Source organism: Sphingobium chungbukense (assembly GCF_001005725.1).
Classification (GTDB): domain Bacteria; phylum Pseudomonadota; class Alphaproteobacteria; order Sphingomonadales; family Sphingomonadaceae; genus Sphingobium; species Sphingobium chungbukense.
Window position 1 is genome coordinate 55988 of the sequence record NZ_LBIC01000012.1, and the last position, 57144, is coordinate 113131.

Sequence of the window (57144 nt, forward strand, 5' to 3'; positions counted from 1 at the left end):
TTTCAGTTCGAGGCAAGTTTGCGTACGGCATCGAGTTCGGCCAGCAACGGCGCCCGGTCCGCCTCGGCAACCGCGATCAGATGGTCGCGAATCCTGCCTTCATGCTGGGCCAGATTGCGCTCGCCCGACTGGCGGCCCGGCGTGCAAGCGCCATGCTCGCTGCCCGAAAACTGCTTGTCGCTGGAAATCGTGCGGCTGAGCGCAGGGCCATGGCTCAGCGCCCGGTCGACGACGATCGTCGCTGTCCACTGGCAACGTTGCATATCCATCCGGTTCGGGGTTTTCGCGCCGACGGTCTTCGTCCGGAATTCGGGACGGGCGGTATAGCTTGCCTGCACCGGGGTTCCGCCATGGTCGATCTGAACGGTATGCGTGGCGGCAGCGGCCGCCATCGCGATAAGGGTCAAACTCATATCAATTCTCCTGCTCGATGCCGGACTTTGTCGCCGGTCATCGATGCAGGATTTAGGTTCCGACTGTTGCTGGCTCTTGTCTGCGCCATGACAAAGGGTGCTATCCCGCCGCTTTCGCCAGCCCCTTCGACAATTGCAGCGCGCCGTTCAGCCGAGCAGCCGGATCGGCCCAGGCACGGTTCACCACGATCTTGCTGTCGGGCCGCAGCCGCGCCACGCCGTTCAGTCGCTGGATATAGGCAACCAGATTCTCCGGCTTGGGGAATCGATCCTCGAAAAAGCTGACCAGCGCCCCCTTCGGCCCGACATCGATCTTCGCGATATTGGCGGTCACGCAATTCTGCTTGATCTCGATCACCTTGAAGAGGTTCTGCGTCGGCGCGGGCAGCTTCCCGAACCGGTCGATCAGTTCCGCCGCGAAAGCCTCCAGCCCCTGCCGGTCCTCGACCTCGTTCAGGCGCCGGTACAGCCCCATCCGCAAATCCAGATCGGGCACATAATCCTCCGGGATCAGGATGGGCGCGTCGACCGTGATCTGTGGCGAGAAGCTGTCCCGCTTCTCGATCCCCGCGCCCCCGGCCTTGGCTTCCAGGATCGCATCCTCCAGCATCGACTGGTAGAGTTCGAAGCCGACCTCCTTGATATGCCCGGACTGCTCGTCGCCCACCAGATTGCCCGCGCCGCGAATGTCCAGGTCGTGAGACGCCAGTTGGAACCCGGCCCCCAGCGTATCCAGATCGGACAACACCTTCAGCCGCTTTTCCGCCGTCTCGGTGATCACCTTGTTCGCGGGCGTGGTGAAATAGGCATAGGCCCGCGTCTTCGACCGCCCGACGCGCCCGCGAAGCTGGTAAAGCTGCGCCAGTCCGAACCGATCCGCCCGATGGATGATGAGCGTGTTGGCCGAAGGAATGTCGAGACCGCTCTCGACGATGGTGGTCGACAGCAGCACGTCGTACCGCTTGTCGTAAAATGCCGACATCCGCTCCTCGACCTCGCCCGCCGCCATCTGGCCATGGGCGACGATGGGCTTCACCTCCGGCACTTCGGTCCGCAGAAACTCCTCCACCTCGGTCAGGTCGGCAATGCGCGGCACCACGAAGAAGCTCTGCCCGCCGCGATAATGCTCGCGCAGCAGCGCCTCGCGGATCACCACCCCGTCCCAGGGCATGATGTAGGTCCGCACCGCCAGACGATCGACCGGCGGCGTCTGGATGACGGAAAGCTCCCGCAGCCCCGACATTGCCATCTGCAAGGTGCGCGGAATCGGCGTCGCCGTCAGCGTTAGCACATGCACATCGGTCTTGAGCGACTTCAGCCGCTCCTTGTGCGTGACGCCGAAGCGCTGTTCCTCGTCAACGATGACGAGGCCGAGCCGCTTGAACTCCAACCCCTTCGCCAGCAGGGCATGGGTACCCACCACAATATCGACGGTTCCGTCGGCCAGCCCGGCCTTGACGGCCCTGGCCTCCTTGTCCGGCACCAGCCGCGACAGGCGGCCGATATTCACAGGAAAGCCCCGGAACCGCTCCTCGAAATTCATATGATGCTGCCGTGCGAGCAGGGTGGTGGGGCAGATCACCACCACCTGCATCCCCGCCATCGCCGCCACGAAGGCGGCGCGCAAAGCCACCTCCGTCTTGCCGAACCCAACGTCACCACAGACCAGCCGGTCCATCGGCCGCCCGGCGCCCAGATCCTCGACCACGTCCATGATGGCGCGGTCTTGATCCTCCGTCTCCTGATAGGGGAAGCGGTCGACGAACGCCGGATAACCCGCGCTGTCCGGCTCCGCCACGGTCGCGGCCCGAAGCGCGCGTTCCGCCGCCGTCTTGAGCAATTCACCCGCAATCTCGCGGATGCGCTCCTTCATCCTTGCCTTGCGCCGCTGCCACGCCTCGCCGCCCAGTCTGTCGAGGCTCACGCCCTCGCTGTCAGAGCCATAGCGGGAGAGAACCTCCAGATTCTCCACCGGCACATAGAGCTTGTCGCCGCCCGCATATTCCAGCGCCACGCAGTCATGCGCGGCCTTCGCCACCGGAATCTGCGTCAGCCCCTCATAGCGGCCGATGCCATGGTCCATATGCACGACCAGATCGCCCGGCGAGAGCGTCGCCAGTTCAGCCAAGAAGGCGTCCGCACTCTTCTTCCGCTTGGCCCGCCGCACCAGCCGGTCGCCCAGCATGTCCTGCTCGGTCAGGACGGCAACGTCAGGCGCGGTAAAGCCATGGTCCAGCGGCAAGACGGTCAGCACCGTGCTGCCCCCGGCCGCGATCCCCAAAGCCTCCTGCCAGCTATCCGCCGCCGCGATCCGCTTCAGCCCATGATCGGCCAGCAATCCCGAAAGCCGCTCCCGCGCACCCCCGGAGTAACTGGCGATGACGACCTTCTTCTTAGCCCGCTGCAACGAAGCGATATGCTTGCCCACCGCCTCATAGACATTGGCGTTCTGCGCCCGCTCCGGTGCGAAATCGCGCGGCCCATCGACAGCGAAATCCAGAACGGTCGGGCTTTCCGGCTCATGAAAAGGCGTGGTCGCGTGCATCGGCCACTTGCCGACGATGTCGGCCCATTCCTCCGCATCCAGATAGAGCGCTTTCGGCTCCAAAGGCCGGTACGCCCCCGGATCGGATGACTTCGCAGCCACGCGATTGGCGTGATAATCCCGGATCGCCTCGAACCGCGCCTCGGCCGCACCCGCCACGCCATGGTCCAGCACGACCAGCGTGTCGTCGCCCAGATGGTCGGTCATCGGCACCAGCCGTTCCTCGAACAGCGGCAGCCAATGCTCCATTCCGGCCAGCCGCCGCCCGTCGCTCACCGCCTGATAGAGCGGGTCGCCCGTCGCCGTCGCCCCGAACGTCTCGCGATAGCGCCCGCGAAACCGCTTGATCGTTTCCTCGTCGAGCAACGCTTCGGACGCGGGCAGCAGGGTAAAGCCATCGACACTCCCACTGGTCCGCTGGTCGGCCGGATCGAAGCGCCGCACAGTCTCGATCTCGTCCCCGAAGAAATCGAGCCGCAATGGCTGTTCCTCGCCGCCGGGAAACAGATCGACAATGCCGCCGCGAATGGCGAACTCGCCCCGGTCATGCACGGTATCGGTCCGCACATAGCCATTGGCCTGCAACATCTCCGCCAGCCGCGAAATCGCGATCCGCTCCTTGGGCGCGAGCTTCGCCACCAACTGTCGTACACGGAAAGGCGTCAACGTCCTCTGCGTCAGCGCATTGAGCGTCGTCAGAACAAGCTGCGGCCCCTTGGGCTTGCCCTGAAGCGCATAAAGCCCCGCCAACCGCGCCGAAGCCGTGCGCAGCGAAGGACTGGCCCGGTCATAGGGCAGGCAGTCCCAGGCGGGAATTTCGATAATCTCAATCTCCGGTGCGAAATAATGCGCCGTATCCGCCACCGCGCGCATAAGCTGCTCATCAGGCGCAACGAACAACGCCCGCGAAGGCGCCGCCCGCGCGATATCCGCCAGCAACCAGGGCTGAAACCCGGCCGGAACCCCCGAAAGGGTGATGGGGGCAGAGGCTTTGAGGATCTTGAGAAGGTCAGTCATTCTTTATTTCGTCATTCCCGCAAAGGCGGGAATCCATCTCCCGACCGTGCGTCTAGATGCCAGCGCCTGAGATGGATTCCCGCCTTTGCGGGAATGACAGGGGAGGGGGCTATTTCTTCCCAATCTCCACAAAATCCAGCTTCACAAACTTGTCCCACATCGGCCCCTGCCACTCCTCCGGCACCGGCAGCGTGCCCAAGGCCCAGGCCATGATGTCGGCATCCTGCTCATCCATGAACCGCTCGAACCAGACAATTTCGTCCTCGCCCCATTCGGCATGATAGCGATCGAAGAAACCGCCGACGGCCAGATCCGCTTCCTTTATACCACGATGCCATGCCCGGAATTGCAGGCGGCGGATGCGAGGATCTTCGTTCACAATTTGTTCCTTGCGCAGACATGCTAAAATCACCGATCGCCAAAATCCCATTGGATGTTTGCGCATCGTCCCGGCTGGGCTAGATGCCGTCAGATAGACATGAGACCCGATATCCTCAACCCACTCTTCACCGAAATCGAAGCGCTCAAGGGCGTCGGTCCCGCGCTGGCCAAACCGCTGGAGCGGCTGGGTCTCGCCCGGGCCGTGGATGTGGCGTTCCATCTGCCGGTCAGCTTCATCGACCGCCGCATGGTGGACGAACTCATCCTGAGCGACTCAGGCCGCGTCATCGGCATCCAGCTTACGCCCACCGACTATCGCGCCTCCGGCAGCGCCCGCGCACCCTTTCGCGTGATCGCGCAGGACAAGTACGGCAACACGGTCGCGCTCGTCTATTTCGGCCGCAACAGTGCCTGGCCCCGCAAGCTGCTGCCGCTGGGCGAACCCAAGTTCGTCTCCGGCAAACTGGAGGCCTATGGCGACAATCTCCAGATCGTCCACCCCGACTATGTCCTCGCGCCGGAGGAAGCCGCCACCATCCCCTCCCGCGAGCCGGTCTATGGCCTGTCGGAAGGCCTCACCAACAACCGCATGCGCGACCTCGCCGCCCAGGCCCTGAGCCGCGCTCCCGACCTCCCAGAATGGATCGAACCCAGCCTGCTGGGCAGCAAAGGCTGGCCCACATGGCACGAAGCGCTCACCCGCATCCACGCGGACCCCAGCGATGCCAAGGCCCGCGAGCGCCTCGCCTATGACGAGATTTTCGCGGGCCAACTCGCGTTGATGCTCGTCCGCCAGTCCTCCCGCAAGCGCAAGGGCGTGCCCATCGCCGGAGACGGTCGACTGCGCGCCATGCTCCACCTGCCCTTCGCCCCGACGGGCGCCCAGCGCCGCGCCTTCGGAGAGATTGAAGGCGACATGGCCCAGCCCGTCCCCATGCTCCGCCTCCTGCAGGGCGATGTGGGCTCCGGTAAGACCCTGGTGGCGTTGATAGCTCTCCTCAACACGGTCGAGGCCGGCGCGCAGGGCGCGCTTCTGGCACCTACCGAAATACTCGCTCGCCAGCATTATGAAACGCTGCGCAGGATGGCGTCGGGCCTGCCCGTCACCATCGCGATCCTGACCGGTCGGGAAAAGGGCAAGACCCGCGAATCCACTCTGATGGGCCTGGCGGACGGTAGCATCGATATTCTCGTCGGCACCCACGCCATCTTCCAGGATGCGGTGCGCTACAGGAATCTCGCCTTGGCGGTGATCGACGAACAGCACCGATTCGGCGTCGCCCAGCGCATGATGCTGGCCTCGAAAGCCGAGCGCACGCCCCATCTTCTGGTGATGACCGCGACCCCGATCCCGCGCACCCTGACGCTGACCTATTATGGCGAAATGGACGTATCGCGCCTGGACGAGATGCCCCCCGGCCGCCAGCCGATTCAGACCGTCGTCATGTCCGCCAACCGTCTCGATGAAGTGGTTGAAGCCCTTGCCCGCCACATGGAAGGCGGCGGCCAGGCCTATTGGGTCTGTCCTCTGGTCGAGGAAAGCGAAACCAGCGATCAGGCAGCCGCCGAAGCCCGCGCCGAAATGCTGAAGATGCGCTTCGGCGAGTCGGTCGGCCTTGTCCACGGCCGCATGAAGGGGCCGGAAAAGGACGCCGCGATGGAGGCCTTCGCCTCCGCCCGCACCAAAATCCTGGTCGCCACCACGGTGATCGAAGTCGGTGTCGACGTTCCCAATTCCAACCTCATCATCATCGAGGGCGCCGAACGTTTTGGGCTGGCCCAACTCCACCAGCTCAGGGGCCGGGTGGGCCGGGGCCAGAACCACAGCGTCTGCATTCTCGTGCGCGGCGGCACCCTGTCGGAAACCTCCCGCGCCCGCCTGGCGCTGATGCGGGAGACCAATGACGGCTTCCGCATAGCCGAAGAGGATCTGCGCTTGCGTGGAGCGGGCGAAATCCTCGGCACCCGCCAATCGGGCGAGCAGCAGTTGAAAATCGCCACCCCGGAACATCTGTCGGCGCTGCTGGAGTCCGCGCGGGACGACGCCCACCTCCTGATCGACCGCGACGGCGGCCTCAGCGAAGCGAGAGGGCAGGCTGCGCGCACCTGCCTCTACCTCTTTGAACGCGACGCGGCCGTCGGTCTGCTCCGAAGCGGCTAGAGATGCATGCTCCTGCCTTCGCAGGAACACGCCTCGACCGCCATGATGCTGCACCCGCGAAACTATCGCGGGCCCATGTCGTTGCCAAATCATGCAATCCGACATCAGCCTCCACCATATCACCGCCATGGCGGCGATCTCCATCCTCCTGTCGGTTGCCGTGGCCTTCCTGCTCCACGGGCTGGTTTATTGGCTTGGCACGCGCATCGTCCGGCGCTTGTCGGTAGAGCCGATCATCCTGCCCGCCATCTACCATCCAACCCGCTGGATCATCGTCCTCACGACGCTGGCTGCCGGTGTCCAGCCCTTGACCTTGGCCCCACAGATAGAGGCGATCTGGTCCATCGCTTCGAAAATGACCTTCATCCTGCTGATGGGCTGGCTGATCCTAGCCGCCATGCGCGCGGGCCGCATCCTGCTCGAACGGCGCAGCGACATCACGGTCGAGGATAATCTCAAGGCCCGGCGCCAGCACACCCGCATCCGCATCCTCTATCGCGTGACGCAGTTCATCGTCGGCTTCATCATCCTTTCGCTGATGCTGATCGCGATTCCGGGCGTCCGTACCGTCGGTGTCACCCTGATGGCGTCGGCGGGCCTGGCGGGTCTTGCCGTGGGTGCTGCGGCTCAACCGGCCCTCAAGAACCTGATCGCCGGCATCCAGATGGCCTTTTCCGAGCCCATCCGCCTCGACGACGTCCTGATCGTGGAGGGGGAATGGGGCAGGGTGGAGGATATCAAGCTGACCTATGTGGTGGTCCGCATCTGGGACGACCGCCGCCTGATCGTTCCCGTCTCCTATTTTCTCGAAAAGCCCTTTCAGAACTGGACGACGAAAACGTCCGACCTGCTCGGCACGGTCTTCCTCTATGTCGACCCCGCCACCGATATAGAGCCGATCCGCGCCCGTTTCGTCGAGGCGGTCCGGTCCAACAGCCGCTGGGACGGCCGCGTCGCGATCCTGCAAGTCACGGACCACCGCGCCGACGCATTGGAACTACGCGGCCTCCTTAGTGCACGGAATGCTGGCATCGCCTTCGACCTGCGCTGCGAAGTGCGCGAAGCGATGATGCACTATCTTCGCACGGAAATGCCGCAGGCTCTGGTCCGCTCGCGCCACCGCATCGAAGCGGGGGAGGGATTTGCGGAGAGTCCTACCAGGCCGTCTGCCGCGGCGGGATGAGCGAAAGCATCGCATCATAGATTTGCGGTTCGATCGGCCCGATGAATTCGATGCCGATCCGGCCGTCTTCGGCCCAGCGCACTTCCGCGATATGGTCCTTGACGACCGGCAGCCAGACGGTGAGGCGCTCCCCGATCCGGATGGGGGCCTCCGTCCGGCACATCAGTCCCAGCGCGGAGATATTGATGATCCGCGCGCCATGAGTCCGTCCCTGCGCCGTGATATGGCTGACCATATCGACCAGATCGCGCTGGACCCGCCGCTGATTGATCGAAGGATCGCGCGACAGGTTGAGATGGCTCAGATTTGCGAACACCGAAGGCATGTCGACAGCCTAGGTAAGGAAGGTCGCCTCTTCCTTACCAAATCCGGTTAACGCGCCTTATACGTTCTTTTGATTTCAGTCGGTTACCAGCCCGTGTTTCTTCGCGCCGAAGCTCAACTTGTCGCCCGGCTTCAGCACCAGCGCCGGATCGCTGACCACCTCGCCGTTCACGCGAATGGCCCCCTCGGCCAGCTTGCGCCGCACTTCCTTATTGGAAGCCGCAAAGCCCAGCGCCGTCGTCCCCTGCACGACATTCAACCCCTCGGCCCCCAGGCTGACGGTCGGCAGATTGGCATCCGAAGTGCCTTCCTCGAAAGTCTTGCGTGCCGTCTCCGCCGCCAGAGCCGCTGCCTCGGCCCCACGGCACAAGGCGGTCGCCTCATTGGCCAGGATCTTCTTCGCCTCGTTGATCTCCGCGCCCTGCAATGAAGCCAGCCGCTCCACCTCATCCATCGGCAGGTCGGTGAACAGCCGCAGCCGGTTCGCGACATCGGCGTCGGCGGTATTCCGCCAGAACTGCCAATAATCATAGTGGGAAAGCTGATCCTCGTTCAGCCACACCGCGCCGCCCACGGTCTTGCCCATCTTGGTCCCGTCGGCATTGGTCAGCAGCGGCGTGGTCAGGCCGAAAACCTGGGTTCCATCGACGCGCCGGGCCAGTTCGACACCGTTGACGATATTCCCCCACTGATCCGACCCGCCCATCTGGAGACGGCAGGCCGACCGGCGCGACAATTCCAGGAAGTCATAGGCCTGAAGGATCATATAATTGAATTCGAGGAAGGAGAGCGACTGCTCCCGGTCCAGCCGCAGCTTCACCGAATCGAAGCTCAGCATCCGGTTGACCGAGAAATGCTGCCCGATGTCGCGCAGGAACGGGATATATTCGAGGCGGTCCAGCCACTCGGCATTGTCCAGCATGATCGCGTCGGTCGGTCCGTCGCCGAACGTCAGGAACCGCTGGAACACCCGCTTGATGCTGGCCACATTCTCCGCGATGAGGTCGGTCGTCAGCAGCTTGCGCGCCTCGTCCTTGAAGCTCGGATCGCCGATCTTGCCCGTGCCGCCGCCCATCAGCACGATCGGCTTGTGTCCCGCCTTCTGCAATTGGCGCAGCATCATGATCGACACCAGATGCCCGACATGCAGCGAAGGCGCCGTCGGATCGAAACCGATATAGCCCGGCACGATCTGCCTGGAGGCGAGAGTGTCCAGCCCCTCCGCATCGGTTAGCTGGTGAATGTAACCGCGCGCTTCGAGCAGGCGGAGCAGATCGGACTGGTAGTTGCTCATGGCGCGCGCCTGTAGCATTGAGGGGGCGACTGTAAAAGAGGCGGGACAATTTCATGCTGGCAATAGGCCTGATGTCGGGCACTTCCCGCGACGGCATAGACGCCGCGCTGATCGAAACCGATGGCGAGGGCGTGAGCAAGGGGATCGCCTTCCATGCCATGCCCTATCATGAGGGTTTCCGACTGCGCCTTGCCGAAGCCTGCCAGCGCGCCATGGCGATGGACAAGCCCGGTTTCGAACCCCTGATCCACGCGGTCGAGGAAGAATTGACCGAACGCCATGTGGAGGCCGTCGCCGACCTGCTGGGCCGGAGCGGCCATATCGCCCAGGACATTTCCGTCATCGGTTTCCACGGCCACACCGTCGCCCACCGGCCGGAATGGCGATGGACGTGGCAGATCGGGGACGGCGCGGCCCTTGCCGGCGCCTTCGGCATCCCGGTGGTCGCGGACCTGCGCAGCGCGGATGTCGCGGCGGGAGGGCAGGGCGCCCCGCTGCTCCCCGTCTATCACCGCGCGCTCGCACATGGCCTGCCCAAACCCGTGGCCATCCTCAATCTGGGCGGCGTTGCCAACATCACCGCCATTGCCGCCGATGGAGGGATCGTCGCCTTCGACACCGGCATGGCGAGCGGCCTCATCGACAATTGGATGCAAATCCACAGCGACCGCAGCTTCGACGAAAATGGCGCGACTGCGGCCATGGGCCGGGTCGATCAGGCCCGGCTCGAACGGATGCTCTCCGATCCCTGGTTCGCCGCAGCGCCGCCGAAAAGCATCGACCGCGAAGCCTTCACCATCGAAATCACGCGCGGCCTGTCACTGGAAGACGGCGCGGCTACCCTCACGGCCTTTTCCGCCGTTGCCGTCGCGAGGAGCCTCGATCATCTTCCCGATCGCCCGGCTCGCATCTATGTGGCGGGAGGCGGGCGCCATAATGCCACGCTGATGCGGATGCTGGCGAGCCATAGCGGCGCGGACGTCCGTCCGGTGGACGAACTGGGCTGGGACGGCGACGCGCTGGAAGCGCAAGGTTTCGCCTATATGGCGGTCCGGCATCTGAAGGACTTGCCGATCAGCTTCCCCGGCACAACAGGCGTGCCGCAACCCATGACCGGCGGCGTCCTTTTCGACCCTGCCTAGTCACCTTCGCGCCGACATCACCAGCCTCGTCATGCCGGATCAAGTCGGGGGGGGGGACGGAAAGGAGAAGGGCAAATTGCCATCCATCCCGCCCATCCATCCAACAGTTGATCAAACCCTTTGATCGCTCATTTTGCACATATCGCCTAATAATCTGCTGCGATCGACGTCGCGAACAGGACATCGCCTCCATCTATCCCACCGAAAATCATCGTGAATTCCGCTCAGGAAAACGTCCCGATCCGCGATTTACCTGGACCATCCCAAATCTAATTCTTTCGGTCGATTTCGCGTGGGAAAGAAATCAGCAACATAAGGGGAGGGGCTTCCGGAGGGAAGCGCCGGGGGTGTCACATCATAGGAGAGTCGCAGTGACCAGATTTACACTTCCCCTCATCGGCCTTGCCGTTCTGGCCGCCGCCTCGGGCGCGCAGGCACAGGACAGCGGCGTCAAGGGGACCCTTCAGGACAGCAATGTGAAGGGAACGCTACAGGATGCCAATGTGAAGGGCACCTTGCAGGACGCCAATGTGAAGGGCACGTTGCAGGACGCGCAGGGTGCGACCACGGCGGCGCAGGATGCGCGAACCGCATCGACCGAAGCCCGCCACGCCGCCACCGAAGCGCGCGGCAGCGCGTCGGAGGCCCGTTCCTCGGCCGTTGAAACACGCAGCGCCGCGCAGGACGCACGCGCCGGTGCCAGCGCGGCCCGTGAGACGGCGACGTCCGCCAAGGAAACGGCCCGTTCCGCTCGCGGAAGCTGACCACACACGGAATAGGAAGGACAAGGGGGCGGGTCCGGCAAGGACCCGCCCCACTTGGCATATGGAGGGGACATTCATGAAGGGGACCATTGCGTTTGCCGCCGGCATGGCCATGGCCGCAGGCATATCGCCGGTTCAGGCCCAGATCGCGGCACAAAGCGGCCCGCAAACCGCCCAGGCCGAAGAACCGTCCACAGCCTTATCCACAGGTGCATCAACAACCTTGTCCACAGGCACCAGTCTGACCGCGATCACGGGCATCGACTATAGCAGCGGCGATTATGGCACAGGCTCCGACACGCATATCCTGGTCGTTCCGATGAGCCTGCGCTATCGCACCGGCCATCTCCGCTTCACCGCGACCCTGCCATGGTTGCGCATCAACGGTTCGTCGGCGATCGTCGGCGGCGGATCGGGCGGCGTCATCATCGATCCTAATGCACCGCGGACCACTCGCAGCGGGCTTGGCGACCTGACGCTGGGCGTGGGTTATCAGGTGCCGGAGGAACAACTGGGCTTCGGCCTCGATCTTTCTGCCCGCGTCAAGCTCCCCACCGCCTCGCGTTCCAAGGCATTGGGCACCGGCAAGACGGATGTGACGGTCGCGGCGGAGATTTCCAAGAGCTTTGGCATCGTCACCCCGTTCGCCAATATCGGCTATCGCATGCCGGGCGACCCGTCGGGTTTCGATCTGCACAACGCCTGGACGGCATCGGGCGGCGCAAGCGTGATATTGGGTAAATCGGTGCTGATCGCCTCCTATGACTATCGCGAATCCACCAGCGATTTCGCCCGGGATAGCCAGGAATTGTTCGGCGCCTTCAGCACGCCCGTCACGGAAAAGCTGATCTTCACCTTCTACGGGACCGGCGGCCTCAGCAAGGGCGCCGCAGATTATGGCCTGGGATCGATGGTGAGCGTGAAATTCTGAAAGGATGTGAGGGGAAGACGATCCGTCGATTGCCCTATTTTCACCCGGGCAGGCCAATACGTCTTCACCGCTTGCGGGTCAGTTCCCGCATCGCATCGTCAATCCCCTCGATGGTCAGCGGATACATGCGTTCATTCATGATCTCGCGGATCATCCGGGTCGACTGGCTATAGCTCCAATGGGCCTCCCGCGCCGGGTTCAGCCACACGGCGGCGGGATAGGTATGCAGCACTCGGCTCAGCCACACGGCGCCCGCTTCCTCATTCATATGCTCGACCGATCCGCCGGGATGGCTGATTTCATAGGGGCTCATCGCCGCATCCCCGACGAAGATCACCTTATAGTCATGGCCATATTTGTGCAGCACGTCCCAGGTCGGCGTCCGCTCCGAAAAACGCCGCCTGTTGTCCTTCCATACGCCTTCATAGAGGCAGTTGTGGAAGTAGAAGAACTCCATATTCTTGAATTCGCTGGTCGCCGCCGAGAGTTCCTCGCACAGCGTGACAAACGGATCCATCGACCCGCCCACGTCCAGGAACAGCAGCAGCTTCACGGCATTGTGCCGTTCCGGGCGCATGCGGATGTCCAGCCAGCCCTGCCGCGCCGTTCCCCTGATCGTCGCGTCCAGGTCCAGCTCGTCCGCCGCGCCCTCCCGTGCAAAGCGCCGCAGCCGCCGCGCGCCACCTTGATGTTGCGGGTGCCCAGTTCCTTCTGGTTGTCCAGATTGGCGAATTCACGCTTTTCCCAGACCTTGATCGCGCGCTTGTGGCGGCTCTCTCCGCCGATCCGCACGCCCTCTGGATTATAGCCGCCATGGCCGAAGGGGGAGGTGCCGCCCGTGCCGATCCACTTGTTCCGCCCTGATGGCGTTCCTTCTGCTCCTCCATCCGTTCCTTGAGCGTCTTCATGATCTCGTCCCAGTCCCCTAGCGACTTGATCTTCTCCATCTCCTCGGGCTCAGGAATTTTTCCGCTACCATCCGCAGCCATTCCTCCGGAATCTCCGCCTCGACCCCTCGGTGCCCAACACGCCCTTGAACACGCGGGCGAACACCTGATCGAAGCGGTCGATCAGCCCTTCATCCTTCACATAGGTTGCGCGGGCGAGATAATAGAAATCCTCCGGCCGCTGCCCGATGACATCGCGGTCCAGCGCCTCCAGCAGCAGCAGATGTTCCTTGATGCTGGCGGGATGCCCGCAGCACGCAGCGCGTCGAGGAAATTGAGCATCATGACCGGCCGCTTGTCAGCCAGCTTGGCGGCGGATGCAAGGCCCCGCGCGTTGTCGATATGTTAAGTGTTGCATTGCATCGTTAACAAGGCAGTATCCATATCGGGTGGAAATGGCGGGGTGGCATTGGAAAACGGGGATTTGTTGACCCGACTTGGGGGAGCGTTCAGGCGACATTGCGTTGCAATGCAGCGAAACCGCGGGCTTTCTGGGGAATTGACTCGCCGTATCCAGGCCGACTCCGCGCGCCTGGACGAATTGCAGTCGAACATGGAGGCGCTGGCGGTCAGCCAGAATGAAAGCGTACTCGCCGCGCAGGAACTCAGCCTCACCGCCCGCCGCGCAGGCAAGATCATTGCCGAAGGCCATGACGCGATCACCCTTTCCCTGGGGCAGGTCACGGAACTGATCGAAAATGTCACTGGACTGGAGGGCCATTTGCGCCAGTTCCTGGACGTGATCGAAACGGTGGGCGGCATTTCCGAGGAATTGGGAGCCATTGCCCGCCAGACCCGTCTGCTGGGCGTCAATGCCGCGATCGAGGCAGCGCGGGGTGGCGAAGCGACGCAGGGCTTTGCCGTCGTCGCGGACGAAATCCGCCGTCTCGCCGGTCAGGCCGGCGAATCCGCGGCGTCCGTGGGCGACAAGCTGGGCCAGCTCGACCGGGACGCCCGGCAACTGATCGGCGGGGTGGAGGCCAATATCACGCGGGGTCACGATGTCGGCGCCCATATCGATACATTGCGTATCAGCATGGCGGAAATCGCCTCTCTGGTGACTCAGTTCGGCGACAGGTCGGACACGATCGTGACCTGCACGGATGAAGCCGATGGCGATGTCGCCGCGCTGCGCCAGGGGCTGTCGCTGTTCAGCCGGTCCTCCGCCGAGAGCACCACGCGCGTCGAAACCGCGCGGGGTCAGCTCGAAGGGCTGGAGGGTATGGCCAACGCGATGCTGAACACCGCTGCCCATGGCGGGCATGTTACCCGCAACAGCCGCTATATCGCCCTGGCGGAGGAAGGCGCGGCGGAGGTCATGACGCTGGTCGAAACTGCGCTGCAACAGCAGCAACTGGACGTGGATGCTCTGTTCGACACGGCCTATCGACCGCTTCCCGGCTCCGATCCGACGCAATATGATAATGGCTTCACTGCCTTTGCCGATCAATATGTCCGGCCTTTGCTGGATCGGCGGACGGCCCAGGATGCGGCGATCGTCGGTTGCTGCCTGATCGACATGAACGGCTATTTGCCGACCCACATCAGCGCCCGCAGCCAGCCGCAACGTCCCGGCCAGCCGCGCTGGAACATGGAAAACGCCCGCAATCGCCAGATATTCATGGACAGTCAGACGCGCCGGGCTCTGGATGGGGAAGGGGATTTCTTCCTTTTCACCTATCGCCAGGATCTGGGCGAAGGGCGTTACCGGGCGTTACGCAGCGTGTTCGTGCCACTGGTTTTCCGGGAACGACGCTGGGGGCTTTATGAGGTCGGCTATCTGATCTGAGGGATCAGCGGCTGCTCCCATCCTCGCTGCGCAGCGTCACCTCACCATTGGCGGCAAAGGCCGCAACCGTTCCCGCACGGGCGGTCTGGGGGTCCTTGCCATCCAATATCTCGGCGATCTGGCGAGGGCTCGGCACCTTGTCATAGACGCCATAGATATCGGTCTGGCCAACCGAGTGGATGGAAAGCTGATAGCCTTTGCCCGTTTTCGCCGGATCGAAAGCGAGTATCGTTCCTGAATCGTCCACCGGCACGATGATGGCACCGTCCTTCAATCCCACCTGTTGCAGGATTTCGTAACTGCTGTCCGCCGTATCGACATGCCCTCTTACGCAGAGCGGCGCGCTGCCCTCCCGTGGCATCGCGATGTCAATGGGCGTCGTAGCCGCCGGACCCGTCATCCGCGCATCCGCTCCATCGCCGGCGGGACAGCCGGCAATAGTGGCCGGTCTGGTCGAATGGATAGCGGATGCATCGTCGACGCGCAGGCCGGCCAGCATGCCGTCCAGCCCCGCGAGGACCTCCCGACGTCGCTCCGTCGGCCCTGTCACGCGCATCTTCACCATCCACCGGCCAGCATGGACGAAGGCCGCTGCCGTCGTCAGGGCGCCATCGGCGGCATCGTCGTAAACCGCCCGGATCGCACCGTCGGCACGACCCACCGCCGTCGCCCTCGCATAAGCCGTGCGATGCGTTCTGGTGCCGAAGCGCGCCATGATCGCCTTGTCGGTCATATAGGCCGCCAGCGAGGCATCGGCATAGCTTGGCATATAGACGTAGAGCGTTGCCTGGATCGCTCCGTCATCGGAGAGATATTGGGCATAATTGTCGATGCCCTTGCCACCATTGGACACTTCGCCGCTCTTGGAAAGCGCCAGGCCCGCCACCGTCTGGGGCAGGGAGATTCCCGCCGCATCCGCGCGCAGGGCGGTGGCGGTCGGCGTCCAGGCTTCCTTCTCCTCTGCCGCGCGCACGAGCGCAGGTGCCGACACAGCCAGCACGACGGACAAAAGAGGCAACGCACGCTTGGGCATTGGCATCCTTCCCATATTCTTGACCGTCTTGGCGCGGCTTTGAATGTAAGAAGGAAAGTTGAGCGGAAATGCAGGCGCTAGGCAAGCGCGCTTTTACGCGACCGGCGGAATTTGCGCCGGAAAATGGGGCAGTTCCGGGTCCAGATGTGCCCAATGGGGCGCAGCACCTGCCCAGATTACCGCTTGTGGTCCCAAAAGGTCGGGATCGTCGAGTGCGCCGGCCCGGATGAAGATCAGATGGGGGCGCGATTCGGCCATGCTGAACAACGGCGTCCCGCATTCGGGGCAGAAGCCGCGTCGCATCATGGTGCCGCTATCCGCCTCACTCCCATGCCAACGCACTTCGCCTGTCGTCATGAGCTTGTCCGACGGGAAGCAGACATTCACCGTTCCCGATCCGCCGCCCAGATACTGACAGAGCCGGCACCAGCACATGCGGGCGGTCAAAGGTTCGGCATCGATGCTGATACGCACCTGGCCGCAGAGGCATCCGGCGCCATGCGCCATGGCTCAGCGTCCCTGCCTGCGTGCCATGAAGGCCAGCCGTTCGAACATCATGATATCCTGCTCATTCTTCAGCAGCGCGCCATGAAGCGGCGGGATCGCCTTGGTCGGGTCGCGGTCCTGCAAGACGTCCAGAGGCATGTCTTCGGCCAATATCAGTTTCAACCAATCGAGCAGTTCGCTGGTCGACGGCTTTTTCTTGAGGCCGGGAACTTCCCGGATGTCATAGAAAATCTCCAGCGCCCGGTTGACCAATATTTTCTGGATATCGGGGAAATGCACGTCGACGATGGCCTGCATCGTCTCCCGGTCGGGAAATTTGATATAGTGGAAGAAGCAGCGGCGCAGGAAGGCGTCCGGCAGTTCCTTCTCATTGTTCGAGGTGATGACGACCACCGGCCGCTCCTTGGCCGCGACCGTTTCCCCCGTTTCATAGACATGGAAGGCCATGCGATCGAGTTCCTGCAACAGGTCGTTGGGAAACTCGATATCGGCCTTGTCGATCTCGTCGATCAGCAGGACCGGCAGGGTCGGGGAGGTGAAGGCCTCCCACAGCTTGCCCTTGCGGATATAATTGCCGATCTCATGGACGCGCGGATCGCCAAGTTGTCCATCGCGCAGGCGTGCCACGGCGTCATATTCATAGAGGCCCTGATGCGCCTTGGTCGTCGATTTGACGTTCCATTCGATCAGCGGGGCATTGAGGGCCTTGGCGATTTCCTGTGCCAATACGGTCTTGCCGGTGCCCGGTTCGCCTTTCACCAGCAGGGGACGGCGAAGCAGCACCGCGGCGTTGACCGCCACCTTCAGATCATCGGTGGCGACATAATCCTCTGTGCCCTCAAACCGCATATTCGCTTCACTCTTCCTGCCTGCAACGATCCAACTATGGCAAGCAGGGGAGGAGCGCAAAGCCTTTATCGGTCTTTCCTGGCGCGAACCTGCGCGCGCGCCTGAAGAACGTCCCAAAGCCCGCGATGCTGGTTGAGGAGCTGGCGCCCTCCGAACAATATCGCGCGGTCGATCGTGTCATCGCCGCCGATCGCTTGCGCGACGGCCAGCGTTTCGGCACGATCCGGCAAATCGCAGGCATGGGGTTCCAGCCCGACGCGTATCGCAGCGATATCGAGCATATGCCGTACCGCCCGCCAATCCAGTACCAGCGCCATGGCTGCTCCCATGGCACAGCCCCGCCGGTCGGACTGGGCCAGCATGTCGAGTGCATGGCGTTGCTGGCTGACGACGGTTTCGCAATCGCTCTGCCCCGCGGTGCTGGGAGCGGGACCGACGGCGACCGTCACCTGGGTCAGATAGGCACGTTCGCGGGCAAAGGCGTCCGTGGCCTGGACTAGCCAGCTCCGTGCCGCATTGTCGGCGGACCGGGTTGCGGCATGGTCGATGACGCCCGGATGCCGCCCATGCAGCAGGCAAAGATAATAGGCCATATCGGCGAGATCGGCTAAGGTCAGGGTCGCATTCGGGCCGAAACTCACGTGCGCGCCACTGGCGTAGCCATGGCCGGCGGTGCCATCAGCGGCAACGACAGCCTCCAGTATCTGCGATACATCGCCAAATTGATAGCGCGGTGCTGCTTCGCTCATCATCTTCCCCTGCGCCCCGGAGCCGCGGGCCGTGTCGGCAAGCTTAGGGAGGTGAGGTAAAGGAGCCGTTAAGTCGGACGGTAGGAAGGGGCCGGGTTTCCCATCGATTCATGGGCAAAATCACACCATTTGTCGTTTGGCATGGGGTACTTGGACGAAGGTGGCGCGAAGCCGCCGGAGCAGTTGGAGATGGTGAGCGCCGGCATGCGAGCGGAAGAGTGATATTTTGCAAAGTGCTTCCCAAGAAGCGCTGGGGCAATTATATGTTGGGTAATCCATTGAACAAAAGCAAGAAGATGATTGAGATTGCCAGGGACAGAAAAGTATAATCGCCTATATTTTTCGCTGCTTGCTGCTGGTTTAGGCATATGGGATTACGACATTGCCAGAGGATCACTTTATTGCTGTCGAAAATGGCATGAAATATTAGGGTTGGATCATCATCTTCATCGGATTGATTCCATTGAATCGTTCAAACGTTTCATACATTTGGAGGATGTTGACCAGGCAACATTGGTTGATTCCAATCACTTGTCTTTCCTGATTGAGAATGACAAGCGCTACCATGCGGAATTTCGCATCGTCAGGCCCAGTGGCGAAGTGCGCTGGATAAGTTCCGTCGCCTGCATCCTTGATAATGGCGCCGGTCATCTCCAGGCCATCGGTTGCATCAGGGATATCACCGAATTCGAGACTGAGTCCTGTCCCAGCGATCAGAAGCATTCGTTTCCCGGAAAATATGGGCCGCATCGTCCGCCATCAGGCCCCTTCGATGATCCGGGGGACGTTGTCCTGACTGGCAAGGAGCGGGAATGCCTCGTCTGGGTCAGCGCGGGCAAGACGGCGTGGGAAACGGCCGTCATCATGGACCTCAGTCCGCGCACCATAGAATTCCACCTCAACAAGGCCATCCGCAAGCTGAACGCCGCCAACAAGGTGCATGCTGCCGTGATCGCGGTGCGGAAGAAACTGATCTGACGAAGGGAAGGGCCCGCCGATGTGGGAACATCGGCGGGCAGTGTGCCGTCCGATGGGGTCGCAGCACCGGATCGGAAGAAACGCGAATAAGGGCGGGGGAAAGATGTGCCTATTCGCGTTCCTCACTGCCAATTGATCCGCTGCGGGAATTCTCGCCACTCGTAAGTTTACGAGCGCGGACTGCTGTGTTCCGGTCGCACTTCCGCAAATGAAGAGGGGCGGCCCGAAAGCCGCCCCCTTCGATATTCGGGATTTGCCGCAGTTTATTGGTCGAGGAAACTGCGCATCTTGCGGCTGCGGCTGGGATGCTTCAGCTTGCGGAGCGCCTTCGCCTCGATCTGGCGAATGCGTTCGCGGGTCACGCTGAACTGCTGGCCCACTTCCTCCAGCGTATGATCGGTGTTCATGCCGATGCCGAAACGCATGCGCAGCACGCGCTCCTCACGCGGCGTCAACGACGCCAGCACGCGGGTCACGGTTTCCTTGAGGTTCGCCTGAATGGCGGCATCCACCGGGATGATCGCATTCTTGTCCTCAATGAAATCGCCCAGGTGCGAATCCTCCTCGTCGCCGATCGGCGTTTCGAGGGAGATCGGCTCCTTGGCGATCTTCATCACCTTGCGCACCTTCTCCAGCGGCATGGAAAGGCGCTCCGCCATTTCCTCCGGAGTCGGCTCGCGGCCCTGCTCGTGCAGGAACTGGCGGCTGGTGCGGACCAGCTTGTTGATCGTCTCGATCATATGGACCGGAATACGGATTGTCCGCGCCTGATCCGCGATCGAACGGGTGATCGCCTGCCTGATCCACCATGTCGCGTAGGTGCTGAACTTGTAGCCGCGCCGATATTCGAACTTATCGACCGCCTTCATCAGGCCGATATTGCCTTCCTGAATAAGATCAAGGAATTGCAGGCCACGGTTCGTATATTTTTTAGCGATGGAAATCACCAGGCGCAGGTTCGCCTCGACCATTTCCTTCTTCGCGATGCGCGCCTCACGCTCGCCCTTCTGGACCATGTTGACGATGCGGCGGAATTCGGAAAGCGACATGCCGGTCGCCTGCGCGATTTCGCTGACCTCGGTGCGGATGCGCTCGACCGCGCGCCCTTCGGCTGCGGCAAAGGCGGCCCATTTCTTGTCGAGCCCCTGCACCTTTTCCAGCCAGGCATCGTCCAACTCATGGTTCACATAGCGGTCGAGGAAATCCTTGCGGCTGACCTTGTGACGTTCGGCCAGACGCAGCATCTGCCCACCCAGCGCGGTCAGGCGCCGGTTATAGGCATAGAGTTGATCGACCAGATATTCGATCTTCTGCTGGTGGAACTGGACGCTCTCCACCTCTGCGGTAAGCTGCTCGCGCAGTTCCTGATATTCGTCCTCATCCTTCTGGCTCAGCGTCTCGCCGATCGCCATGGCGATCATGCGCGTTTCCTGCGCGTTGGAGAAGGTGCGGAAAATCTCCGTGATGGTCGCGAACTTCTCCAGCGCCATCGGCTTGAGCGTCTCTTCCATCTGGGCGAGGGAAAGGGTGTTGTCCTCCTCTTCCTCCTCTTCCATCCGGCGGGCGCGGCGTTCGGTCAGGCCGTCCTCATCCTCATCGGAATCGGCGGATTCCTCTTCCGGCTCTTCCTCTTCCTTGAAGCTGGGGCCAGCGGTCTTCTCGCTGATCTCGCCATCATCGTCCTCGGCCCCTTCCTCCAGATTTTCCGGAGCAGGATCCTTCGACAGCATGGCGTCGAGATCGAGAATCTCGCGCAACTGCATTTCGCCATTGTTGAGCGCGGTCGACCATTCGATGATCGCGTTGAAGGTGGTCGGGCTTTCGCACAGACCCAGGATCATCGTGTCGCGACCGGCCTCGATCCGCTTGGCGATGGCGATTTCACCCTCACGGCTGAGGAGTTCCACCGCACCCATTTCGCGCAGATACATGCGCACCGGGTCATCGGTGCGGTCGACGGTCTCTTTCTTCTTCTCGGTGACGGGGCGTGGCGAGCCGTCGTCATCGGCGCTGTCGTCCGCGCCGTCATCGTCGCCATCGTCGCGCTGATCCTCGCCGTCCTCGCCGGCTTCCTCATTTTCGACGATATTGACGCCCATCTCGTTGAGCGCGGACATGATGTCCTCGATCTGCTCGGAGGACATCTGGTCCTGCGGCAGGGCGTCGTTCAACTCGTCATAGGTGATGTAGCCGCGCTTTTTGGCACGGGCGATCAGCTTCTTGACCGACGCTTCGTTGAGATCCAGCAGCGGTGCATCGCCGGTATCCGTATCCTCGCCCGCACCCTTGCTGTTCGCCTTGCTCGCCATTTATTCGCCTTAACTCCGTCGACCCGAAAGGGCCAAACCAAATCATACCCGCCGATCCGGACGGATCGAATCAAACCCGCCAATCCGGACGGATCGGATCAAACCCGCCGATCCGGATGGATCGAATCAAACAATGTCTTCGGACTGCGCCAGTTCCGCCAGGCGGCGATCATGATCCAGTTTCAACTGCCGGACCCTTTGCTGCTCGGCAAAGCTGTCCTCGTTGAGATCATCTCTCGCCCGCCGGGTGGCTTCCGCCAACGCCGCCTCCAACTCCGGTCCCTGTGCCATCACCCGAATGGCCTCATCCAGATCGCGCTGCACGCGATCCGAGTCGGCCTTGCTTCCATGAGGAGTGAATGTGAACGTGTCGGCCCGGAGCATCCCCTTTGCCATATTATACACTTCACCTTGCCCCAATATGGTAAGGAGGCCATCCGTTTCAACTGTTTCTTTGCTGAAGGATGCCGCGATCATCACGTTCAGCAGTTCCGCGAGCACCGCATCGCCGATATGAAGCCCGGAAAGCATTTCCCGATGCAGCCCAATCTGCTCCGGATACCGCAGCAGACTGGCGAGAACGGCCCGCAAAAGCCGCTGTTCCATTCCGCTCTCGCCGATCGACCGAGCCTCATTTCCCGCCGGAGGGAGAGGGGGCTTCCAATTGCCCCGACGGTCCCGTTGCCACCCCGGTCGCGTACCGCCGCCACGTTGATGCCGGGGGGCAAAGGCGGGCCGCGCAAAGAATAGCGTATCGTAACGTTCGCGGAAGGCATGGATATAATGCGCGCGCACGTCCGGATGGGTGATGGCGTCGGTAATCGCGGAAAGCCGCTGCTTGAGTGCGGCGCGCTGTTCCGGGGTATCGAGTGGTGCCGCTGCGCGCTCATATTTCCACAGGCGCTCCACCAGAGGTTCGGCGCCGACCAGCACGGCTTCCATCGCTGTGGCCCCCTCGGCACGGATCAGGTCGTCCGGGTCCTGTCCGGCAGGAAGCGTGGCGAAGGCAAGACTCATTCCCGGCCGCAACAAGGGCAGGGCGCGCGTCGCGGCCCGGATAGCGGCTTTCTGCCCCGCTGCATCGCCGTCAAAGCAAAGGATCGGTACTTCGGCCATCTTCCAAAGCCGTTCGATCTGATGCTCGGTCAGTGCCGTGCCGAGCGGTGCCGCCGCCTCGCCGAAACCCGTCTGCGCGAGCGCGACCACATCCATATATCCTTCGACGACGATGACCCTTCCGGCCTGACGGCTGGCAGGTGAAGCCCGATCGACATTGTAGAGGGTCCGTCCCTTGTCGAAGAGCGGCGTGTCCGGCGAATTGAGATATTTGGGCTCGCCCGCGCCCAGGATTCTGCCGCCAAAAGCGATTATGCGGCCCCTTATATCGCGGATCGGTAGCATCAATCGCCCCCGAAACCGATCATAAGTGTCGCGCTCCCCGTCGGGATCGATCAGCAATCCCGCTTCGATCAACAAAGGCTCGCCAAATTCCTTGAGCGCGGCCTTGAGCCGTCCGCGGCCATCGGGAGAAAATCCGAAGCCAAAGGCCTTGGCGGTCGCGGCGCTTATTGCCCGCTTCTGGAGATAGGCCCGCGCCTCTGCTCCCTCGATGCCGCCAAGCTGCTCCTCGAAAAAGGCCTGCGCCGCGGCCATGACATCGTGCAGCCCCTTGGCTTGTTCCTGCCGCTTGGCCGCTCTGGGATCGGGGGCGGGGACGTCCATGCCCGCCGTTGCGGCAAGTTCCTTCACGGCTTCCATGAAGGGCAGGCCGCGCTGGTCGGTCATCCAGCGGATCGCGTCTCCATGCGCTCCGCAACCGAAACAGTGATAGAAGCCCTTCTCGTCATTGATCGTGAAACTGGGCGTCTTCTCATTGTGGAAGGGACAGCAGGCCTTATATTCACGGCCCGCCTTCTGCACCTTCACCGTTCGCCCGATCAGCGTCGACAAGGATGTCCTGGCCCGCAACTCATCAAGAAAGGCCGGAGAAAGACTCATAAGCTTTTCCTAAAGCGAGCCCATCACCAGAGGAAGGGGCTTGATTGGTCGTCTTAACTCAAGGCCGCCTTCACCAGCCCGCTGGCCTTGCTCATGTCGATCACCGATCCATGGCGCTCCTTCAGCACGGCCATGACCTTGCCCATATCCTTGACGCTCGCGGCGCCGACCTCCGCCTTGATTCCTTCGATCGCGGCACGGGTCTCATCCTCGCTGAGCTGTTGCGGCAGGAAGCTGTCGATCACGTCCAGCTCCGCCTGTTCCTTCGCCGCCAGTTCATCACGCCCGCCGCCCTTGAACATCTCGATGGATTCGCGACGCTGCTTCACCATCTTCTGGAGCACTTCGACCACGACCGTATCGTCGTCCGGCACGCTGGAGGCCGTGCGCAGTTCGATATCCCGGTCCTTCAACTTCGCCAGGATCAGCCGCACGGCGGCTAGGCGATCCTTCTCCCCGGCTTTCATGGCTTCGATCTGGGCACTTTTGATGGCGTCGCGAATCATGCGAATGAATCCTGTTTCTCGGGAAAGGATCAGATATAACGCCAAAAGAGATTTTTAACAGGAGTTGACCGCAGGGCCTCACCCGCATAGGTGACCGGCCGTTTAACCCGCTCGAGACGGGTTCCCGCAAAAGCATAAAGGACGATACGACCATGGCTGACGCCAAGACCCTCATTGTGCCCAAAGGAGCGACAGGGGTATTGGTTTTCGCCGATGGCTCCGCCGTCTTTGGCCGCGGCTTCGGCGCGACCGGCGATGCGGTGGGCGAGCTGTGCTTCAACACGGCGATGACCGGCTATCAGGAAGTGATGACCGACCCCAGCTATGCGGGTCAGATCGTCACCTTCACCTTCCCGCATATCGGCAATGTCGGCACCAATCTGGACGATGTGGAGGCGGACCTGCCTCATGCGCTGGGCTGCATCGTGCGTCAGGACGTCACGGAACCCAGCAATTTCCGCAATGTCGAACCCTTCGACCAGTGGATGAAGGAAAAGGGCCGCATCGGCCTGGCCGGCGTCGACACCCGCGCCCTGACCCGCATGATCCGCCTGAAGGGCGCGCCCAATGTCGTGATCGCGCACGATCCCGAAGGCAAGTTCGACCTCGAAGCCCTCGCCGCGAAGGCCGCCGCATGGCCGGGCCTCGAAGGTATGGACCTCGCCATCGAAGTGACGCCCAGGGAAAGCCGCCTCTGGAAGGATGGCGTGTGGAAGCTCGGCCATGGCTATGGCCTTAATGAAGCGGGCGAGGAAAGGCCCCATGTCGTCGCCATCGACTATGGCGCGAAGAACAACATCTTCCGCAACCTCGTAAAGGCCGGAGCCCGCGTCACCGTCCTGCCTGCCACCGCAAGCTTCGAGCAGGTGATGGAACAGAAGCCCGACGGCGTGTTCCTTTCCAACGGCCCCGGCGATCCGGCCGCGACCGGAGAATATGCCGTGCCCGTCATCAAAAAGGTGCTGGAAGCCGACAAGCCCGTCTTCGGCATCTGCCTTGGCCATCAGATGCTGGCGTTGGCGGCGGGCGCGAAGACGATCAAGATGCATCAGGGCCATCGCGGCGCCAATCACCCGGTCAAGCGCCTGTCCGACGGTCTGGTCGAGATCACCTCGATGAACCACGGCTTTGCGGTGGACAGCGACACGCTGCCCGCCAATGTGAAGCCGACCCATGTGTCGCTCTTCGACGGCAGCAATTGCGGTATCGAACTGACGGATAAGAGAGCCTTCTCGGTCCAGTATCACCCCGAAGCCTCGCCCGGCCCGCAGGACAGCTTCTACCTGTTCCAGCGCTTCGTAGAGGGGCTTAAGTGAGCCTCAACCTGCCCCCAGTTGACGAAGCCCGCCTCGCGGCAGAGTGGGAGGCGGACAAGGCCGTCCTCGCCAATCTCGCGGCCAATGGCGACGTGGCGCGCATAGCCCGCCCGGTCGACGTCAGCTTCAAGGGCAGCGAGAAGGATTTCGAGCGTGTCCTGACCATCGCCAGCCAGTTCGGCTTTGTCGAACTGGACCGCGAGGAGGATGAGGATGGTGACCTGTTCCTCTTCCTCGAATGCGAGCAGCCGGTCGATGAACAATCGATCCGCGCGCTGACGAAGAAATGCCTCCAGATCGAAATTCTCTGTGGCGTCGAATATGACGGCTGGGGCTGCGAGGCCCGGTCCGGACACGTTCATTGACCGCCATTTTGCCCATCGTGCGCGCCAGCGCTTTCCACAGTTAAACCAGAGGCCGAATAATGCCCAAGCGCACCGACATTTCCTCCATCCTCATCATTGGCGCTGGCCCGATCATCATCGGCCAGGCTTGCGAATTCGACTATTCGGGCACGCAGGCGGTGAAAGCGCTCAAGGAAGAGGGCTATCGCATCATCCTGGTGAATTCCAACCCGGCCACCATCATGACCGACCCGGAATTTGCCGACGCGACCTATGTCGAGCCGATCACGCCCGAAATCGTGGCGAAGATCATCGAGAAGGAACGTCCCGACGCGGTGCTGCCAACCATGGGCGGCCAGACGGCGCTCAACACGGCGCTGGCACTGTTCAATGACGGCACGCTGGAGAAGTATGGCGTCAAGATGATCGGCGCCGATGCGCAGGCCATCGACAAGGCCGAGGATCGCCTCAAATTCCGCGACGCGATGGACAAGATCGGGCTGGAATCCGCCCGCTCGCGTATCGCGCACACGATGGAAGAGGCGATGGAGGCGCTGGAATTCACCGGTCTGCCGTCCATCATCCGCCCCAGCTTCACGTTGGGCGGTACCGGCGGCGGCGTTGCCTATAACAAGGAAGAATTCAAGCGGATCGTCAGCGAAGGCCTCGATGCGTCGCCAACGACCGAAGTACTGATCGAGGAATCGCTGCTCGGCTGGAAAGAATATGAGATGGAGGTCGTCCGCGACCGGAACGACAATGCCATCATCATCTGCTCCATCGAAAATGTCGACCCGATGGGCGTCCATACCGGCGATTCCATCACCGTTGCGCCCGCGCTGACGCTGACCGACAAGGAATATCAGATCATGCGCAACGCGAGCATCGCGGTGCTGCGTGAAATCGGCGTGGAAACAGGTGGTTCGAACGTACAGTTCGCAGTCAATCCGAAGGATGGCCGCCTGATCGTCATCGAAATGAACCCGCGCGTTTCCCGTTCCTCGGCGCTGGCGTCGAAGGCGACCGGCTTCCCCATTGCGAAGGTCGCGGCGAAGCTGGCCGTCGGTTACACGCTGGACGAGATCGAGAACGACATCACCGGCGCGACCCCGGCGTCGTTCGAACCCACCATCGACTATGTCGTGACCAAGATCCCGCGCTTCGCCTTCGAAAAGTTCAAGGGGTCCGAACCGCTGCTCGGCACGGCGATGAAGTCGGTGGGTGAGGTGATGGCCATCGGCCGGAATATTCATGAATCGATGCAGAAGGCGCTTCGGGGGCTGGAAACCGGCCTGTGCGGTTTCAATGAGGTCGATCATCTGGTCGGTGCGCCCAAGGACGACATCATCGCCGCGCTGGCCCAGCCGACGCCGGACCGGCTGCTGGTCGCCGCGCAGGCGCTGCGTGAAGGCCTGACCGTTGCGGAAATCCACACCATCGCGAAGTTCGATCCCTGGTTCCTGGAACGAATCAAGGAGATCGTCGACGCCGAAGCCGAAATCCTTGCCAACGGCCTGCCGCAGGATGCGGACGGGATGCGCCGCCTGAAATCCATGGGCTTTGCCGACAAGCGCCTTGCCTATCTCGCGCTCAAGTCCGCCAATTTGCGCGGCATGGAGCGGGGCATCGCGCGCGGTTCGGGCCTGATCCACGACGCGATCAAGGCGATGACCGGCGGCGTCACCGAGGACGAAGTGCGCGCCCTGCGCCACAAGCTGGGCGTGCGTCCGGTCTTCAAGCGCATCGATACCTGCGCCGCGGAATTCGAGGCCAGGACGCCCTATATGTACTCGACCTACGAAGCGCCGATCTTTGGCGAGGCGGAGAATGAGGCGCAGCCCAGCGACCGCAAAAAGGTCGTGATCCTGGGTGGCGGTCCGAACCGCATCGGGCAGGGCATCGAGTTCGACTATTGTTGCGTCCACGCCTGCTTTGCGCTCAGCGAGGCTGGCTATGAGACCATCATGGTCAACTGCAACCCGGAAACCGTGTCGACCGACTATGACACGTCCGACCGCCTCTATTTCGAGCCGCTGACCGCTGAAGACGTGCTGGAAATATTGAGCGTCGAAATGTCGAACGGCACGCTGGCGGGCGTCATCGTCCAGTTTGGCGGCCAGACGCCGCTGAAGCTGGCGCAGGCGCTGGAGGATGCGGGCATCCCGATCCTGGGCACCTCGCCCGACGCCATCGACCTTGCCGAAGACCGGGAGCGTTTCGCGGCGCTGATCGACAAGCTCAAGCTCAAGCAGCCCGCCAATGGTATCGCCCGCAGCCGGGAGGAAGCGATCGCGGTCGCCAACCGCATCGGCTACCCCGTGCTGATGCGCCCGTCCTACGTCCTTGGCGGCCGCGCCATGGAGATCGTCGACGGTCAGGCGCAACTGGAGGAATATATCGCCACCGCCGTTCAGGTGTCGGGTGACTCCCCGGTGCTGATCGACCAATATCTGCGCGATGCGGTCGAGGTGGACGTCGATGCGCTGTGCGACGGCGACGATGTGGTGGTTGCGGGCGTGCTCCAGCATATCGAGGAGGCGGGGGTCCATTCAGGCGATAGCGCCTGTTCGCTGCCGCCTTACAGCCTGTCGGACGACATCATCGCGGAAATCGAGCGTCAGGCCGACGTCCTCGCCCGTGCCCTGTCGGTGCGCGGCCTCATGAACATCCAGTTCGCGGTCAAGGATGGCCCAGAAGGACAAACAGTCTATCTGATCGAGGTCAATCCCCGCGCCAGCCGGACCGTGCCATTCGTAGCCAAGGCGATCGGCACCCCCATCGCCAAGATAGCGTCGCGCGTCATGGCGGGCGAGAAGCTGAAAAACCTGCCGAAGATCGACCGCAATGCGATCAGCCATATCGCAGTCAAGGAAGCCGTCTTCCCCTTCGCCCGCTTCCCCGGCGTCGATCCGGTCCTGTCGCCGGAGATGAAGAGCACCGGCGAAGTCATGGGAATCGATAGCGATTTTGCAACGGCCTTCGCCAAGTCGCAGCTTGGCGGGGGCACCGTCCTGCCGAAGAGCGGGACGGTATTCGTTTCGGTCAAGGACAGCGACAAGCCGGTCATCCTGCCCGCGGTGCGCAAGATGGCGGATCTGGGCTTCACCATCATCGCCACGGGCGGCACCGCCCGCTATCTGGAGGAGCAGGGCATCGCCGTGCATCCGGTGAACAAGGTGGCGGAGGGGCGCCCCCATATCGTGGACAAGATCATCGATGGCGACGTGGATCTGATCTTCAACACGACGGAGGGCTGGCAGTCGCTGAAGGACAGCAAGGAAATCCGCACCAGCGCGCTCCGCGCCAAGGTCGCCAGCTTCACCACGGCGGCGGCTTCGGTCGCTGCGGCCGACGCGATCGAGGCTCTTCGGGGGCATGCCCTTGAAGTGCGGTCGCTCCAGTCCTATTATCCCGTGTCGCAAGCCTGATCCCCTGCATAGGAAACACGCTGCGGGTGGCCCCAAGGTCGGGGCCGCCAAAGGGAAGTTTTGACGAAGGATTTGCAAGAATGGCGACCGTCGAGAAGATGCCGATGCTGCAGATGGGCTATGACAAGCTCAATGCGCAGCTCCGCGAATTGAAGGCCGAACGGCCCTTGATCGTGGATGCCATCGAGGAAGCTCGTGCGCACGGCGATCTGTCCGAAAATGCCGAATATCATGCGGCGAAGGAACGCCAGGGCCAGGTTGAAGCCACCATTGCGGACTTGGAAGACAAGCTGTCGCGCGCCCAGATCATCGATCCCACCACCCTGTCCGGCGACAAGGTGGTGTTCGGCGCGACTGTCACCTTGCTCGACGAAGACGAGAAGCCGGTGAAATATCAGATCGTGGGTCAGGCCGAGGCGGATGCCAAGGCGGGCATGATCAGCTATAACAGCCCGCTCGGCCGTGCGCTGATCGGCCGCCAGATCGGTGAAGAGGTTGAAGTGTCCGTCCCCTCGGGCGACAAATTCTACCTGATCGACAAGATCGACTTCATCTGAAATCCATGAAACTGCCTGTCGGGCACATGACCAACTGGATTGCGGCGATCACTTTCGTCGCCTTCCTGCTGGTCTATCTGACCGGACAGGTCGACAATGCCGCGATCATCGCCGGCTTCATCCCGGCGCGGGTCGAGGATGGCGCGCTGCTCGCGGGCATGGCGGCGGTGCCTGTATGGCTGACACCGATCAGTTGCACGCTGGTCCACGCCAATTGGCTGCACATCGCCTTCAACCTGTTCATGTTCGTTTTTTGCGGACGGCAGGTGGAACATGTGCTGGACAAGGGCGCGACGCTGATTCTGTATGTGGCCGGGGCCTACGGCGCGACGGCATTGCAATGGGCGATCGATCCCCATTCGACCAATCCCATGGTAGGAGCGAGTGGGGCGATTTCCGCGATCATCGCGACTTATGCGCTGCTTTACAGCCAGCAGAATGTCCGGCGCATCGGACCGCTTTCGGCCAGCCTGGTGCGGGCTCTGTGGCTCGCGGCCAGTTGGATCGCTATCCAGTTGATGATCGGTTTGGCCACGGCTGGCGGATTTGGCGACCTGGGCCAGATCGCGATTGCCGCGCATATTGGCGGCTTTCTGGTGGGGCTGGTGCTCACGCGCCCGTTGCTCCGCTGGCGCTTTCGCAAGCGGCCCCAGCCCCTGTCCTGAAAAAGCCCTATTCGGCCGAGGGCAATTCCGGTTCGAGCAGCTTGTGCAGATGCACGATCACATAGCGCATTTCGGCGTCATCGACCGTACGCTGGGCCGCCCCTCGCCATGCATTCTCGGCCGAGGCATAATCGGGAAAGACGCCGACCAGATCGATCGAGTTCAGATCCTCGAATTCCAGCGTCTGGGGATTTGCGACGCGACCACCCATAACAAGGTGCAGCTTGCTCATGGTATCTTATGTTCTCCTGTTCGATGAACGGGAACATTAGCAGGCCGCTCGTCCCCATCCAAGGGGGACGGCGGGCATATCGGCATGCTTTTGATGAAGAAGCGATTACGTTTTGGGCAACCGCGCCTTCAGAGCTGCGCTGAGCGCGTCGATCTTGCTGGCTACCAAAGCCACGGCGTCGTCCGCTAGGTGGGAGGTCCTGCCCCCCAGATCGGCCGAAGCGGCTGCATTCTTGGCCGATGAAGCGGCTTCTTTGGCCCCTTCGCCGACATCGTGCAGCACTTCGCCAGCGCTCGATTTCAGGCTTTCGGCGCTTTCCCCCGCAACTGCGCGAGCGGCCAGCGCGGCCTCGATCACCTTGGCGCTGGCGGTGGATGCAAGGCCGGGCAGGGCTTGCATCGCCTTCCGGCTCTTGGGGAACATCCATGCAATGATCGCCCCTGCCGCCACGGCACCTGCGACCGCAGCGACCGGATGCTCCTGCACGATCTCATTGGCGCGCGCCGCCACCCGCTGGGTGCGGTCGCGCGCATCGGCATAGGCGGACGTCGCCTTGTCGAGAGCTTTGTCGCGTGCGTCCCCGGCTCGTTCCCGGCCGGCCTGGATCAGATCGCCCGCGCTTTCCCTGGCACGATCCGTCGTATCGCGTAACAGGCCCGACGCGCTTTCCGCCATGTCGTTCGCCGCTTCACGGGCGCGCGTGATTTGAGAGCGGATATCAGCCATGGTCAGTCTCCGAAGTCTCGTCTGTGTGGTTGCTGATCCGAACGTATATCCGTCGGAAAAATGTCCCAAGGGGGCGCCGCATCACATAAAGGGCGAAGGCGCCCAACGCTGCCGCGGTTGCGGCCGGTCGTTGCTGTACTTTCGCCGCGGCATAGGCGGCGCCGTCCAGAACGGTTTGGCTGACCTTGACCTTGGCGTCCTGTTTCAGCCGCGCCGGGGCGACCCGCTCCCTGGCGGTCTGCATGGTGGAGAGGAAGGTCGCCTTGCGCTCCTCTGCCCTATTTGCCGCCGCTTGATAGGCTTCTTCCCGGCTCATGATTTGACGGCCTTCTTCATCCGATCGATCCGTCCCTTGGCGAACAGCAGCAATATCAGGGCGAGCAGCAACCCGCCGCCGACGACGATGCAGATGGCCCAACCCATGCCCACGAGCGGTGCGAAAAAAAGAATCCCGCCGACCATAGAGGCCACAAGGCTGGCAAAGATCAATATGATGCTGACCCCTGCAAGGATCAGCGCCTCGCGGACTCCTGCGCCGATGATTCCCGCGCGCAGCTTCTGCCGTTCGACCTCCGCCTCGGCATAGGCGCGCCCATCGGTATATAGGCGCGCCCAAACATCACGAACGGACTCATCTCGCACGGATTCATTGCGGCCGGACTCGTCCTGCCCTTCGGAGCGCATGGGATCTTGCGTCAAAATATCCTCCGCCCCGGTAATAGGAGCTTTGATTTCATCATTTGCAATCAAGCGCTCAGGCGTCGTCGGATCCCTTGGCCAGGCGCATCAGCACAAAGCCGACCACGGCTGCCGCCCCGATCGCAACGGCCGGGCTCTTGCGTACGAAATCCCGGGCTTCGGTCATGAGTTGATCGACATCCTTGCTGTCGAGCGTCTTGGCGGCGCCAGCCACCGATTCGGCCGCCTGTCGGGCATAATCGCCATATTGCGGCCCAAGCTTGGCATCGACCGTGCCGGCCGTGTCGGAAATCAGCTTGGCCAGGCTTTGCATTGCCGATCCGGTCTTGTCCTTGGCGACGCCTGCGGCGGATTTGGCGGTCTTGCTCGCCTGTTCCTTCAGCGGATCGACATGGGCTTTCCAATCGACGGCATTCAGCTTGTCCACGGCGGATTTGGCCGCTTTTTCGGCCTGGACCTTCAGGGGAGCGATCTGTGCGGTCCAGCCGTGCGCGGCGGCGCCGTTGCCTGGCTTCTTGGGGGCCTTGGCCTTGCGGGTGGCGGCGGTCTTGACCGGCGCGGCCTTCACCGCCTTGGCCGGCTTTGCCTTGGGTGATGAGGCACTGGGCGACGGCGTCTTGGCGGACTGGGGAGTGCCGGCTTTTCTGGTGCGCTTGGCGGGCGGGGTTTCCGGGGTGTCGGCCATCGTCCTAAGTCTCCCTTTGAAAGATACGGTGGAATCCGTGAAACGGTCGGGCGGCATTTTTCCAAATGCTTCGCCACCGTCCACAGTTCCGTTGCCGTTACTATTTTGAGCATCGGCATTTTTCGAGTCCTTGCAAGCCCCCGCATTGCCAAGCGGAGAGGGCGTGGCTAAGCGGGGCGCGAAAAGCGACCCAGAGCCCGTCCGCAGAGCCATTTCAAGGAGCGATCCATGACCGCCATTCTCGATATTCACGCCCGCCAGATCCTGGACAGCCGCGGCAATCCGACCGTCGAAGTCGATGTGATGCTGGAGGATGGCAGCTTTGGCCGTGCCGCTGTACCCTCTGGCGCATCGACCGGTGCTTATGAAGCGGTGGAGAAGCGGGACGGCGATAAGAGCAAATATCTGGGCAAGGGCGTGCTCGCCGCCGTCTCCGCCGTCAACGACGAGATCGCCGAGCAGATCATCGGCCTCGATGCCGAGGACCAGGCCGAGGTCGACGCCGCGATGATCGCGCTCGACGGGACGGAGAATAAGTCGAACCTCGGTGCCAACGCCATTTTGGGCGTCAGCCTTGCCGTCGCCAAGGCGGCGGCCGACGCGCGCGGCCTGCCGCTCTACCGCTATGTCGGCGGCGTCAACGCCCATGTGCTGCCGGTGCCGATGATGAACATCATCAACGGCGGCGAGCATGCCGACAACCCGATCGACTTCCAGGAATTCATGATCATGCCCGTCGGTGCAGAGAGCATTGCCGACGCCGTGCGGATCGGTTCGGAAATCTTCCATACGCTCAAGAAGGGCCTGCACGACAAGGGGCTGGCGACTTCGGTCGGTGATGAAGGCGGTTTCGCGCCCAACATCGCCTCGACCCGTGATGCGCTCGACTTCATCATGCTGTCGGTCGAGAAGGCCGGTTACAAGCCGGGTGATGACGTCGTGCTCGCGCTGGACTGCGCGGCGACGGAATTTTTCAAGAACGACAAGTACGAGATTTCGGGCGAAGGCCTTTCGCTCAGCCCGGTCGAAATGGCCGATTATCTGGCAGCTCTTTGCGCGGACTATCCGATCAAGTCGATCGAGGACGGCATGAGCGAAGATGATTTCGAAGGCTGGAAGGCGCTGACCGACAAGATCGGCGGCAAGGTTCAGCTGGTCGGTGACGACCTGTTCGTCACAAATCCCAAGCGCCTGGAAATGGGCATCGGCAAGGGGCTCGCCAATTCTCTGCTGGTCAAGGTCAACCAGATCGGCTCGCTGACCGAAACGCTGGCGGCCGTCGACATGGCGCATCGCGCGCGCTATACGGCGGTCATGTCGCACCGTTCGGGCGAGACCGAGGATGCGACCATCGCTGATCTCGCCGTCGCAACCAATTGCGGCCAGATCAAGACGGGTTCGCTGGCCCGCTCGGACCGGTTGGCCAAATATAACCAGCTGATCCGTATCGAAGAAGAATTGGGCGACATTGCCGTTTATGCGGGCCGTTCAATCTTCCGTTAATTCCTTTTTCGATCACTGGCCGCAACGACAGTAAAATTTCGCTTGCGGCCAGTCCGTCCCTGTGATTCAACTGGTCCATGGCGCATATCGCGAAACTCCGCATGTTGCTCTTTTCGGCTTTCGGGCCGGCGATTGCGGTGCTTCTTCTTCTTTTCTTCGCCGGCTATGTGGTGTTGGGTTCCAACGGCATCCTGGCGTGGGGCGATTATAAGCGACAGCTGCACAATGCGCAGGGCGAACTGAAGCAGGTCCAGGTGCATCGGCAGGAACTGAAGAACCGGGTGGATTTGCTCAATCCCCGGCGCGTCGATCCCGACCTCTCCGACGAACTGATCCGGCGGGAGCTGGGCGTCGTCCATCATGATGAAGTCATCGTCCCGCTAAATTGATCGTTCGGCACGGCTGATTGATCGTCTTGCCTTGCTTTGATGCCCCATGCCGCGTTGCATTTTGGGGCCTTCTGCCGCTATACCCGCCTTCCTTCCATCCTCACCCACGCAAAAGGATAATAGCCTTGGCGAAAACAACGACGCCGCGCCCTGCACGCGCGAAGGCAGCCAAACCAGCAGGTGCGGATCACAACCGTTTACGGCCTTCCTTGCCTGAGGATTATGAAGCGACGCGAGAGGAGTTGCTGGAATTTTACCGTCAGATGGTGTTGATCCGTCGTTTCGAGGAGAAGGCGGGGCAGCTTTACGGCCTGGGTCTGATCGGGGGCTTTTGCCATCTGTATATCGGGCAGGAAGCGGTGGCGGTGGGCATCCAGTCGGCGCTGAAGCCCGGCAAGGACAGCGTGATCACCGGCTATCGCGACCATGGGCACATGCTGGCCTATGGCATCGATCCCAATGTCATCATGGCGGAACTGACCGGCCGGGAAGCGGGCATTTCGCGCGGCAAGGGCGGATCGATGCACATGTTCAGCGTCGAGCATAAATTCTACGGCGGCCACGGCATCGTCGGCGCGCAGGTGTCGCTGGGCGCGGGTCTGGGCTTTGCGCACAAATATAATGGAGACGGCGGCGTGTGCGTCGCCTATTTCGGCGACGGCGCGGCGAACCAGGGCCAGGTCTATGAAAGCTTCAACATGGCCGAGCTGTGGAAGCTGCCGATCATCTTCGTGATCGAGAACAACCAATATGCCATGGGCACCAGCGTCAACCGCTCCTCGGCCGAGGACCAACTGTATCGCCGGGGCGAGAGCTTCCGCATTCCGGGCATCCAGGTGAACGGCATGGACGTGCTCGCCGTGCGCGGCGCGACGGAAGAGGCGCTCAAATGGGTGCAGGCGGGCAATGGCCCGATCCTGCTGGAGATGAAGACCTATCGCTATCGCGGCCACTCGATGTCGGACCCGGCCAAATATCGCTCGCGCGAGGAAGTGCAGTCGATGCGCGAGAAGTCCGATCCGATCGAGGGGGTGAAGAAATATCTCACCGCAGCGGGCGTATCCGAGGACGAACTCAAGACAATCGACCAGGACATCCGCAAAATCGTCAGCGACGCGGCGGACTTTGCCGAAACCTCTCCCGAACCGGAACTGCACGATCTGTATACCGACGTGCTGGTGGAGCAATATTGATGGGTATCGAGATCAAGATGCCGGCGCTGTCGCCGACGATGGAGGAAGGCACGCTGGCGAAATGGCTGGTGAAGGAAGGGGACGAGGTCCGCTCGGGCGACATATTGGCGGAGATCGAGACCGACAAGGCGACGATGGAGTTCGAGGCGGTGGATGAGGGCCAGATCGGCCGGATCGTCGTTCCCGAAGGCACCGAGGGGGTGAAGGTGGGCACCGTCATTGCGACGATGGCGGGCGAAGGGGCGGGCGAAGGGGCGGATGACGCGGCAGCGCCTGTTCCGGCTCCCAAGGCGGAAGCGCCCAAGGCTGAGGCGGCTCCCGAACCGAAGAAGGCGCAGAGCGGTACGGCGAAGCTGGTCCCTGAGGCGAAGGCGACCGTCAAGGACCCGGCGCTGCCCGAGGGCACCGAATATCTCAAGACGACGGTTCGCGAAGCGCTGCGCGACGCCATGGCGGAGGAAATGCGCCGCGACGAGCGGGTCTTCGTGATGGGCGAGGAAGTCGCCGAATATCAGGGCGCCTACAAGGTGACGCAGGGCCTGCTGGAGGAATTTGGCGACAAGCGGGTGATCGACACGCCGATCACCGAATATGGCTTTGCCGGGATCGGCGCGGGCGCGGCGATGGGCGGGTTGAAGCCGATCGTCGAGTTCATGACGTTCAACTTCGCGATGCAGGCGATCGACCATATCATCAACTCGGCGGCCAAGACCAATTACATGTCGGGCGGCCAGATGCGCTGCCCGATCGTGTTCCGTGGCCCCAACGGCGCGGCGAGCCGGGTCGCGGCGCAGCACAGCCAGAATTACGGCCCCTGGTATGCGGCGGTTCCCGGCCTGATCGTGATCGCGCCCTATGATGCGGCCGATGCCAAGGGGCTGCTCAAGGCGGCGATCCGCTCGGACGATCCGGTGGTGTTCCTGGAGAATGAGCTGGTCTACGGCCGCAGCTTCGATGTGCCCAAGGTCGACGATTATGTGTTGCCGATCGGCAAGGCGCGGATCATGCGCGAGGGCCGGGACGTGACGCTGGTGAGCTATTCGATCGGCGTGGGCGTGGCGCTGGAGGCGGCGGAGACGCTGGCGGGCGAGGGCATCGATGCGGAGGTGGTCGACCTGCGCACGCTGCGTCCGTTGGATACCGCGACGGTGTTGCAGAGCCTGAAGAAGACCAACCGCCTGGTGGTGGTGGAGGAGGGCTGGCCGGTCTGCTCGATCGCCTCGGAGATTGCGGCGGTGGTGATGGAACAGGGCTTCGACGACCTCGACGCCCCGGTGCTGCGCGTCACCAACGAGGACGTGCCGCTCCCCTATGCCGCCAACCTCGAAAAGGCCGCACTCATCGACCCATCACGCGTCGTCGCCGCTGTCAAAAAAGTCTGCTATCGCTGATAATGACGGGGAGGGGTGAGAAGTCTATTGCTCCCCCTCAGCTACAAGTGGAAGCTGTGATATTTTCCGGATTGTAAATGCCCACGCCGCCGGTTGGCCCAGCATATTCGCGATTGTCACGAACATACATCTCGGCGGTTTCGACCATGCTCGACAAATTGATCCAGCGTGATCCGACAAGCGGCTGATATCGATAGGCCACCTCTGCGAGGATGATGGCGCCGCCTTCCGGCGCCTTCAATGTTTGGCCATTTATCGCTATCCCCGTCAAATTGGTGTCGCCTTGTTTGCCGAATCCCGACGAATAACTGAGACTGCCCCGGCATCTTTGCCAACGAATACGATAGCGATCGGTCGTATTAGGATTTGCAACCGGCTCAAGGCTTGTCAGGATGACTTTGCCGTTGGTGAAAAGGCCGAGAGCTGAACCTTGAAGATCGGCTCCTGTCATCAGGTCGTTTATCTGGGCTTCCGTTATCTGCTTGGTCGACAGAAGATCGCCTGTTCCAATGCGTGAACCATCATCGGCAAGGCGCAGGGCCAGTTGGCTGACACGCATCTTGGTGACGGTGTAATTTGCGAGTTCGGCGGCCGTAAGCGTGGCCACCAGAACGAAGGGTAGGCAGAGTGCGAATTCGACCACTGCAATGCCCTTTTCCGTGTGGCGGAGCCTTGATGCCCAAGCTGGAACATGCTTGGAAAAATCGCCTTTCCATCTCATGGGCAATTCCTCACGACCGGGACGGGTTCTCCAGGCTTTTGACCATAGGGCTGGTTCGTCAGAACGGTCTTTGCTGAGAGATGGACCTTGCCGGACAGACCAATCATTTTGTCGAGCGGAAAAAATCGCGGATATTGTACATCGACAGTCAGCACTACGGCTGCCTGGGTGCCGCCCTGGCCTGCGCTGCCTCCATCCGCATCCCGTACGCCATTGGCGTTATTGTCCTGAAACGGTTCTCCACCATCGCAGATGCCGTTCCCGTTATTGTCGTTATAGGGTTCGGCTACAGCCTGAGCGGCTTTCGTATAGGAATAGAAATTGCGTCGACTGATGGTAACGTCGGCGTTTGCCGCCAAACGCTTCACCTGGGTTTCGATCTTCTGGTTGATGGCCACTTGCGTGCCTTCTTCCTGTCCGCTTTCCAATGTGGAATCCCGCGCGGCTTTCTGGACGACACCCTGGAGCACACCCTGCATATAGAGGGTATGGGCTAGATCGAGCGCGCCCAGCATCAGCAGCAGGAATATGGGTGCAATCAACCCGAATTCCGTGATGGCGGTGCCGTCTTGATCGCCGAAGCGACGCAGGGAGTGAGTGAGCGAAGGCCGGGTCATCAACTTGTCAGCCTTAGCTGGGAGATTTGATTTGCAATATTGCGGAAAGTAGTTTGCAGAGCCGAAGAACTGCGGGCCGAGAAGAAGCGGTCGGTGCTGGCGCAAGTCTTCAACATATTTTCAATAGTAGTATTGGCTGTCCCAAACCAAACTACCCATAATGTGGTGTTGGGCATATTTTTTACCGCGGCGCAAATTGCCTGTGTACGGGCATTGACCTGTTGGGTCAGAGTTCCGGTTGTTGAGCATCCATCTGTCGGTTCGGTATTGGGATCCGTCTGTCGACGATCGTACCAAGCTATTCCATAGGCTTGGTAGTTACCAACACTGGTGCAGGCTTCACCATCGGTCATGAAGATCATATGCCGTTGGATTTCCCCGCCGCGCGCCGTGGTCGCATTGTCCGCGGCAAATAAACCGGTCGGTGACATTAATCTCGCACCCCAAAGCATACCGATGTCATGATAGGTGTTCGATCCAGGCGTAAGGGAGTCGACATAGCTATCGAAAGCGGATGCATCCGGCCAACTCTTCAGCCGCGAAGCTGGCGTTGTACAGGCATAAGAGCCGGTGCTAAAATTGGTAAAGGTTGTGATCTCATTAGTGCTACGCACGCTGTTGTTATTATAGTCAGCTTTTCTTTGATAAATCAGCTGGCCAAGTGCCGGAGCCCATCGGCTGCTATCTGAAAAGCCTGGTGGCGTGTTCACGTCGAGATCCAGAGCCCCATATGGAATCGGCATATAAGAGCTTGCCCGAACGGTTTGCCTCTCTTCTATACAGCCATCCCATGTAAATGTTTTGTTCACAAAGCTGTTACCGGTCGCCGTGGTGAGGGAGGCGGGTTCCGCCCAACCGTCCCCATTCTTCAGCGCGCGAATGTCGAATGTTACGGGGTGATAATACCACGCGCGAAACATCTGGGCGTCGCCATCGGTATAATTCACCCACTGAAAGGTATAAGTTCTTGTAAAATCTCTGGATTTTGTCCTATATTTGCAATTGTTGTTACCGCTTTTCCAACTGACAAATTCACGCTGAACGTCCTGCCAGGTTTGAGTCGCTTCCCAGTTACCGTGACCCTGGATGCCTCCATTACTCTCGTTTTTACCAAGGCTCATTGCCGCGCCGGACTTAACTTGCGTGATTTCGGCAGGAATCGTATAGCTGTTTTGGCATTCCGCTTCGCTTGCGGTCGTCGCGCTTTTGTTGGACCAGTTAATGTCTGGCCAATCTTTCTTAGATCCATCAACAAAGCTCACCGGGCGGCCGTAGACTGCGACTATTTCCCTGGATTGATAAGTGGCGTTATCAACAAACCAATTGGATGGAAGCAATTTACCAACATTTACATTGGTATCATAAGGCACGAAGCCGAAACGAATTTGCGTTTCCGTGCTCGTTCCTCCAGAGGGGGCGCCGCCATCGCAAGTCGCTATTGTGTCCAGGCGCGCGACGATTTCGTAAAAACAACGAACTGCGCGTTGCAGACCGACGATCTTGTCTTCCGTGTCACCTGGGATGGGGCTGCCCATGGATCCCGTAACGTCGAGTACGAACATCACGTCGGTATTCGGAAGGCGCATTTCAGCGTCGCATGCAACTTCGATGGTTTTGGAAGCAATACCGAAAATGCGCATAATCGCCATGGGGAGTGGGACGGATGCCGTGCCGGTAACCTTTCCGGCGGATTCGTTGAACGACCGCATCACGGTTCCACTGCCATAGGAACCTGGCCGGAAATTGGCGTCGAACATTCCCGTGGCGGCGTTCAGGGCCTGATTGTTGTTGGCGGCCCATGCACCGCCCCCCATGGTCTTGCGCCCCGCCAGCGCCCCGGCATCGCAGGCTTGTTGCAGCCTGGCCTTGGTCAAATAGATGCGGCTCATATCGACGCCGCCGCCAATGAGGCCCATAAGAGGAAGAACCGCCGCTGCGACCATCGCCAGCGTATTTCCCGCCTGATTGTGATAAAGTCGCGTCAGTGTAAACAGTGTGCGCTTGATCCTATCGCCCATGATCCGTTTCGCCTCAACTTGCCCCGCACCTCCAATTCGGGCAGGGCTGCCCCCGCCCAACAAAGGGCATTTGACCGGATCACTATGTCGCTTGGGGTTAAAAAGCTGATAATTTCGGCAAAATCCATTTCTATTGATATATGCTGATGGTTCATTATGAGCGCTGATCTTTCGCCATTTGCTCTATTGCTAAGCGCCTATGCGGGCCGCGATATTTCACGTCATCGGCTCGTCTGGGCACTCGATGCGCGGTTCGCGCGTTTGATAACTACCACCAGCGAGCCGATGATCGGTCAGATGCGTCTTGCCTGGTGGAACGATGCATTGACCGATCAAAGCGGCGCGAAGGGCCAAGGCGAACCCTTGATCGATGCGCTGCGGCAAATGGGAGCAATACCGCTGCATGGGCTTTCGCAATGGCTCGATGGCTGGGAGGCCCTGATCGGAGAGATCGACCTCCATGCCTATGCGGAGGGGCGAGGCGGTGGTCTGTTTCAGGCCCTGGCTGGTGAGAGCGATATTCCCGCCTGGCTGACTCAGGCAGGAGCGGCCTGGGCGCTGTGGGATCTGTCGGGGCATAGCGGTGATCCGGACATGGCCGAAAGGGCGATCGCGATGGCGCAGGCCTATCTCATGCGTGAAGAGCCGGTCTGGCGCAGCGAATGGCGCCCATTGCGCATTGCCTACCACCTCGCGCGCGAAGATATCGCGAAGGGGCGTTGCGCACCGACGGGATTGACCCCTGCGCTGTATCTGAGATTGATGCGTGTCGCGCTGATGGGACGATAGGGGGATTTGAGGTGGGGCGAATTTTGGCGGGCGCGATGGCCGCGCTGCTGTTGGCGGCTGGCGGGCTGTTTTGGTGGCAGGGGCGGGCGAGCAACGAAGCTGTCCCCCAACCGCTGATCGGCTCTCCACCTCCGCCCGTCGTTGACGCATTGCCAGAAGGCGATCCCGATGCCGTCGGGGATGCGCCGCCCATGCCCGGAGAAGCATCCCCGCAAAGCCGGGAGCAGAAGCGCTTCGGCCGGTATGATCGCAACCGGGACGGCGTCATCACGCGGATCGAGATGATGGGCAGCCGGGTAAAGGCGTTCAAGGCACTCGACAGCAACAACGACAATCTCCTCTCTTTCGAGGAGTGGGCCGTGACGACTTCGGATCGCTTCGCCAGCGCTGACGCCAATGGCGATGGCAAGCTGACGCCCGCCGAATTCGCCGCCACCGCGCCGCAGCGGAAAGCGGCGCCGAAATGCAAATGCTGAAACGTCAGGCGGGCTGAAACTCGCCCAGCCATTGCCCCAGGGCGGCGCGGGCGCGGGCGGTCATGGCTTCCTTGCGCTGCTTTTTCTTGACGTCGCTCAGCGGCGGGAACAGGCCGAAATTGACGTTCATCGGCTGATAATCCGCCGTTTCGACATTGCCGACGACGTGGCCCAATAATGCCCCCAGTGCCGTTTCAGGCGGCAAGGCGGCCAGCGGCCTGCCCAATATCTCCGCCGCCGCAAAGCGTCCGGCAAGCAGGCCGATCGCGGCGCTTTCGACATAGCCTTCACAACCGGTCACCTGCCCGGCAAAGCGGATATGCGGCGCGCTCCTGAGGCGTAATGTGGCGTCCAGCAGCTTGGGGCTCTGGATGAAGGTATTGCGATGCAGCCCGCCCAGCCGCGCGAATTCCGCCTTCTCCAATCCCGGAATGGTGCGGAACAGTTCGGTCTGCGCACCGTGCTTCAGCTTGGTCTGGAAACCCACCATGTTCCATAATGTGCCCGACGCATTGTCCTGACGCAGTTGCACGACGGCATAGGGCCAGCGCCCGGTGCGCGGGTCATCCAGGCCCATCGGTTTCATCGGCCCATGGCGCAGCGTTTCGGGACCGCGCGAGGCCATCACCTCGATCGGCATGCACCCTTCGAAATAGGGCGTGTCCTTTTCCCATTCCTTGAACTCGGTCTTTTCACCATCGATCAGTCCCTGGACGAAGGCCTGATACTGCTCCTTGTTCATGGGACAGTTGATGTAATCCTTGCCTTCGCCGCCACCGGGGCCGATCTTGTCCCAGCGATTGGCCATCCAGCATTTGTCCATGTCGATGCTGTCGAAATGCACGACCGGGGCGATGGCATCGAAAAAGGCGAGATGATCGATCCCCGCGGCCTGGCCGATGCTGGCCGCCAGCGACGGAGCCGTCAGCGGGCCGGTCGCAACGATCGTCATGCCTTCGGTCGGAAGGGTGTCGACCCGTTCCCGTACGATTTCCACATTGGGATGTTCGGAGAGTGTACGGGTGACGCCATCGGAAAAGATATGGCGATCCACTGCCAGGGCCGATCCGGCAGGCACCTTGGCCGGTTCCGCCTGTGCCATGATGAGCGATCCCAGCCGCCGCATTTCCTGATGCAGCAGGCCGACCGCATTCTTGTCCGCGTCGTCGGAGCGGAAGCTGTTGGAGCAGACCAGTTCGGCGAGCCCTTCGGTCTGGTGCGCGGGCGTCATGTCGCCGCTCCCGCGCATTTCCGACAGGCGGACCTTCATCCCGGCTTGCGCCAACTGCCATGCCGCTTCGGACCCGGCGAGACCGCCTCCAATGATGTGAACCTGATGCATGGGGGGACCCATGGTCCCCTCCGCGTCGCAGGTCAACCGCTGTTCAGGCCGCTACCAACTCCGCCTCGCCGTAAAAGGCGGGTTCGTCCAATATCCCTTCGCGCTTGGCGACGACGGTAGCGACCAGTACTTGCCCCGCGACATTGACGGCGGTTCGCCCCATGTCGAGGATCGGGTCGATGGCGAGCAGCAGGCCCGCGCCCTCCAGCGGCAGGCCCAGGGTGGAAAGAGTGAGCGTCAGCATGACGATCGCACCGGTCAGCCCGGCGGTCGCCGCCGATCCCACGACCGACACGAAGACGATCAGGCCATAATCCGCCGCATGCAGGGGAATGTTATAGAAATTGGCGATGAAGATGGCGGCCAGCGCGGGATAGATGGATGCGCAACCGTCCATCTTGGTGGTCGCGGCAAGGGGAATGGCAAAGGCGGCATAGCCCTTTTCGACACCCAGCCGTTCCGTCACGGTTTCGGTGACGGGCATGGTGCCGACCGAGGATCGCGATACGAAGCCCAGTTGGATCGCCGGCTATGCCTTGGCGAAGAAGGGCAGGGGTTTCAGGCCATTGGCGATCAGCAGCAGGGGATAGACGACCAGCAACACCAGCGCGAGACCGAGATAGACCGCGCCTGCGAAAGTGCCGAGCTGGGCGAGCGCGCTCCAGCCATAGGTGGCGATCGCGCTGCCGATCAGCGCGGCCGATCCGATGGGAGTGAGGCGGATGATCCACCCCAGGATCGCGCGCACCACCGCCAGCAGCGAACGCACGAAGGCCAGGAACGGTTCGGCCTTGTCCCCGACCTTGAGCGTCGCGAGGCCCACGGCGATCGAGATCACCAGAAGCTGGAGGATGTTGAAGGAAAGGGTCGTGGTGGCGCCGGTTTCCGCGACCTTGGTGCTGGCCGACAGGGCGAAGCTGTTGCCGGGGACGAGGCCTTTGAGGAAATCGAGCCAGCCGCCCATGGAATCCGGCTTGCCGACCGGCAGCGCCTGGCCATGCAAGCCGGCGCCCGGCTGGATGATCAGGCCGATGGCCAAGCCGATGATCACGGCGATGAGCGCGGTGAAGGCGAACCAGAGCAGCGTCTGCCCCGCCAGCCGCGCCGCGTTGTCGAGCGCGCGCAGATTGGCGATCGAGGCGACCATCGCCGCGAAGACCAGCGGCGGGACGACCGCCTTCAGCAGCGAGACGAAGATCGATCCCGTCGTCTTGAGCGCGGTCGCCAAACCGTTGAGTTCGCCATTCGGCCCGGTTCCCAGCGACCGCGCGACAAGGCCGAGCGCCAAACCGAGCGCCATGCCGGCCAGGACCTGAAATCCGAAACTGCGATAGTTGAGGGCCATGGTTCCATTTCCTCGCGACAACCGGCGCGCGATATGGGGAGCGACCTCGCCAAATGCGCACAAGCAATTCTTTATGGGGATGAACGCGGATAAGGACGCCCTCTTTCCGCAGTACTGACGTCCAAACGGATTGGCCGCCGCGATCTGCTATGCCACACGGAATGGCGAAATCCAGCATGGAGATGCGATTTGTTGAGAAGATGGGTGGTTCTGGCGGCGCTGCTGTTACCCCAGGCCGCGCAGGCAGCGGGCGATCCGCTATTGGCAAAGGCGGTGTTGATGAAATCCATCGCTTTCCGCACCGTGGAGGGGGAGGGACAGGTTCCCGCGCTGGCCGCCTATTACGCCTCGATATTGAAGGAGGCCGGATTTGCCGACGCGGAGATCGAGATCACGCCCATGGGTGAAACGGCTATGCTGGCCGCGACGATCCAGGGCAGCGATCCCCGGCTCAAGCCGCTGTTGATGATCGGCCATATGGATGTGGTGGCGGCGAATGCGGCGGACTGGAAGCGCGATCCTTTCGCGCCGGTCGAGGAGAAAGGCTATATTTTCGGCCGGGGAGCGGAAGACAATAAATATGATGTCGCCATGATGGTGGCGACCATGGCCGGGTTGAAGCGCGCGGGCTGGCAACCGCGCCGTACCGTTACCCTGCTGCTGTCGGGGGACGAGGAAACCCATATGGTGACGAGCCGGATACTGGCGGCGAAATACAAGGATGCCGAATTGCTGCTGAACGGCGATGGCGGCGGCGGTCTGCTCAACGAAGAGGGGCGGCCGGTGCTGTATCAGTTGCAGGCGGGGGAGAAGACCTATGCCGATTTCGAGATCGGCTTTACCGATCCGGGCGGCCATAGCAGCGCGCCGACGCCGGGCAATCCCATCTATCGCATGGCGCGGGCGATCGACCGGATCGCGGCCTATCGCTTCGCGCCGATGCGCAATGAACTGACCAAGGCGTCCTTGCTCCTGTCTGCCGACCGGATCGGCGGAGAGGTCGGCGTCGCCATGCGGAGCTATGCGAAAAACGGCGACGCAAGGTCTGCCGATCTTCTGTCCGAATATCCCGAATTCATCGGGCAGGTACGGACCACCTGCGTCGCCACCATGGCGCAGGCGGGACATGCACTGAACGCCCTGCCGCAAAGTGCGAGGGTCAGTGTGAATTGCCGTATCTTCCCCGGTGTCGCGATCGAGACGGTCAAGGCCGAGCTGGAGCGGGTGGTGGCGGATTCGAGCGCGGCGATGACGGTGCTGGACGATCCCGCGGGCAGCGATGCCTCACCGTTGCGGGCGGATGTGATGAGGGCGGTGACGGCGGCGATCTCGGCCCGGCATCCGGGCATTCCGGTCATTCCCACCATGTCGGCGGGGGCGACGGACAGCCTTCATTTCCGGGCGCTGGGCGTCCCCTGCTATGGGGTGTCCGGCCTGTTCCAGCGGGGCGAGGACGGTTTTGCCCATGGGCTGGACGAGAGGGTTCCGGTGGCCGGTATCCCGGCGGCGCTGGGCCAGTGGGAAAGCATTGTGAAGGCGCTGGCGGGGTGAAAAGTCCATGAATGCCATGGCGAAATGAAAGGGGTTCGCCATGGCATTTGTTTCGGAAACGAAACGGTATTGAGTTACCCGCGCTCTGCCGCCACGCTGTTCGCGGCCGACAGCACGGCCTGGACCGAAGCGGTCGCGATGTCGGTGTCGGTGCCGATGCCGAAGATGGTGCGGCCGTCGGGCGTGCGGCATTCGACATAGGCGGCCGCCGCGACGTCCGTGCCCGCGCCGATGGCATGTTCGCTATAGTCGGCGACCTCCAGATCGACGCCCAGCTCATCGCGCAGAGCGGCCAGCACGGAAGAGATCAGGCCGTTGCCCCGGCCGGAAATGCTCCGTTCGCCGCCCTTGTGCGCGATCTTGCCGGTGAAGATGCGGTCGCCCGCGGCGCCGCTCTCATGATAGTCGATCAGGCTGTAGGGCTGTTCGCCCGCCAGACGGTAATGGGTTTCGAACGCGCCCCAGATGTCGGCGGCGTTCAACTCGCGGCTGCTCTGGTCGGCCAGCGCCTGCACGACCTTGGAGAAGTCGGCCTGCATCCGCTTGGGCAGTTTCAGCCCCTTGTCCTGTTGCAGCACCCAGGCGACGCCGCCCTTGCCGGACTGCGAATTGACGCGGATCACCGCTTCATAGTCGCGGCCCAGATCTTTGGGGTCGATCGGCAGATAGGGCACGTCCCAGATCTGGTCGTTGCGCGCCTCCTGGCTCGCGAAGCCCTTCTTGATCGCGTCCTGATGGCTGCCGGAAAAGGCCGTGAACACCAGTTCGCCCGCATAGGGATGGCGGGGATGGACCGGCAACTGGTTGCAATATTCGACGGTCTGGATGACTTCGTCGATGTCGCTGAAATCCAGGCCGGGATTGATGCCCTGGGTGTACATGTTGAGCGCCACCGTCACCAGGTCGCAATTGCCGGTGCGTTCGCCATTGCCGAACAGGCAGCCCTCGACGCGATCCGCGCCCGCCATCATGCCCAGTTCCGCCGCCGCGACGCCAGTGCCCCGGTCATTATGGGTGTGCAGCGAGATCACCACGCTGTCGCGCCTGGAAATGTTGCGGCAGATCCATTCGATCTGGTCGGCATAGATATTGGGGGTAGCCGCCTCGACCGTGGCGGGCAGGTTCAGGATCAGAGGGCGATCCGGCGTCGGGCGCAGGATGTCCATCACCGCCTCGCAGCATTCCAGGCTGAAATCCAGCTCGGCGGTGGAGAAGGTTTCCGGCGAATATTCGAAATGCCAGTCGGTGTCCGGCTGCTTCGCGGCATTGTCGCGCAGCAGCTTGGCGGCGTTGATCGCGATTTCCTTGATCTGCGGCCGGTCCATCTGGAACACGATGTTGCGCCATGCCGGGGAGACGGCGTTATAGACGTGGACGATGGCCTTCTTCGCGCCGCGCAGGGATTCGAAGGTGGTGGCGATCAGGTCTTCGCGGGCTTGCGTCAGCACCTGCGGGAACACGTCGTCGGGGATCGCGCCTTCACGCACCAGACCGGAAATGAAGTCGAACTCGGTGGCGCCCGCGCTGGGGAAGCCGACCTCGATCTCCTTGACGCCGACCTTCACCAGCAGGTCGAAGAAACGGCGCTTCTTCTCCGCGTTCATCGGGTCGATCAGCGACTGGTTGCCGTCGCGCATGTCGGTCGACAGCCAGCGCGGCGGCGCGGTGATGACGTTCGAGGGCCACTGGCGATTGGGCAGGTCGACCTGCGGGAAGGGCCGGTATTTCAGCGAGGGATCGTTCAGCATCATGGGAAAGCTACTTCTCTGCATACGGGCGGCGCGTTGGGGCCTGCCCGGTGGTACGACTATCTGCTTGATTATGCCCTTAGGCGTATGGCCGCGTCATTCAAGCGAAGAGCAGCACAAATACCACGCCTAAGGGCGTGTAAGTCGTAGCAGGGGAAGAAGCGCGCGCTGCATGATGGGGCGGCTTTACCCGGAGTTGGGGGAAAGCGCAAGGTTGGTGTTCTTTGTGGATGAGGGGGAGCGGGCCTGCGGCCCGCGCGGTCCTTTGGACCGCAACCCCCTCACCCAGCTACGACTAGGCAGCAAGCTGCCAAGTCTGCGCAGCCCTCTCCCACAAGGGGAGAGGGGTATTGAGGCGCTTATTTCTGGAAAGCGACGATGATCTTCAATTCCACATTGTCGCCGACCATGGGCACGCCATAGCCCATGCCGAAATCGCTGCGCTTGATCGTGGTGGTGGCGACGAAGCCGACATTCTCCTTGCCGCCCATCATCGCCGGAGCCTTGCCCGCGCCATAGAATTCGGTGTCGAGCGTCACCGGCTTGGTCACGCCCTTGATCGTCAGGTTGCCGCTGATTTCCGCTTCGGTGCCTTGTACCTTCACGCCGGTCGAGACGAAGGTCGCCTTGGGGAATTTGGCGGAATCGAAGAATTCTGGCTTCATCAGATGCTCATCCAGCTTGGCGATGCCGGTCTTGAGGTTGGTGACGGGAACCTCCACCGAAACCTTGGCGGCGGACGGATTCTTCGGATCGAGCGTCAGCGTGCCGGTCGATTCGGAAATGACGCCCAGATTGTTGGAAAAGCCCATATGGTCATAGGCGAAGACGATCTGGGTATGGCCGGGGTCGATCGTGTAGCTGCCCCCCGTGACGCGCGCGGCGTCCCTTGCGCCGGGCGCCGCGGGCATTTGCTGGGCGACGACGACGCTGCCGCCGGCAAGGGCGATGAGCGCAGCGGCGGGGATCAGATATTTGCGCATGAAGGATATTCTCCGGAAACGTTCAGGGGACGCTGCCAGAATAGGCAACGTCCCCTGATTGTTCCAGAGCCGTAACCGGAAACAAAGGGTTACCGGTTGAGACCTCTTAGGCGTTTGCATCAAGCCGCCCTGGACCCCGGCCTTCGCCGGGGTGACGGCCAATGCGTGGCCGTCAGTTCTTGTCCTTGTCGACCAGCTTGTTCGCGCCGATCCAGGGCATCATGGCGCGCAGCTTGGCGCCGGTTTCCTCGATCGGGTGGCGCTGGGCGGCGATGCGGCTGGCCTTGAGTTCCGGCTGGCCGGCGCGGTTGTCGAGCACGAAGTCCTTGACGAAGCGGCCCGACTGGATGTCGGCCAGGACGCGCTTCATTTCCTTCTTGGTTTCTTCGGTGATGATGCGCGGGCCGGTCTTGATGTCGCCATATTCGGCGGTGTTGGAGATCGAATAGCGCATGTTGGCGATGCCGCCTTCATACATCAGGTCGACGATCAGCTTCAACTCGTGGAGGCATTCGAAATAGGCCATTTCCGGCGCATAGCCGGCTTCCACCAGCGTTTCGAAACCGGCCTGGACCAGCGCGGTGGCGCCGCCGCACAGAACCGCCTGCTCGCCGAACAGGTCGGTTTCGCATTCCTCGCGGAAGTTGGTTTCGATGATGCCGCTGCGGCCGCCGCCGACGCCCGAAGCGTAGGAGAGGGCGATGTCATGCGCATTGCCGGTCGCGTCCTGATGGACGGCGATCAGGCAGGGCACGCCGCCGCCGCGCTGATATTCGCTGCGGACGGTATGGCCCGGACCCTTGGGCGCGATCATGATCACGTCGACGTCGGCGCGCGGCTCGATCAGGCCGAAATGCACGTTGAGGCCGTGCGCGAAGGCGAGCGCGGCGCCGGGGCGCAGATTGGCATGGATGTCGGTGGCATAGATGGCGGCCTGATGCTCGTCGGGTGCCAGGATCATCAGCACGTCGGCCCATGCGGCGGCGTCGGCGTTCGACAGAACCTTGAAACCGGCGCCTTCGGCCTTCTTGGCGCTGGGCGAACCGGGGCGCAGGGCGATGGCGACTTCGGTGACGCCCGAGTCACGCAGGTTCTGGGCATGGGCGTGGCCCTGCGAGCCGTAGCCGAGGATGGCGACCTTCTTGCCCTTGATCAGGCCGATGTCGGCGTCGCGGTCGTAATACACCTTCATTTGACGTTCCTTCTTTCAGTTCGGTCGGCGCCTTGCGGAGCCTGGATTTGCGGTGAGGGGGAACCACCTGCGCGCGGGGGAGGGGTTTTCGCCCTCACCCTCCCACCGCTGCGCGGTAGGCCCCTCCCTCTCCCGGTGGGAGAGGGGTTATTTCCCTGGAGCGCACCGCGCTCCAGCTATGTGTTGTCGCATCGTTGGCGCAGAAAACCGGTGCCCACTTTTCTGCACGATGCTTCAGTTCGGCTCCTTGCCGCGGATCAGGCCGACGACGCCGGTGCGGCCGACTTCGACTAGGCCGATCTGCCGCATCAGGGCGACGAAATTGTCGATCTTGTCGGTGGTGCCGGTGATCTCGAAGATGAAGCTCTCGATCGTGGTATCGACCACCTTGGCGCGGAAGACGTCGGCCAGGCGCAGCGCCTCTATCCGGTCCTCGCCCACGCCAGCCACCTTGACCAGAGCCAGTTCGCGCTCGACGAAGGGGCCGTTGTCGGTGAGGTCGGTGACCTTGTGCACCGGCACCAGCCGGTCGAGCTGGGCGATGATCTGGTCGATCACCTTGGGCGGCCCGCTGGTGACGATGGTGATGCGGCTGATCGCATGGTCCGGGGTGATGTCGGCCACGGTCAGGCTGTCGATATTATAGCCGCGCGCGGTGAACAGGCCCGCGATGCGCGCCAATATGCCGGCTTCGTTCGAAACCGTCAGCGACAGGACATGCCGCTCGCTATACTCTTCCTGAATATGCATCAGATCGTTCCGTTATCCGCTTCTTCGCGCGATTCTCCGCCTTCATGGCGCTGCGAAATCATGCCCGTGAAGGCGTAGTGCCAACTGCCGTCGTCCCTGTGGGCGAGACGCACCGGAAAGCCCGCAATCGCGTCGAACATCCGTTCCAGATGCTCGCCGACATAGCGCGGGCTGACCAGCAGGCGGCCGATATGGCGTTCGTGAAAGTCGAAGCCCGTATCCAGATGAACTTCCCAATCCTCATTTTCGGGATCGCCATGGTCCACCGTCCAGCCCGTCAGCTCCGACGTGCCGGCAATCCGTTCGAAATCGAACGGTTCGCTCACATGGATGCGGAGCTTGAGATGTTGCGTCACATCCCCATCCTCACACCAGTGCCTTCGCCTCATCCGACATGATGCCTTCGACCTGGCTGGGGTCGAGCAGCATTTCGGTATGCGCCGCGCCCGACGGGATCATCGGGAAGCAGTTGGAAAGCTTCGCCACGCGGCAGTCCACGATCACCGGGCCGGGCGTGTCGATCATCTGACGGATGCCCGCTTCCAGTTCCTGCGGCCCTTCGATGCGGATGCCGGTCCAGCCATAAGCTTCCGCCAGCTTCACGAAGTCGGGCAGGCTGTCCGAATAGCTGTTGGAATAGCGGCTTTCATAGGTCAGTTCCTGCCACTGGCGGACCATCCCCATATATTCATTGTTCAGGATGAAGATCTTGACCGGCAGGCGATATTGCGTGGCCGTGCCCATTTCCTGGATGTTCATCTGGATCGAGGCGTCGCCAGCGACGCAGACCACCAGGCTGTCGGGATTGCCGACCTGCGCGCCGATGGCCGCCGGGAAGCCATAGCCCATGGTGCCGAGGCCGCCCGATGTCAGCCATTTATTGGGTTCGTCGAAACCGAAATGCTGGGCCGCCCACATCTGGTGCTGGCCGACTTCGGTGGTGATGATGACGTCCTTTGCCGACCGTGAGGCCTTGTAGAGCTGCGCGATCGCCTCCTGCGGCATGATCTCTTCGTGGCTGTCGGGATAGGCGAGGCAGTTGCGTGCCCGCCAGCCGTCGATCCGGGCCCACCATTCGGAAAGGTCCGCCGCCTTGTGGCCACGATCCTTCCACAGCGCGATCATGTCGGTCAGCGCGCTGGCGACATCGGCGATGACGGGCAGGTCGACCTCGACCGTCTTGTTGATCGAGCTGCGGTCGATGTCGATGTGGATCTTCTTCGCGTTGGGCGCGAAGGCATCCAGACGGCCGGTCACGCGGTCGTCGAAGCGGGCGCCGACGCAGACGATCAGGTCCGCCTTGTTCATCGCCCAATTGGCTTCATAGGTGCCGTGCATGCCCAGCATCCCGACCCATTGCGGCGCGGAAGCGGGATAGGCGCCCAGGCCCATCAGCGTCGATGTGACGGGCGCGCCGGTCAGCGCCGCGATCTCCCGCAGCAGCGTGGACGCTTCCGGACCGGAATTGATGACGCCGCCGCCCGTGTAGAAGATCGGGCGCCGGGCAGCCGCCAGCATCTCGACCGCGCTGGCGATCGCGGCCGGGTCCGCCTTGGTCTGCGGGCGGTAGCTGGCATGCTCGAACGTCTCGGGCTTTTCATAAGGCGCCGTCGCGATCTGGACGTTCTTGGGAATGTCGATGACGACCGGGCCGGGGCGGCCGGTGGTGGCGATATGGAAGGCTTCGTGGATGACGCTGGCCAGCTTGTTCGGCGACTTCACCAGATAATTATGCTTAGTGCAGTGGCGCGTGATGCCGACCGTGTCCGCTTCCTGGAAAGCGTCGGTGCCGATCAGTTGCGTCGGAACCTGGCCGGTGATGACGACCATCGGGATCGAATCCATCAGCGCGTCGGTGATGCCGGTGACGGCATTGGTCGCGCCGGGGCCGGAGGTGACGAGCACGACGCCGGGCTTGCCGGTCGAACGCGCATAACCCTCCGCCATATGGGTCGCGCCCTGTTCGTGGCGAACGAGCACGTGGCGGATCTTCGGATGATTGAAGAGTGCGTCATAAATGGGCAGCACCGCGCCGCCCGGATAGCCGAACACGACCTCGACCCCCAGGTCGATCAGGCACTCAACCAATATGTCCGCGCCGCTCTTTTCGGCCACGATAAGATCCTTCCGCTTGATGCAGGTGGGCCATCTGCGCCAGATCAGGCACGATGGCAAGGCGGCTGCGTCTATTGGACATAAAATGGCAAGTCAATAGTTATTGTTGTAATTTTATTACTAGTTCATCCACAATTTTATCATCTATTGATCGTGTTTCGCGGGGCCACGCCGCCGGGGGTTGGCGGGAAAACCAGGTATATTGGCGCTTGGCATATTGGCGCGTGGCGATCCGTCCCCTTTCCAGCATGGTTTCGCGATCGATCGCGCCCCGCAGCCAGTCCGCGATGTCCGGAACGCCGATCGCGCGCATGACGGGCAGGTCGGCCGCGAGTTGCCGCGCGAGCAATGCCTCCACCTCCGCTACGGCGCCGCCATCGATCATCTGTTCGAAACGCTGGTCGCATCGCGCGATGAGCCAGTCGCGGGGAGGCAAGAGGATAAGGGGCGACAGCGTTATGCGGTCGCCTATGCCGCCGCTCTTATATTGCTGCCACGCCCGCAGGGGCTTGCCGGTCGAGCGGATCACCTCCAGCGCACGGGCGACGCGGGTGGTATCGGCCGGGGCAAGGCGGGCAGCGGCTTCCGGGTCTTCGGCGGCGAGGGCCGTGTGCGCCTCCGCCACCGGCATGGCGCGAATGGATGCGCGGATATCGGCATCGATGTCGGGAACCGGAGCAATGCCGTCGAGCAGCGTCCTGAGGTAGAGGCCCGTGCCGCCGACGAGGATGGGAAGGCGCCCTTCATCAAGTGCCCTGTCCACCTCCAGACGCGCCTCGGCGGCCCAGCGCGCGGCCGTGCAGGCTTGCGCGCCGTCGATATGGCCGAAGAGGCGGTGCGGGGCCCGGGCCATTTCCGCCGGCGAGGGGCGGGCGGAAAGGACCTGGAGGTCGGCATAGACCTGGCTGGCGTCGGCATTGATGACGACGCCATTCGCTGCGCGGGCGAGCCGAACCGCAAGCGCGCTCTTGCCGCTGGCGGTAGGCCCGGCAATAAGCGCGACGCGTGGGCGGGATTCGCCCTTCGAAGTATCAGGAGTATCCATGTTCGTCGCGACCTTAGTGGCAAGTGCGGCCTTGAGTCAGGACAATATTGCCGAGGCCGTCGGACGGCTGGCAACGGCGGGGTGCGCGCCCGTCGACAGCCAGTGGCTGGACGAGGACAAGGCGGCCGACATTTTCTTCGGGCAGGACCCGGTCGCGGCGCGGGCCGCCCTGACAGGTGTGGGCGAAAAAGTCGACGTGATCGTCCAACTGGCCGAGGGGCGCGAGAAGAAACTGCTGATCGCGGACATGGATTCCACCATGATCACGGTCGAGTGCATCGATGAACTGGCCGACTATGCCGGGATCAAACCGCAGATCGCGGAAATCACGGAGCGGGCGATGCGCGGCGAACTGGATTTTGCGGGCGCGCTGCATGAGCGCGTGGCATTGCTCAAGGGACTGGCGGACGGAGCCATCGACCAGTGCCGGACCGAGCGGGTGAAGATCATGGGCGGAGCGAAGGCCCTTGTGCGCACGATGAAGGCGCGGGGAGCCAGGACCCTGCTCGTATCAGGTGGTTTCACCCGCTTCACCGGGCCGGTCGCCGAAGAAATCGGCTTCGACGCTGCCGTTGCCAATGTGCTGGAGATTGCGGACGGAGCGTTGCTGGGTACGGTGACGATGCCGATCGTGGACGCGGCGCGCAAACGCGCCGAACTGGAAGCGGCGATCGAGGGAGGGATCGATCGGGCCCTGACGCTGGCCGTGGGCGATGGCGCCAACGACATTCCCATGATCCAGGGAGCCGCGCTGGGCGTCGCCTATCATGCCAAGCCCAAGACAAGGGAGGCGGCTGGCGCGGAGATCGTGCATGGCGACCTGTCCGTGCTCCTCTATGCGCAGGGCATCGCTTCGGCGGAATGGGTCGACGGCTGATCGGTCTTCGGCACGGTTAAGCGCTGCTTAAGCACCGTTCGTCGTCATTTCGGGCCGGTAATGGAATCGAATTCCACCTTCGCTCGTTTCACCTGCGCTGCACTCCGCAGTGTCCAAATCTAGCCGGCGCACGGTCCTCGTAGCGCCAAGGGAGAGGGTATGAAAATCAGGTTATTGGCACTTCTCGGCGGTACGGCGCTTGCCTTGAGCGCCTGCGCGTCGACGAGGGATGAACCTGTCGCACCTGCGCCGCCGGTCGGTCCTGGGGCGATCAGCGGCACCGTCGCGGCGGACCGCAACGGCGACGGCATTGTCGATGGCTATTATTCGCCCGACGGCATGTATCATGAGATCCAGGGTCCGCCCTGTCCGCCGCCCCCGCCGCCTCCGCCGCCCTCGCGTCGTGGAGAACGCGGCTGACAAAGGCATCTGTTCGGGCGCGGCATCATCGCCGCGCCCCTTTCCATCGGATGATATGGGCTTCGGCGCTGTTGCTTGCCCCCTGGCCCGGACAGGTCATCGCACAATCCAGCGCGACGTCGGAAGCCGCACGGACCAGCGTGGCCGCTGAAATCCGTTCGTCGGTCGGCGGGAAGCTCAGGGATTTCTACGGCCCGCGCGGCTATTGGCCGCTCTGGATCGAAAAGGGCAAGATCGGGCCGCAAGGCGACGCGCTGATCGCCCTTATGGAGAGTGCGGATGCGGATGGGCTGAAACCCGGCGATTATGATCTCCGCGCGTTGAAGAGGTTGAAGGGCGACGCCGATGCGAACGGCGATCCCAAGCTTCTGGCGCGTGCGGATCTTGCCTTTTCCAAGGCCTTCGCCGCGTTGGTGAGCGACATGCGCAAGCCTTCGCGCAAGTTGAAGGTGCGTTATCTCGATCCGGAGGTGGAACCGAAGGACGAGGAGCCGCGGGAGATATTGCGGGCCGCGGCAGTGGTGCCATCCTTTGTCGATTATGTGAAGGGTATCGGCTGGATGAATCCCTTCTACGTGAAGCTGCGCAAAGCGCGGACGGGGTTCGCCGAGAGGTGGAGCGGCCTGCCGCAGGTTGCGCTACCGGCCGATGTGAGGCTGCGTCCCGGCATGAAGTCCGGCGCTGCGCCCTTGCGGCGGCGGCTGGGGCTGGAGAGCGGCGCTGCCTATGACAAGGTGCTGGCCGCGAAGGTGAAGGCCTTCCAGGGCGACCATGGCCTGAAGCCCGATGGTGTTGCGGGAACGGCCACCATTGAAGCGCTCAATCGTGGTGACGGCTATTATGATCGTTTGATCGCGCTCAATCTGGAGCGCGCGCGGTTGCTGCCCGGACCCTATACGCGGCATGTGGTGGTCGACGCGGCCTCCGCGCGGCTCTGGTATTTCAGCAAGGGCGCGCAGGACGGCACGATGAAGGTCGTGGTCGGCGCGAAGGAAAGCCAGACGCCGATGATGGCGGGCATGGTGCGCTATGCGACGCTCAATCCCTATTGGAACGTACCGTCCGATCTGGTCGAGCGCAAGCTGGCGCCGAAGATGCTGAACGGCGCATCGCTGACCAAATTGCATTACGAGGCGCTGTCCGACTGGAGCGCCAATGCGCAAAGGCTCGACCCGGCGAATATCGACTGGCGAGCCGTGGCCGACGGCCGGACGGAACTGCGCGTGCGCCAGCTTCCCGGCGGCGACAATGCGATGGGGAAGGTCAAGTTCATGTTCCCCAATGACCTCGGCATCTACCTGCACGATACGCCCTCGCGCGATCTTCTGGCGAAACCGGCGCGACAGTTCAGCAATGGCTGCGTGCGGTTGGAGGATGCGCAACGGCTGGGGCACTGGTTCTTCGGAAGGCCGCTCAAGGCCGAGAGCGACAAGCCGGAGCAGCATGAACCCTTGCCCCAGCCGGTGCCGGTCTACCTGACCTATCTGACCGCGATAGCTTCGGGCGATGGGGTGCAGTTCCTGCCCGATGTCTATGGTCGGGATGTCATGTAGCGCCCGGCAGCCGCCGACGCATCGGCCTGGTTCGGATCATATTCTAAGAGTGCGCTGCGTGAAATCGTACGCAAGCCGCGCGCTCCAAGCTTTTGTTGTCGCATCGTTTCAAGCGCAAAACCGGTTCCCACTTTTGCGCACGATGCTTTAGAGCGCGCTGCGCTAAATCGTACGCGAGCCGCACGCTCTAAGCTTTTGTTGTCGCATCGCTTTAAGCGCAAAACCGGTTCCCACTTTTGCGCACGATGCTCTAGAACCCGGCCATCAGGCCGTCGATCGCCCCTTGCAGGATATAGCTCGCCGCAAGCTTGTCGACCAGTTCGCCCCGGCGGGCGCGGCTGGCATCGGCTTCCAATAATGTCCGCGTCACCGCCTGGGTCGACCAGCGCTCGTCCCACAGCAGGATCGGCAGGCCCAGGTCCGCGATATTGCGTCCAAAGGCGCGGCTGGCCTGGCTGCGCGGGCTTTCGCTGCCGTCGAGATTGAGCGGCAGGCCGATGACCACGCCCTTCACCTGCTGCTGTTCCATGAAGGCGGCCAGCGCGACCTTGTCCTTGCTGAACTTGCCGCGCGACACGGTATGGGCGGGACTGGCGATCGACCAGCCCGCATCGCACAGCGCAAGGCCGATCGTCTTGGTGCCCACATCGAGGC

53 protein-coding genes and 2 pseudogenes (2 of these 55 only partly in view) are annotated in these 57144 nt (G+C 62.2%); 23 read left to right on the plus strand and 32 right to left on the minus strand.

The window, feature by feature from the left end:
* From YP76_RS21620 to YP76_RS21635, 4 genes are all read right to left on the minus strand, one after another.
* A protein-coding gene (locus YP76_RS21620) for a TorF family putative porin (protein ID WP_046765670.1) crosses the window boundary here: on the minus strand, positions 1 to 16 show its beginning. The gene continues 716 nt to the left of window position 1, outside the view; only the first 16 of its 732 coding nucleotides appear in the window; it begins with the start codon at positions 14 to 16; its stop codon lies beyond the left edge, outside the window.
* A complete protein-coding gene (locus tag YP76_RS21625) occupies positions 3 to 413 on the minus strand; it encodes a hypothetical protein (RefSeq protein ID WP_046765671.1) in 411 nt (136 codons plus the stop codon). The genes YP76_RS21620 and YP76_RS21625 overlap by 14 nt, the downstream gene beginning before the upstream one ends.
* 100 nt (positions 414 to 513) lie before the next feature.
* Positions 514 to 3975: a transcription-repair coupling factor gene (mfd, locus tag YP76_RS21630; protein WP_046765672.1), complete on the minus strand. Its 3462-nt coding sequence runs from the start codon at positions 3973 to 3975 to the stop codon at positions 514 to 516.
* Between the two features lie 109 nt (positions 3976 to 4084).
* Positions 4085 to 4354, minus strand: coding sequence for an FAD assembly factor SdhE (locus YP76_RS21635; protein WP_046765673.1), 270 nt, complete (start codon positions 4352 to 4354; stop codon positions 4085 to 4087).
* 99 nt (positions 4355 to 4453) lie between these two features.
* On the opposite strand from YP76_RS21635, the gene recG reads away from it, so the two are divergent.
* The gene (gene recG / locus YP76_RS21640) at positions 4454 to 6517 is read left to right on the plus strand and encodes an ATP-dependent DNA helicase RecG (RefSeq protein ID WP_046765674.1); all 2064 of its coding nucleotides are present in this window, start codon (positions 4454 to 4456) and stop codon (positions 6515 to 6517) included.
* A gap of 91 nt (positions 6518 to 6608) precedes the next feature.
* Positions 6609 to 7700 (plus strand): mechanosensitive ion channel family protein, encoded by a 1092-nt coding sequence (locus YP76_RS21645; RefSeq protein WP_046765675.1) that lies wholly within the window; start codon positions 6609 to 6611, stop codon positions 7698 to 7700.
* Here YP76_RS21645 and YP76_RS21650 read toward each other — a convergent pair.
* Both YP76_RS21650 and tyrS read right to left on the minus strand, forming a co-directional pair.
* Positions 7672 to 8025 (minus strand): PilZ domain-containing protein, encoded by a 354-nt coding sequence (locus tag YP76_RS21650; RefSeq protein ID WP_046765676.1) that lies wholly within the window; start codon positions 8023 to 8025, stop codon positions 7672 to 7674. The genes YP76_RS21645 and YP76_RS21650 overlap by 29 nt on opposite strands.
* Positions 8026 to 8100: 75 nt before the next feature.
* Positions 8101 to 9318, minus strand: a complete 1218-nt coding sequence (gene tyrS / locus YP76_RS21655) for a tyrosine--tRNA ligase (RefSeq protein WP_046765804.1) — start codon at positions 9316 to 9318, stop codon at positions 8101 to 8103.
* A 53-nt stretch (positions 9319 to 9371) separates the two neighbouring features.
* Here tyrS and YP76_RS21660 point away from each other — a divergent pair, with 53 nt between their 5' ends.
* The 3 genes from YP76_RS21660 (at position 9372) to YP76_RS21670 (ending at position 12155) form a co-directional block, all read left to right on the plus strand.
* On the plus strand, positions 9372 to 10460 hold the full coding sequence (locus YP76_RS21660; RefSeq protein WP_046765677.1) for an anhydro-N-acetylmuramic acid kinase: 1089 nt from the start codon (positions 9372 to 9374) through the stop codon (positions 10458 to 10460).
* A gap of 371 nt (positions 10461 to 10831) precedes the next feature.
* Positions 10832 to 11224, plus strand: a complete 393-nt coding sequence (locus tag YP76_RS21665) for a hypothetical protein (RefSeq protein WP_046765678.1) — start codon at positions 10832 to 10834, stop codon at positions 11222 to 11224.
* Between the two features lie 76 nt (positions 11225 to 11300).
* A complete protein-coding gene (locus YP76_RS21670) occupies positions 11301 to 12155 on the plus strand; it encodes a transporter (RefSeq protein ID WP_046765805.1) in 855 nt (284 codons plus the stop codon).
* Positions 12156 to 12219: 64 nt separating this feature from the next.
* On the opposite strand, the pseudogene YP76_RS21675 reads toward YP76_RS21670, so the two are convergent.
* Positions 12220 to 13387, minus strand: a pseudogene (locus YP76_RS21675) (vWA domain-containing protein).
* A gap of 214 nt (positions 13388 to 13601) precedes the next feature.
* Between YP76_RS21675 and YP76_RS21680 the strand changes: the two are divergent.
* A complete protein-coding gene (locus YP76_RS21680) occupies positions 13602 to 14891 on the plus strand; it encodes a methyl-accepting chemotaxis protein (RefSeq protein WP_232307684.1) in 1290 nt (429 codons plus the stop codon).
* 4 nt (positions 14892 to 14895) lie between these two features.
* Here the strand turns inward: YP76_RS21680 and YP76_RS21685 are convergent, their stop codons facing one another.
* The 4 genes from YP76_RS21685 to YP76_RS21700 form a co-directional block, all read right to left on the minus strand.
* The gene (locus tag YP76_RS21685; RefSeq protein WP_046765679.1) at positions 14896 to 15924 is read right to left on the minus strand and encodes a hypothetical protein; all 1029 of its coding nucleotides are present in this window, start codon (positions 15922 to 15924) and stop codon (positions 14896 to 14898) included.
* A 93-nt stretch (positions 15925 to 16017) separates the two neighbouring features.
* A complete protein-coding gene (locus YP76_RS21690; RefSeq protein ID WP_046765680.1) occupies positions 16018 to 16431 on the minus strand; it encodes a GFA family protein in 414 nt (137 codons plus the stop codon).
* A 3-nt stretch (positions 16432 to 16434) separates the two neighbouring features.
* Positions 16435 to 17280 carry an AAA family ATPase gene (locus tag YP76_RS21695; RefSeq protein ID WP_046765681.1) on the minus strand — a complete coding sequence of 282 codons (846 nt, stop codon included), beginning with the start codon at positions 17278 to 17280 and terminating at the stop codon, positions 16435 to 16437.
* Positions 17281 to 17345: 65 nt separating this feature from the next.
* On the minus strand, positions 17346 to 18029 hold the full coding sequence (locus YP76_RS21700; protein WP_046765682.1) for a DUF6975 family protein: 684 nt from the start codon (positions 18027 to 18029) through the stop codon (positions 17346 to 17348).
* 110 nt (positions 18030 to 18139) lie between these two features.
* On the opposite strand from YP76_RS21700, the gene YP76_RS28860 reads away from it, so the two are divergent.
* Together YP76_RS28860 and YP76_RS21705 are read left to right on the plus strand one after the other, a co-directional pair.
* A complete protein-coding gene (locus YP76_RS28860; protein ID WP_232307685.1) occupies positions 18140 to 18358 on the plus strand; it encodes a hypothetical protein in 219 nt (72 codons plus the stop codon).
* A complete protein-coding gene (locus YP76_RS21705; protein WP_269748660.1) occupies positions 18336 to 19007 on the plus strand; it encodes a helix-turn-helix domain-containing protein in 672 nt (223 codons plus the stop codon). The genes YP76_RS28860 and YP76_RS21705 overlap by 23 nt, the downstream gene beginning before the upstream one ends.
* Positions 19008 to 19270: 263 nt before the next feature.
* On the opposite strand, the gene rpoD is transcribed toward YP76_RS21705, so the two are convergent.
* From rpoD to YP76_RS21720, 3 genes are all read right to left on the minus strand, one after another.
* Positions 19271 to 21316 carry an RNA polymerase sigma factor RpoD gene (rpoD, locus tag YP76_RS21710; RefSeq protein ID WP_046765684.1) on the minus strand — a complete coding sequence of 682 codons (2046 nt, stop codon included), beginning with the start codon at positions 21314 to 21316 and terminating at the stop codon, positions 19271 to 19273.
* A gap of 126 nt (positions 21317 to 21442) precedes the next feature.
* Positions 21443 to 23314: a DNA primase gene (dnaG, locus tag YP76_RS21715; protein WP_046765685.1), complete on the minus strand. Its 1872-nt coding sequence runs from the start codon at positions 23312 to 23314 to the stop codon at positions 21443 to 21445.
* Positions 23315 to 23367: 53 nt separating this feature from the next.
* The gene (locus YP76_RS21720; RefSeq protein WP_046765686.1) at positions 23368 to 23820 is read right to left on the minus strand and encodes a GatB/YqeY domain-containing protein; all 453 of its coding nucleotides are present in this window, start codon (positions 23818 to 23820) and stop codon (positions 23368 to 23370) included.
* 152 nt (positions 23821 to 23972) lie between these two features.
* On the opposite strand from YP76_RS21720, the gene carA reads away from it, so the two are divergent.
* From carA to YP76_RS21745, 5 genes are all read left to right on the plus strand, one after another.
* Entirely contained in the window at positions 23973 to 25136 is a 1164-nt protein-coding gene (carA, locus tag YP76_RS21725) for a glutamine-hydrolyzing carbamoyl-phosphate synthase small subunit (RefSeq protein WP_046765687.1), read from the plus strand.
* On the plus strand, positions 25133 to 25501 hold the full coding sequence (locus YP76_RS21730) for a ribonuclease E inhibitor RraB (RefSeq protein ID WP_046765688.1): 369 nt from the start codon (positions 25133 to 25135) through the stop codon (positions 25499 to 25501). The genes carA and YP76_RS21730 overlap by 4 nt, the downstream gene beginning before the upstream one ends.
* A gap of 59 nt (positions 25502 to 25560) precedes the next feature.
* Positions 25561 to 28908 carry a carbamoyl-phosphate synthase large subunit gene (gene carB, locus YP76_RS21735; RefSeq protein WP_046765689.1) on the plus strand — a complete coding sequence of 1116 codons (3348 nt, stop codon included), beginning with the start codon at positions 25561 to 25563 and terminating at the stop codon, positions 28906 to 28908.
* 80 nt (positions 28909 to 28988) lie between these two features.
* A complete protein-coding gene (gene greA, locus YP76_RS21740; protein WP_046765690.1) occupies positions 28989 to 29465 on the plus strand; it encodes a transcription elongation factor GreA in 477 nt (158 codons plus the stop codon).
* A 5-nt stretch (positions 29466 to 29470) separates the two neighbouring features.
* Complete coding sequence (locus tag YP76_RS21745) at positions 29471 to 30130, plus strand: rhomboid family intramembrane serine protease (protein WP_046765691.1); 660 nt, start codon at positions 29471 to 29473, stop codon at positions 30128 to 30130.
* Between the two features lie 7 nt (positions 30131 to 30137).
* On the opposite strand, the gene YP76_RS21750 is transcribed toward YP76_RS21745, so the two are convergent.
* From YP76_RS21750 to YP76_RS21770, 5 genes are all read right to left on the minus strand, one after another.
* Positions 30138 to 30362, minus strand: a complete 225-nt coding sequence (locus tag YP76_RS21750; RefSeq protein WP_046765692.1) for a DUF4170 domain-containing protein — start codon at positions 30360 to 30362, stop codon at positions 30138 to 30140.
* Positions 30363 to 30467: 105 nt separating this feature from the next.
* A complete protein-coding gene (locus tag YP76_RS21755) occupies positions 30468 to 31088 on the minus strand; it encodes a hypothetical protein (RefSeq protein ID WP_046765693.1) in 621 nt (206 codons plus the stop codon).
* Positions 31081 to 31404: a hypothetical protein gene (locus YP76_RS21760; RefSeq protein WP_046765694.1), complete on the minus strand. Its 324-nt coding sequence runs from the start codon at positions 31402 to 31404 to the stop codon at positions 31081 to 31083. Before YP76_RS21760 ends, YP76_RS21755 begins: the two co-directional genes overlap by 8 nt.
* Entirely contained in the window at positions 31401 to 31787 is a 387-nt protein-coding gene (locus tag YP76_RS21765) for a hypothetical protein (protein ID WP_332307429.1), read from the minus strand. The genes YP76_RS21760 and YP76_RS21765 overlap by 4 nt, the downstream gene beginning before the upstream one ends.
* Positions 31788 to 31842: 55 nt before the next feature.
* Positions 31843 to 32472: a hypothetical protein gene (locus tag YP76_RS21770; protein ID WP_046765696.1), complete on the minus strand. Its 630-nt coding sequence runs from the start codon at positions 32470 to 32472 to the stop codon at positions 31843 to 31845.
* A gap of 228 nt (positions 32473 to 32700) precedes the next feature.
* Between YP76_RS21770 and eno the strand changes: the two genes are divergently transcribed.
* The 4 genes from eno to YP76_RS21790 all read left to right on the plus strand — a co-directional run bounded on the left by eno (position 32701) and on the right by YP76_RS21790 (position 36948).
* On the plus strand, positions 32701 to 33975 hold the full coding sequence (eno, locus tag YP76_RS21775) for a phosphopyruvate hydratase (protein ID WP_046765697.1): 1275 nt from the start codon (positions 32701 to 32703) through the stop codon (positions 33973 to 33975).
* 77 nt (positions 33976 to 34052) lie between these two features.
* Positions 34053 to 34364, plus strand: coding sequence for an FtsB family cell division protein (locus YP76_RS21780; RefSeq protein ID WP_046765698.1), 312 nt, complete (start codon positions 34053 to 34055; stop codon positions 34362 to 34364).
* A gap of 125 nt (positions 34365 to 34489) precedes the next feature.
* Entirely contained in the window at positions 34490 to 35557 is a 1068-nt protein-coding gene (pdhA, locus tag YP76_RS21785; RefSeq protein WP_046765699.1) for a pyruvate dehydrogenase (acetyl-transferring) E1 component subunit alpha, read from the plus strand.
* Entirely contained in the window at positions 35557 to 36948 is a 1392-nt protein-coding gene (locus tag YP76_RS21790; protein ID WP_046765700.1) for a pyruvate dehydrogenase complex E1 component subunit beta, read from the plus strand. Before pdhA ends, YP76_RS21790 begins: the two co-directional genes overlap by 1 nt.
* A 37-nt stretch (positions 36949 to 36985) precedes the next feature.
* Here YP76_RS21790 and YP76_RS21795 read toward each other — a convergent pair whose 3' ends face one another.
* The 3 genes from YP76_RS21795 to YP76_RS21805 are packed head-to-tail and all read right to left on the minus strand — an operon-like array spanning position 36986 to position 40304.
* A complete protein-coding gene (locus YP76_RS21795; RefSeq protein WP_046765701.1) occupies positions 36986 to 37669 on the minus strand; it encodes a TadE/TadG family type IV pilus assembly protein in 684 nt (227 codons plus the stop codon).
* Positions 37666 to 38286: a TadE/TadG family type IV pilus assembly protein gene (locus YP76_RS21800; RefSeq protein ID WP_046765702.1), complete on the minus strand. Its 621-nt coding sequence runs from the start codon at positions 38284 to 38286 to the stop codon at positions 37666 to 37668. Before YP76_RS21800 ends, YP76_RS21795 begins: the two co-directional genes overlap by 4 nt.
* A complete protein-coding gene (locus YP76_RS21805) occupies positions 38286 to 40304 on the minus strand; it encodes a Tad domain-containing protein (RefSeq protein WP_046765703.1) in 2019 nt (672 codons plus the stop codon). The genes YP76_RS21800 and YP76_RS21805 overlap by 1 nt, the downstream gene beginning before the upstream one ends.
* Before the next feature lie 156 nt (positions 40305 to 40460).
* Between YP76_RS21805 and YP76_RS21810 the strand changes: the two genes are divergently transcribed.
* Together YP76_RS21810 and YP76_RS21815 are read left to right on the plus strand one after the other, a co-directional pair.
* Positions 40461 to 41093 carry a hypothetical protein gene (locus YP76_RS21810; protein WP_046765704.1) on the plus strand — a complete coding sequence of 211 codons (633 nt, stop codon included), beginning with the start codon at positions 40461 to 40463 and terminating at the stop codon, positions 41091 to 41093.
* Between the two features lie 11 nt (positions 41094 to 41104).
* Complete coding sequence (locus tag YP76_RS21815) at positions 41105 to 41569, plus strand: EF-hand domain-containing protein (protein WP_046765705.1); 465 nt, start codon at positions 41105 to 41107, stop codon at positions 41567 to 41569.
* Between the two features lie 4 nt (positions 41570 to 41573).
* Here the strand turns inward: YP76_RS21815 and trmFO are convergent, their stop codons facing one another.
* The gene (trmFO, locus tag YP76_RS21820) at positions 41574 to 42911 is read right to left on the minus strand and encodes a methylenetetrahydrofolate--tRNA-(uracil(54)-C(5))-methyltransferase (FADH(2)-oxidizing) TrmFO (protein WP_046765706.1); all 1338 of its coding nucleotides are present in this window, start codon (positions 42909 to 42911) and stop codon (positions 41574 to 41576) included.
* Positions 42912 to 42954: 43 nt separating this feature from the next.
* Positions 42955 to 44256: pseudogene (locus YP76_RS21825) on the minus strand (dicarboxylate/amino acid:cation symporter).
* A gap of 189 nt (positions 44257 to 44445) precedes the next feature.
* Here YP76_RS21825 and YP76_RS21830 point away from each other — a divergent pair.
* Positions 44446 to 45807 carry a M20/M25/M40 family metallo-hydrolase gene (locus YP76_RS21830; protein WP_046765707.1) on the plus strand — a complete coding sequence of 454 codons (1362 nt, stop codon included), beginning with the start codon at positions 44446 to 44448 and terminating at the stop codon, positions 45805 to 45807.
* 74 nt (positions 45808 to 45881) lie between these two features.
* Here the strand turns inward: YP76_RS21830 and leuA are convergent, their stop codons facing one another.
* The 7 genes from leuA to miaA all read right to left on the minus strand — a co-directional run bounded on the left by leuA (position 45882) and on the right by miaA (position 53640).
* The gene (gene leuA / locus YP76_RS21835) at positions 45882 to 47558 is read right to left on the minus strand and encodes a 2-isopropylmalate synthase (RefSeq protein ID WP_046765708.1); all 1677 of its coding nucleotides are present in this window, start codon (positions 47556 to 47558) and stop codon (positions 45882 to 45884) included.
* Between the two features lie 356 nt (positions 47559 to 47914).
* On the minus strand, positions 47915 to 48538 hold the full coding sequence (locus YP76_RS21840; protein ID WP_046765709.1) for a YceI family protein: 624 nt from the start codon (positions 48536 to 48538) through the stop codon (positions 47915 to 47917).
* 172 nt (positions 48539 to 48710) lie between these two features.
* Positions 48711 to 49730, minus strand: a complete 1020-nt coding sequence (gene ilvC, locus YP76_RS21845) for a ketol-acid reductoisomerase (RefSeq protein ID WP_046765710.1) — start codon at positions 49728 to 49730, stop codon at positions 48711 to 48713.
* Positions 49731 to 49964: 234 nt separating this feature from the next.
* Positions 49965 to 50480 (minus strand): acetolactate synthase small subunit, encoded by a 516-nt coding sequence (gene ilvN / locus YP76_RS21850; protein WP_046765711.1) that lies wholly within the window; start codon positions 50478 to 50480, stop codon positions 49965 to 49967.
* Complete coding sequence (locus YP76_RS21855) at positions 50480 to 50836, minus strand: hypothetical protein (protein WP_046765712.1); 357 nt, start codon at positions 50834 to 50836, stop codon at positions 50480 to 50482. The genes ilvN and YP76_RS21855 overlap by 1 nt, the downstream gene beginning before the upstream one ends.
* A 10-nt stretch (positions 50837 to 50846) precedes the next feature.
* Positions 50847 to 52595 (minus strand): acetolactate synthase 3 large subunit, encoded by a 1749-nt coding sequence (locus YP76_RS21860; protein WP_046765713.1) that lies wholly within the window; start codon positions 52593 to 52595, stop codon positions 50847 to 50849.
* Positions 52596 to 52695: 100 nt separating this feature from the next.
* Positions 52696 to 53640, minus strand: a complete 945-nt coding sequence (gene miaA / locus YP76_RS21865; protein ID WP_046765714.1) for a tRNA (adenosine(37)-N6)-dimethylallyltransferase MiaA — start codon at positions 53638 to 53640, stop codon at positions 52696 to 52698.
* Here miaA and serB point away from each other — a divergent pair.
* The 3 genes from serB (at position 53639) to YP76_RS21880 (ending at position 56490) form a co-directional block, all read left to right on the plus strand.
* A complete protein-coding gene (gene serB, locus YP76_RS21870) occupies positions 53639 to 54517 on the plus strand; it encodes a phosphoserine phosphatase SerB (protein WP_046765715.1) in 879 nt (292 codons plus the stop codon). The genes miaA and serB overlap by 2 nt on opposite strands.
* Before the next feature lie 159 nt (positions 54518 to 54676).
* Positions 54677 to 54937: a hypothetical protein gene (locus YP76_RS21875; protein WP_046765716.1), complete on the plus strand. Its 261-nt coding sequence runs from the start codon at positions 54677 to 54679 to the stop codon at positions 54935 to 54937.
* Positions 54938 to 54987: 50 nt separating this feature from the next.
* On the plus strand, positions 54988 to 56490 hold the full coding sequence (locus YP76_RS21880) for a L,D-transpeptidase scaffold domain-containing protein (RefSeq protein ID WP_046765717.1): 1503 nt from the start codon (positions 54988 to 54990) through the stop codon (positions 56488 to 56490).
* A gap of 250 nt (positions 56491 to 56740) precedes the next feature.
* Here the strand turns inward: YP76_RS21880 and ruvX are convergent, their stop codons facing one another.
* A protein-coding gene (gene ruvX, locus YP76_RS21885; protein WP_046765718.1) for a Holliday junction resolvase RuvX crosses the window boundary here: on the minus strand, positions 56741 to 57144 show its 3' portion. 67 nt of this gene lie beyond the right edge of the window; only the last 404 of its 471 coding nucleotides appear in the window; its start codon lies off the right edge, out of view — the gene reads right to left on this strand; it ends in the stop codon at positions 56741 to 56743.

Excerpts from the sequence above, each read along its gene's own strand:
- YP76_RS21625 (WP_046765671.1), bottom strand. The coding sequence starts at position 413 with ATGAGTTTGACCCTTATCGCGATGGCGGCCGCTGCCGCCACGCATACC.
- mfd (WP_046765672.1), bottom strand. The coding sequence starts at position 3,975 with ATGACTGACCTTCTCAAGATCCTCAAAGCCTCTGCCCCCATCACCCTT.
- recG (WP_046765674.1), top strand. The coding sequence starts at position 4,454 with ATGAGACCCGATATCCTCAACCCACTCTTCACCGAAATCGAAGCGCTC.
- YP76_RS21645 (WP_046765675.1), top strand. The coding sequence starts at position 6,609 with ATGCAATCCGACATCAGCCTCCACCATATCACCGCCATGGCGGCGATC.
- YP76_RS21650 (WP_046765676.1), bottom strand. The coding sequence starts at position 8,025 with ATGCCTTCGGTGTTCGCAAATCTGAGCCATCTCAACCTGTCGCGCGAT.
- tyrS (WP_046765804.1), bottom strand. The coding sequence starts at position 9,318 with ATGAGCAACTACCAGTCCGATCTGCTCCGCCTGCTCGAAGCGCGCGGT.
- YP76_RS21660 (WP_046765677.1), top strand. The coding sequence starts at position 9,372 with ATGCTGGCAATAGGCCTGATGTCGGGCACTTCCCGCGACGGCATAGAC.
- YP76_RS21670 (WP_046765805.1), top strand. The coding sequence starts at position 11,301 with ATGAAGGGGACCATTGCGTTTGCCGCCGGCATGGCCATGGCCGCAGGC.
- YP76_RS21685 (WP_046765679.1), bottom strand. The coding sequence starts at position 15,924 with ATGCCCAAGCGTGCGTTGCCTCTTTTGTCCGTCGTGCTGGCTGTGTCG.
- YP76_RS21690 (WP_046765680.1), bottom strand. The coding sequence starts at position 16,431 with ATGGCGCATGGCGCCGGATGCCTCTGCGGCCAGGTGCGTATCAGCATC.
- YP76_RS21695 (WP_046765681.1), bottom strand. The coding sequence starts at position 17,280 with ATGCGGTTTGAGGGCACAGAGGATTATGTCGCCACCGATGATCTGAAG.
- YP76_RS21700 (WP_046765682.1), bottom strand. The coding sequence starts at position 18,029 with ATGAGCGAAGCAGCACCGCGCTATCAATTTGGCGATGTATCGCAGATA.
- YP76_RS28860 (WP_232307685.1), top strand. The coding sequence starts at position 18,140 with ATGGGCAAAATCACACCATTTGTCGTTTGGCATGGGGTACTTGGACGA.
- rpoD (WP_046765684.1), bottom strand. The coding sequence starts at position 21,316 with ATGGCGAGCAAGGCGAACAGCAAGGGTGCGGGCGAGGATACGGATACC.
- dnaG (WP_046765685.1), bottom strand. The coding sequence starts at position 23,314 with ATGAGTCTTTCTCCGGCCTTTCTTGATGAGTTGCGGGCCAGGACATCC.
- YP76_RS21720 (WP_046765686.1), bottom strand. The coding sequence starts at position 23,820 with ATGATTCGCGACGCCATCAAAAGTGCCCAGATCGAAGCCATGAAAGCC.
- carA (WP_046765687.1), top strand. The coding sequence starts at position 23,973 with ATGGCTGACGCCAAGACCCTCATTGTGCCCAAAGGAGCGACAGGGGTA.
- carB (WP_046765689.1), top strand. The coding sequence starts at position 25,561 with ATGCCCAAGCGCACCGACATTTCCTCCATCCTCATCATTGGCGCTGGC.
- greA (WP_046765690.1), top strand. The coding sequence starts at position 28,989 with ATGGCGACCGTCGAGAAGATGCCGATGCTGCAGATGGGCTATGACAAG.
- YP76_RS21745 (WP_046765691.1), top strand. The coding sequence starts at position 29,471 with ATGAAACTGCCTGTCGGGCACATGACCAACTGGATTGCGGCGATCACT.
- YP76_RS21750 (WP_046765692.1), bottom strand. The coding sequence starts at position 30,362 with ATGAGCAAGCTGCACCTTGTTATGGGTGGTCGCGTCGCAAATCCCCAG.
- YP76_RS21755 (WP_046765693.1), bottom strand. The coding sequence starts at position 31,088 with ATGGCTGATATCCGCTCTCAAATCACGCGCGCCCGTGAAGCGGCGAAC.
- YP76_RS21760 (WP_046765694.1), bottom strand. The coding sequence starts at position 31,404 with ATGAGCCGGGAAGAAGCCTATCAAGCGGCGGCAAATAGGGCAGAGGAG.
- YP76_RS21770 (WP_046765696.1), bottom strand. The coding sequence starts at position 32,472 with ATGGCCGACACCCCGGAAACCCCGCCCGCCAAGCGCACCAGAAAAGCC.
- eno (WP_046765697.1), top strand. The coding sequence starts at position 32,701 with ATGACCGCCATTCTCGATATTCACGCCCGCCAGATCCTGGACAGCCGC.
- YP76_RS21780 (WP_046765698.1), top strand. The coding sequence starts at position 34,053 with ATGGCGCATATCGCGAAACTCCGCATGTTGCTCTTTTCGGCTTTCGGG.
- YP76_RS21790 (WP_046765700.1), top strand. The coding sequence starts at position 35,557 with ATGGGTATCGAGATCAAGATGCCGGCGCTGTCGCCGACGATGGAGGAA.
- YP76_RS21795 (WP_046765701.1), bottom strand. The coding sequence starts at position 37,669 with ATGAGATGGAAAGGCGATTTTTCCAAGCATGTTCCAGCTTGGGCATCA.
- YP76_RS21800 (WP_046765702.1), bottom strand. The coding sequence starts at position 38,286 with ATGACCCGGCCTTCGCTCACTCACTCCCTGCGTCGCTTCGGCGATCAA.
- YP76_RS21805 (WP_046765703.1), bottom strand. The coding sequence starts at position 40,304 with ATGGGCGATAGGATCAAGCGCACACTGTTTACACTGACGCGACTTTAT.
- YP76_RS21810 (WP_046765704.1), top strand. The coding sequence starts at position 40,461 with ATGAGCGCTGATCTTTCGCCATTTGCTCTATTGCTAAGCGCCTATGCG.
- trmFO (WP_046765706.1), bottom strand. The coding sequence starts at position 42,911 with ATGCATCAGGTTCACATCATTGGAGGCGGTCTCGCCGGGTCCGAAGCG.
- leuA (WP_046765708.1), bottom strand. The coding sequence starts at position 47,558 with ATGATGCTGAACGATCCCTCGCTGAAATACCGGCCCTTCCCGCAGGTC.
- YP76_RS21840 (WP_046765709.1), bottom strand. The coding sequence starts at position 48,538 with ATGCGCAAATATCTGATCCCCGCCGCTGCGCTCATCGCCCTTGCCGGC.
- ilvC (WP_046765710.1), bottom strand. The coding sequence starts at position 49,730 with ATGAAGGTGTATTACGACCGCGACGCCGACATCGGCCTGATCAAGGGC.
- ilvN (WP_046765711.1), bottom strand. The coding sequence starts at position 50,480 with ATGCATATTCAGGAAGAGTATAGCGAGCGGCATGTCCTGTCGCTGACG.
- serB (WP_046765715.1), top strand. The coding sequence starts at position 53,639 with ATGTTCGTCGCGACCTTAGTGGCAAGTGCGGCCTTGAGTCAGGACAAT.
- miaA (WP_046765714.1), bottom strand. The coding sequence starts at position 53,640 with ATGGATACTCCTGATACTTCGAAGGGCGAATCCCGCCCACGCGTCGCG.
- YP76_RS21875 (WP_046765716.1), top strand. The coding sequence starts at position 54,677 with ATGAAAATCAGGTTATTGGCACTTCTCGGCGGTACGGCGCTTGCCTTG.
- YP76_RS21880 (WP_046765717.1), top strand. The coding sequence starts at position 54,988 with ATGATATGGGCTTCGGCGCTGTTGCTTGCCCCCTGGCCCGGACAGGTC.